Source organism: Streptomyces sp. NPDC054866 (assembly GCF_053610745.1).
In genome coordinates, this window is sequence record NZ_JBSGZA010000001.1 from 1,317,029 (window position 1) to 1,374,699 (window position 57,671).

Below are 57,671 nucleotides of genomic sequence, written 5' to 3' on the forward strand. Positions count from 1 at the left end.
CGCCCCTTCCCGAAAACCCGCTCTGGCGCGGGGGCCTTGCGCACCGTCATCACCGGCTTCGCCGAGTTCGTCCTCAAACGCCGGACGGGCTGAAAGATTCAGCCCGGCCGGCGTTTGAGACCATCTTGTCGGGGTCTGGGGTGGAGCCCCAGGTAGGTCCGGGGCGCAGGCATGGTTTTCGGGAAGGGGCGGGGTTGGGGAATGATCGATCAAACAGCAGCCCCACCCAACCCGCTCCTGGAGGAAACGTGCCGCAGAACCCCGTAACCGTCATCACCGGCGGCAGCCGCGGCATCGGCGCAGCCATCTCCACCCGCTTGGCCGCGGACGGCCACCACATCGCCATCGGCTACCACTCCGACGCCGAGGCGGCGGAGAAGGTGGCCGAGACCGTCCGCGCGACAGGCACAGGCGCCCGCTGCGTCACCGTCCGTATGGACACCGCCGACGAGGCAGACGTCGACCGCCTCTTCGACACCGCCGCCGCGGAACTCGGCCCGGTCACAGGACTGGTGAACAACGCGGGAATCGGCGCCCCGGTGGGCCCCCTCGCCGAGGCCGACGTCACCGCCATGCGCCGCGCACTCGAAGTGAACGTACTCGGCTACCTCCTCTGCGCCCGCCGCGCGATCCGCGACATGAAGCGGACCGGTATCGGCGCAGGCCCAGGCGCAGGCACAGGCGGCGGCATTGTGAACATCTCCTCCGCGGCGGCGACCCTCGGCGCCCCGGGCGAGTACGTCCACTACGCCGCCGCCAAGGGAGCCGTGGACACGATGACCGTCGGCCTGTCGAAGGAGGTCGCGGCGGACGGCATCCGCGTCAACGCGGTCGCGCCCGGCGTGATCTGGACGGAGTTCCACGCGGACCCCGAGCGCCCGGCGAAGCTCGCCGCGGGCATCCCGCTGGGGCGTTCGGGCAACCCCGACGAGATCGCGGCGGCCGTCGCCTGGCTGCTCTCGGACGAGGCGTCCTACACGACCGGCACCATCCTGCGGGTGGCGGGCGGAAGGTAAGCCACCGGGCACGCGCGCGCCCGGCCGAACCGAACAGGCACGCGCGCGTGCCGCAGTCCTTACGCCAACCCATACGCCAGCCCTCACGCCAGTCCCTACCCTTGGCGCATGATCACGGAATCCGCCCGCATCACCCCGGACGTCGTCATGCGCCCCGCCACGCTGGAGGACGCGGACGGCCTCGCCCGCGCCTGTCTGCACAGCCGTGCCCACCTGGAGCCGTGGGAACCGATCCGGCCCGAGGAGTACTTCACCCCGCGGGGGCAGGCCGCCCGGCTCCGCGGCCAGCTGGAGGAGGCGAGGGCCGGGCGTGCGGCGCCCTGGGTGCTCGACCGTGAGGGGGAGATCGTCGGCTCGCTCACCCTGTCGGCCATCACCCTGGGCCCCTTCCGCAGCGGCATCCTCGGCTACTGGATCGACGTGGACCACGTCGGCCGCGGTCTCGCCACCGCCGCCGTCACCCGGGCCTGCGAGTCCGCCGACACCGAGCTCGGCCTGCACCGCGTCGAGGCGAACACCCTCCTCGACAACGTCCCCTCGCAGCGCGTTCTCACCAAGTGCGGCTTCGAGGAGTTCGGTGTCGCGCCGGAGTACCTGCACATCCATGGCGCCTGGCGCGACCACCGGCTCTTCCAGCGGATCCTCAACGACCGCACCCCGTAAGGAGCCCCGGGGGCAGCTAGACGATGTCCTCCGCGATCTCCGCCTGCTCCCGCTCCGACCCGTACGCCGACGGCGTGCTGTAGGAGCGCCGCGCCACGAACCACCACACCGTGGCGAGGGTCAGCACCACGACCAGCGCGATCGACGCGTAGTTCATCGTGTCGACCGTCACCGGTGAGGCCTGCGGCAGGCAGAACAGGACCGTCACGAAGCCGACCCAGACCACCGCGACCCAGCCGATCGGCTTGCTCCAGCGGCCCAGGTTCCACGGGCCCGGCTGGAAGCGGTCGCCCGCCCGCAGCCGCAGGAAGATCGGGATGGCGTACGCGGGCGTGATCCCGATGACGTTGATGGCGGTCACGGCCGTGTACGCGGTCGTCGAGTACAGGGAAGGGAGGGCGATGACGGCGGCGAGACCGACCGACAGCCACACCGCGGGCACCGGCACCTGCGTACGGGAGCTGACCTTGCGCCACAGCTTCGATCCTGGCAGCGCGTTGTCGCGGCTGAACGCGAACACCATCCGGCTCGCCGCCGCCGTCTCGGCGTTGCCGCAGAACAGCTGCGCCACGATCACGATGAGCAGCAGGGCCGTCGCGCCGGACTCGCCGAGGGCGTCGATCATGATCTGCGCGGGCGGTACGCCGGTCTCGCTCTTCTGCGTTCCTACGTAGTCCTGGATCGCGAACGTCAGCCCGGCCAGCAGGACGAAACCGGCTATCCACGACGCCCAGATGGCACGCACGATGCCGCGTGCCGCGGTCACCGAGGCGTTGGAGGTCTCCTCCGAGAGGTGAGCGGAGGCGTCGTACCCACAGAAGGTGTACTGCGCGAGGAGCAGGCCGATCGCCGTGACGTAGAGCGGGTTGTCCCACCCGGTGTCGTTGACGAACTCACCGAAGACGAACCCGGGCGACTGGTGGTGGTCCGGCACGATCGCGAGGACGCCCACGATCACGGCGACACCGGCCACGTGCCACCACACGCTGATCGAGTTGAGCAGGCTGACAAGACGCACGTTGAAGAGGTTCAGGACGGCGTGCAGGAGCAGGATGCACAGGAAGATCAGGAAGGTCTTCTCCGGCGTCGGCGTGAAGCCGAACTTCAGGTTCAGGAACGCCCCGGAGAAGAGCGCCGCGCCGTAGTCGATGCCCGCGATCGCACCGAGCAGGCCGAGCAGGTTCAACCAGCCCGTGTACCAGCCCCAGCGCCGGCCGCCGAGCCGGTCGGCCATGTAGTAGAGGGCCCCCGACGTCGGGTACGCGCTGGTCACCTCGGCGAGGGCCATGCCCACGAAGAGTACGAAGAGGCCGACGCCCGCCCAGCCCCAGAGCATCACGGCAGGGCCGCCGGTGCCGAGCCCGAAGCCGTACAGGGTCATGCAGCCGGAGAGGATCGAGATGACGGAGAAGCTGATGGCGAAGTTGCCGAATCCGCCCATCCGGCGCGCCAGGACCGGCTGGTAGCCGAGCTCCCTGAGCCTCTGTTCCTCGTCGGGCAGTGAAGCCTCGGTCGATGCGGGACTCGACCAGGTGGTGCGGGACACGGATGTACCTCCGTCGGGGAGCGGGGGATGAGGGGGAGAACGGGTGGTGCTGGAGCGTTCGTGCTGATCCAGAGCGTTCGTGCTGATCCAGGAGGGGCCGTGTGCCTCAGCCCGGGTCTCGTAAGGCGCTCAGACAGCGCGTGCGCGCCTGTGTGAATGCCTCGGCCGCCGCGTCCGCGTCACCGGGCGACCGCGTGCGGTACGTCCACGGGGCCACGGTGTAGAAGGGGTCGAGCACCTCGAACACCCTTGCCGCGTCCCGGAATTGGTGTGCGCCCCACAAGGCGTGGGCCAGGTGGTTGAGGTCGAGGAGCGAGGTCGCGGCAGGCAGCGCGTGCTCGAACCACAGGTGCAGCGCGCGCAGGGCGGAACGGGTCGCGTCCTCCCCGATCCAGTGCAGATCCAGGGCGTGCTCGGCGCCGCCGTCCTTGCGGTACCGCTCGACGCGCACGTAGAGGGGCAGTACGTGGAGCGCCGACCCCGCGGGCGCCGAACCCGACGCCCAGTGGGCGAAGTTGACCGCTTCGGTGAGCGGCCCGCCGGGGCGGCGGGTGTAGGCGAACTGCAGCATCCGGTGGTAGGCCTCGCGGTTGCCCGGGTCGCGTTTGTCGGCCTCGGCGAGCAGATGCCAGGGGCCGGGGAAGAGCATCGGCTCGGGGGCCGGTACGCGGTGCTCGTCCCACCGCTGCCCCTTGTCGAGCTGCGCGAGGGCGAGCAGGCAGACCCACGGTACGGGGTCCTCGGGCGAGGCGTCGATCGTGGCTCCGCACGCCGCTGCCGCCTCGCGCCACAGTTCGTTCGTGTGACGGTGTCCGCCGCGATGGGCGCGCAGGGTCCGCTCGACGAGGACCCTGGTGTTCAGCACGGATGCCGCGGCGCTGTGCGGTTCCTCGGCCTGCCAGGTCCTGACCACATCGGAACCGGCGACGGCGGCGGCCAGGATCTGTGTGCGTTGCGTCCACAGTCCCCAGTCGGGTGTCGAGTCGAGCAGGTTGCGCGTCGACACCCAGCGACCCGTCTTGAGGTCCTGGAGCACGGCGCGCAACTGTTCGTCGTGGCCCGCCGGGTGGTACACGGGGCGGCCTGACGGAGTGGGCATGAATCCTCTGTGGGGGAGGAGGGCGGTGGGCAGGGGGTGAACTGGCCTATGGCGGAGTGAAGTTGTTCGACGGAGTGATGATGTTCGGCGGTCAGTGTAGATCCGTAACTTCCGTCTACAGGTCGGTTCGTGGATCTTTTGGGATCGATTTGTGTTCAACTCGGCGCGCCGGTTGGCAATTTGAAAAAGAGTCAGGCGCAGGCCGGCCTGTGAAGGGGGCTCTTGACGCCCTCCTGGGCGCTGTAGCAGGCTTCCGCGGTGATCACCAACGGCGGAGGACCGCGCGGCGAGGCTGTCCTCGCCATCGACCAGGGCACGTCCGGCACGAAGGCTCTCGTCCTCTGTCCGGAACGCGGAGTGATCGGTTCGGGCGCCGCGCCCGTACGTCCGCGCCACCTTCCCGGAGGCCGGGTGGAGGTCGACCCGGCGGCGCTGCTCACCTCGGTCGTCGACGCGGGACGCCGCGCCCTGGCCGACGCGGGGGAGCCGGTCGCGGCGGTCGGCCTCGCCAACCAGGGCGAGACGGTGCTCGCCTGGGACCCCGCGTCAGGCCGCCCGCTGACCGAGGCGATCGTGTGGCAGGACCGGCGCGCGGGGCCGCTGTGCTCGGAACTCGCCCCGTACGCAGCAGAGTTGAAGCACGTGACAGGGCTCCCCCTCGACCCCTACTTCGCCGCGCCCAAGATGGCGTGGATACGCCGCCACCTCACACCGGAAGGCGTCGTCACCACCAGCGACGCCTGGCTGATCCACCGGCTCACCGGCGAGTTCGTCACCGACGCGGCGACCGCGGGACGCACCCAGCTCCTCGACCTGGACGACGTCACGTGGTCACCGCGCGCCCTCGACGTCTTCGGCCTCGCCGATGAGCGGCTGCCGCGCGTCGTCGACGCGGCGGGCCCGGTCGGTACGACGAAGGCCTTCGGGCCCGAACTCCCGCTGACCGGCCTCCTCGTCGACCAGCAGGCCGCGCTGCTCGCCCAGGACGTGACCGAGCCGGGCACCGCCAAGTGCACCTACGGCACCGGCGCGTTCCTGCTCGCCCAGACCGGCACACGCCCGCGGCGCGGCGACTCCGGCCTGGTCAGCTGCGTCGCCTGGCGACTCGCGGGGGAGAGTAGCTACTGCCTCGACGGGCAGGTCTACACGGCCGCGTCCGCCGTCCGCTGGCTCACGGACCTCGGCGTGATCGAGGGCGCGGCGGACCTGGATCTGGTGGGCTCGTCGGTGGCGGACGCGGGCGGCGTCACGTTCGTGCCCGCGCTCGCCGGGCTCGCGGCGCCCTGGTGGCGGGGCGACCTGCGCGGCTCGATCACCGGCCTCGGCCTCGACACGGCCCCCGGCCATCTGGTCCGCGCCCTGTGCGAGGGCATCGCGGCCCAGGTGGTCTCCCTCGCCGACGCCGTGGCCGCCGACCTGGGCGAGCCCCTGACTAGCCTGCGCGTCGACGGAGGCCTGACCCGCTCGGCCCTCCTGATGCAGACCCAGGCTGACCTGCTCCAACTCCCCGTGGAGGTATCGGCGTTGCCCGATGTCACCGCTCTCGGCGTGGGCATTGTCGCGCGCATGGGCCTCGACCCGAAGCTGGCGGAGCGGGACGCCGTCCCCCGGTGGCGGCCCGCCGCCGTGTACGAGCCGAAGATCGACGCCACGCGCGCCGCCGAGCGCCTCGGAGGCTTCCGCTCGGCGGTCGACGCCCTCCTCGACCGTGCGCCCGCCCCGTCGTCATGAGCGTCACCACCAAGGGCCCGCTGCCGGCCGAGCCCTACGACGTGACCGTCGTCGGCGCCGGGGTGGTCGGCTCGGCCATCGCCCGCGAACTGGCGGGACACCACCGCCTCCGTGTCGCCCTGGTGGAAGCCTCCGGTGACGTGGGTGACGGCACGTCGAAGGCCAACACCGCGATCCTGCACACCGGTTTCGACGCCGTGCCGGGCTCCCTGGAGGCCCGCCTCGTACGCGAGGGCAGCCGTCTGCTCGCCGCGTACGCCGCCGAGTCGGGCATTCCCGTCGAACCGGTCGGCGCGCTGCTCATCGCCTGGGACGAGGAGCAACTGGCCGCACTGCCGGGCCTGTTGAAGAAGGCGGAACGCAACGGCTACGACGAGGCCCGCATCATCGGCGCCGCCGAGGTCCGGGCCCGCGAACCGCACCTGGGCGAAGGCGCTCTGGGCGCCCTCGACGTCCCCGGCGAGTCCATCATCTGCCCCTGGACGACGACACTCGCGTACGCCACCCAGGCCGTCCGCGGGGGAGTGGACCTGCACCTCAACTGCAAGGTGGAAAAGGCCGGTTCGTCCTCCCCTGGCGGCTCCGCATGCCATGAACTGACCACGCCCCGTGGTGTCGTACGCACCCGCTACCTCATCAACGCCGCGGGCCTGCACGCCGACGCGCTCGACCGGCGGGTGCTCGGCCGATGCGCGTTCACGGTGACCCCGCGCCGCGGCCAGCTCATCGTCTTCGACAAGCTCGCCCGCGACCTGGTCAGCCACATCCTCCTGCCGGTGCCGACGGCGCTCGGCAAGGGTGTGCTCGTGGCGCCGACCGTGTACGGAAACGTCCTTCTCGGCCCCACCGCCGAGGAGTTGGACGACAAGAGGGCGACCGGCACGACCGAGGAAGGTCTTGCCGGGCTGCGCGCCAAGGGCCGGCACATCCTGCCCGCGCTGCTGGACGAGGAGGTCACCGCCGTCTACGCCGGGCTGCGCGCGGCCACCGAGCACGACGATTACCAGATCCACGGTTCACCAAAGGACCGGTACATCACCGTCGGCGGCATCCGGTCCACGGGCCTCACCGCGTCGATGGCGATCGCGGAGTACGTCGTCGGCCTGCTCGCCGATGCCGCGGGCCCCGACCTCGACCTGACGGTGGCCGGAAACCTGGACCCGGTGAGCATGCCGAACCTCGGAGAGGCGTTCCCCCGCCCCTACCAGCGCGCCGACCTCATCGCGACCGACCCCGCGTACGGCAGCATCGTCTGCCACTGCGAGCGCGTGACCCGCGGGGAGATCAGGGACGCCCTCATCAGCACGGTCCCGCCCGGATCACTGGACGGCCTGCGGCGCAGGACGCGGGCGCGCGGCGGGCGCTGCCAGGGGTTCTACTGCGGGGCGGCGGTACGCGAACTCTTCGACGGCTGGGGCGAGTCGGGGGCGGCGCGATGAGGCGGCAGCGGAGTGTGGACGTACTCGTGGTCGGCGCGGGCCCCGCGGGACTTGCCGCGGCGGCCCGGCTAGCCGCCTCGGGCGCGGGCACGGTGGAGGTGCTCGAACGGGAGGCGCGGGCCGGCGGAGTGCCGCGCCACTGCCACCACGGAGGGTTCGGGCGGTGGGGAGTGACGGGGCCGCGCTACGCGGAGACCCTCGTCGAGGCCGCGCTCGGCGCCGGAGCGGCCGTGCGGACCGGGGTGAGCGCCACCGGCTGGGCCGGGCCGCTGTGCCTGGACACGACGGGGCCGCACGGCCTGGAGCGCATCACCGCGCGTGCCGTGGTCCTGGCCACGGGCGCGCGGGAACGGCCACGGACGGCGCGGCTCGTGCCGGGGTCGCGCCCGGCGGGAGTCTTCACCGCAGGGGAGTTGCAGCAGGCGGTCAACATCTACCGGCAGGAGATCGGCACCCGGGCGGTCGTCGTGGGAGCCGAGCCGGTGAGCTACGCGGCGCTGTCCGCGCTGCGGCGCGCGGGCGTGGAGGTCGCCGCGCTCGTCACGGAGGGGACGCGGGCCTCTGTCGCTCGCCTCGGGGTGGCCCGGGTGCCGCTGGTGGCCGGGGCGGTGGTGGTCGAACTCCTGGGGCGTGGACGGCTGTCTGGGGTGAGGGTGCGGCGGCGCGACGGGCGGGAGGGGGTGCTCGCCTGCGACACGGTGGTGTTCACCGGCGACTTCGTCCCCGACCACGAGCTGGCCCGGCGCGGGGGCGTGCTCCTCGACCCCGGTACGCGGGGCCCGGCAGTGGACACCTCGTTCCGCACGGCTTCGCCGGGGGTGTTCGCGGTGGGCAGCGGGGTGCATGCGGTGGAGCCGGCGCGGGTGGCTGCGGGGGAGGGGGCGCGGGTCGCGGGCGCTGTGCGGGGGCATCTTGGGGGTGCGGGGTGGCCGTGCGGGGCGGTGCCGGTGGTGGCCGAGGCCCCACTGCGGTGGGTGGCGCCCAACCGGCTCGCGCCGGGCGCTTCGGGTGGTCGCTTTGTCCTGCGGACGGCGGAGGGTTTGTTCTGTCCGGTGCTGGTGGTGAGGCAGGACGGGCGGTGTCTGTACCGGCAGCGGGTGCTGGGTGCGGCTTTTCCCAACCGGGGGTTGCATCTCTCGGGGAGCTGGGTCGGGAAGGTGGATGCGGGTGGGGGGCCGGTGCGGGTGGGGGTCGGTTGAGGCTGTTGTCTCCCCAACCCCGCCCCTTCCCGAAACCATGGGGCTCCGCCCCCTGGACCCCCGAAAAGATGGCCTCAAACGCCGGCCGGGCTGGATCTATCCAGCCCGGCCGGATACTTCCAGCCCGTCCGGCGTTTGAGGACGAACTCGGCGGAGCCGGTGATTTTCCGGTGCGCAGGCCCCCGCGCCAGAGCGGGTTTTCGGGAAGGGGCGGGGTTGGGGAAAGAAAACCGCTCTTCCGCCCAGCGGAACCTCCCCGTAGACTAAAAACTAGCAGCGCTAATTTACGTCACGAGCTAAACCGCAAACGATCCGGAGCCGTATCGTGCGCCCAGTCCACTTCGCCGCAGCCCGCCGCACCCCCATCGGCAAACTCCGCGGCACCCTCTCCTCCGTACGCCCGGACGACCTCGCCGCCACCGTCGTACGAGGCCTCCTGGCAGGCACTCCCGAGCTGGACCCCGCCCGGATCGACGACGTCTACTGGGGCGCCGCCAACCAGGCGGGCGAGGACAACCGCAACGTGGCCCGCATGGCCGCCCTCCTCGCCGGCCTCCCGGACTCCGTGCCCGGCGCCACCGTGAACCGCCTCTGCGCCTCCGGCATGGAAGCCGTCACCGCCGCCGCCCGCACCATCGCCTGCGGCGAGGCCGACATCGTCCTCGCGGGCGGCTCCGAGTCGATGAGCCGCGCCCCCTTCGTCCTGCCCCGCCCCGACGAGGCGCTGCCGCACAAGATGGAGACCGCCGACACCCGGCTCGGGTGGCGTCTCGTCAACCCCGCCATGAAGGACCTCCACGGCGTCCTCGCCATGGGCGAGACCGCCGAGGAAGTGGCCGCGCGCCACAACATCTCCCGCGAGCGCCAGGACACCTTCGCCCTCCGCAGCCACCAACGCGCCACCGAGGCCCGCAAGAACGGCCACTTCGACGCCGAGATCCTCCCCGTCACGCTGCCCGACGGCACCCTCGTCGACCTCGACGAATGCGTCCGTGAGAACACCTCGTACGAGAAACTCAGCAGTCTGCGCCCCGTCTTCCGCAAGGACGGCACCGTCACCGCGGGCAACGCGTCGCCGATGAACGACGGCGCTGCCGGACTCCTCCTCGTCAGCGAGGAAGCCCTGAACGAGCTCGGGCTCGAATCCCTCGGGCGTTACGTCGCGGGCGCCTCCGCCGGGGTGCATCCGGACGTCATGGGCATCGGACCCGTCCCCGCCACCCAGAAGGCGCTCACCCGCGTCGGCTGGTCCATCGATGATCTCCAAGAGGCCGAGTTCAACGAGGCGTTCGCGGCCCAGGCCCTCGCCTGCGTCGACGCGCTCGGCATCGACCCGGAGCTGGTCAACCCCACCGGCGGCGCCATCGCCATCGGCCACCCCCTCGGCTGCTCCGGCGCGCGCATCCTGACCACGCTGCTGCACCGCATGCGCCGCACCGGCGCGGCCCGCGGCCTCGCCACGATGTGCGTGGGCGTCGGCCAGGGCAGCGCGCTGCTCGTCGAGCGCGGCTGAACTTCCCCCTCCCGCCCGCAAGGCCGCACGGAACGCAAGGAAACGAACGGAGCACCACCCATGGCCACGCTGTCCCTCGCCGCGATCCTCGCCGAGCCCGCCCGCCGCAGGCCGGACCGCACCGCCCTCGTGGAGGGTGAACTGCGGCTCTCCTTCAGCGAGTTGTGGGCGCAGGCCCGCGCGCAGGCGGCGGCGCTCGTGGGGCTCGGGGTGCGGCCGGGGGACCGGGTGGCTCTGATGGCGCCCAACACCGCCGAGTTCCCGCGCGCCTATTACGCGATCCTCGCCGCGGGCGGCGTCGTCGTCCCCGTACACCTCCTGCTCTCCGCGGAGGAGGTCGAGCACGTCCTGCGGGACAGTGGCGCCACCCTGCTGCTCTGCCACCCCGCGCAGGCCGAGACGGGCAAGGCCGCCGCCGCGGCCACCGGCGTACGGATGCTGACCCTCGGCGGGGACGGCGAGCTGGAGACCCTGGCGGGCGCGGCCGAGCCGCTCCCCAGCTACGTCACGCGGGACGCCGACGACCCCGCCGTCGTCTTCTACACCAGCGGCACCACGGGCGTCCCCAAGGGCGCCGTGCTCAGCCATCTCAACCTGGTCATGAACGCGACCGTCTGCGCCTTCGACGCCCACGATGTGCGCAGCGACGACATCGCGCTCGGCGCGCTCCCCCTCTTCCACGCGTTCGGCCAGACCGTCTCCATGAACGCGACCTGGCGCGCGGGCGCCACGCTCGTCCTGCTGCCGCGCTTCGACGCCGCGCGGGCCGTCGAGCTGATGGCGGCGGAGGGCGTCAACACCTTCCACGGGGTGCCGACGATGTATGTGAACCTCGTGGCCGCCGCGTCCACGGCCCCCGAGCTGCCCACGCTGCGGCTCGCGATCTCCGGCGGCGCCTCGCTGCCCGTGGCCGTACTGGAACGCTTCGAGCAGGCCTTCGGCGTACCGGTCTACGAGGGGTACGGGCTCTCCGAGACCTCGCCCACCGCCTCCGTGAACCAGCCCGACTTCGGCACCAGGGCGGGCAGCATCGGCCACCCGCTGTGGGGCGTCGACGTGGAGATCGCCCGCGCCGACGTCGAGGGGCGCATCGAGCTGCTGCCCACAGGGGAGCTCGGCGAGGTCGTGGTCCGTGGCCACAACGTCTTCTCCGGCTACCTGGGGCGCCCGGACGCGACCGCCGAGGCCGTCGTCGACGGCTGGTTCCGCACCGGTGACCTCGGGACCAAGGACGGCGACGGCTTCCTGGCCATCGTCGACCGCAAGAAGGACGTCATCATCCGCGGCGGCTTCAACGTCTACCCGCGCGAGGTCGAGGAGGTGCTCATGCGCCACCCGGACATCGCGCATGTCGCCGTGATCGGACTGCCCGACGACGTGCACGGCGAGGAGATCTGCGCCGTCGTCGTCGCGGCACCCGGCTCCGCGCCCGACGCCGGGCAGATCACCGAGTGGTCCAAGGAGCACCTGGGCCGCCACAAGTACCCGCGCCGCGTCGAGTTCACCGCCGAACTGCCGCTCGGCCCCAGCATGAAGGTCCTCAAGCGGGAGCTGCGCGCCACCTACAGCGGGGCGTAGGTCTCGCCCCGGCATGGACATATCTCTCTGGGAATTCGCCGCGCTCGCCGCGGCCGCGGTGCTCGTCGGCTTCTCGAAGACCGCAGTCAGTGGGGCCAACACCGTCAGTCTCGCGGTCTTCGCGGCGGTCCTGCCGGCCCGCGAGTCGACCGGTGTCCTGCTGCCCATCCTCATCGCGGGTGACGTCCTGGCCGTCCTCACCTACCGCAGACATGCCCACTGGCCCACCCTGTGGCGGCTGTTCCCCGCCGTCGCGGGCGGCGTGGTGGTGGGCACGGTCTTCCTGATGTGGGCCGACGACGCCGTCGTCCGTACGTCGATCGGTGCGATCCTGCTGATGATGGCGGCGGTCACGCTGTGGCGCCGCCGGGTCCCCGCGGACGAGACGGAAGCCTCGCATCCCTCGCGCGGCTCCCGGCTCAAGGCCCCCTCCTACGGCGTGCTCGGCGGCTTCACCACCATGGTCGCCAACGCGGGCGGCCCGGTCATGTCGATGTATCTACTCTCCGCGGGATTCCAGAAACTCGGCTTCCTTGGCACGTCGGCGTGGTTCTTCCTCATCGTCAACACCTCCAAAGTGCCGTTCAGCGTGGGCCTCGGCCTGATCGACGCGCACTCGCTGCTGCTCGACGCCGCACTCGTGCTCTTCGTCGTCCCGGGCGCCCTCATCGGCAAGGCGGCCGTGCACCGGATCAATCAGCGTCTCTTCGAGCGACTGGTGATCGGGGCCACGGTGCTCGGCGGCCTCCAGCTGCTGCTGCGCTGAACTCCTCGAAGCACTGCTCGAACCCGGCCGCGCTGCGCCGCGTAGCCTCAGGGCCATGCATGTGCTCGTCCTCGGCGGAACCACCGAAGCCCGCCGGCTCGCCGCCGACCTCGCCGCCCGCCCCGGCGCCCGTGTGACCACCTCGCTCGCGGGGCGCGTCAGCCGCCCGGCCGCGCTCGAAGGAGACGTACGCATCGGGGGGTTCGGCGGAGTGGACGGCCTGGCCGCCTGGCTGCGTGACCAGGAGGTGGACGCCGTCGTGGACGCCACCCACCCCTTCGCCGCCACCATCAGCGAGCACGCGGTCCTTGCCGCGGCGGCCACCGGCGTCCCGTCCGTCATGCTGCGCAGGCCGGGCTGGCGTCCTGAGCCGGGCGATCACTGGCACGACGCCGCCTCCCTCACCGAAGCGGCGGCGCTGCTGCCCGCGCTCGGGCGCCGCGTCTTCCTGACCACGGGTCGCCTCGGCCTCGCCACCTTCGCGGACGTAAGCGCGGTCCCGGACCTGGCGGAACTCCACTTCCTCGTACGCTCCGTGGAACCGCCGGACCCGCCCCTGCCGCGCCACACCGAGGTGCTCCTCGACCGCGGGCCCTACACCGTCGAGGGCGAGACAGCGCTGCTGCGGGAGCACCGCATCGACGTCCTGGTGACCAAGGACAGCGGCGGCGCGGCCACGGCGGCCAAACTCACCGCCGCCCGCGCGCTGTCCGTACCCGTGGTGATCGTCCGGCGCCCCAGGCCGCCACAGGGCGCGACAGTGCTGCCGGACGAGGAAAGCGTGCTGTCACACCTGGGGCGTGGCCCCGGCCTAGGCCCTGCCTACCCTGCCTGACGGGACCGGGAGCGGCTTCCTCGCCTCGGGGGCCAGGCCATGCTCCAGATCCTCCACGAGCAGCCGCTTCGCGATCGCGTCCACGGCCTTGACGAGGTCCTGGTCGGCGGGACGGCCGCTGTCCTTCTCCACCTGCTCGCCCAGCCACTTGGCCCACGCCTTGCCGATCACGTCGGCCTCGCGTTCACCGGCGGGGGTGTGCGAGAAGAGCATCCCGGAGCGGGTGAGGAACCCTTCCTCGACCATGCGGTCGAAGACCGGCACCAGGACTTCCGCCGGCAGCTGACGCCGGGCGGCGATCAGGCTCAGACTCGAGTGACCGACCATCCGGTCGAAGAGCGTCACCTGCATCACGGCCCACGCGCCCGCGATGTCGAGCCGGGTGTCGGACTCGCGGATGACACGACGAGCGGTGTCCATGCCGGTACTGCGGATGATGTTCCCGACCGCGAGCTCGAGCACCCGGTCCGGGCTGCCGCTCGACGTCGGCGACGCGAAACCCTCGCCCATGTCCGAGGAACTCATCCGCGCGCTGTCCCGCAGCTGCACCTGCTTGAGGAAGAGCGCCACCAGGAACCCGAGCAGTGCCACGGGCACCGTCCACAGGAACACGGTGTGCAGTGTGTCGGCGTACGCCTTGATGATGGGCGCGGCGGCTTCCGGGGGAAGGCCGTGCAGCCCCTGCGGACTCTGCGCGGCCTTGGCCACCACGGCGGGATCCGCGGCCCCGGCCCGGGCCGCCGCCGCGACCCCGTCCTCCAGGTTCGGCTTCAGCGTGTTCGCGTAGATCGTCCCGAACACGGCGGTGCCGAAGGAGCTGCCGAGCGTACGGAAGAAGGTGACCCCGGAGGTCGCCGTGCCCAGGTCCGAATAGACGACGGTGTTCTGCACGGCGATCGTCAGGACCTGCATGCAGAGCCCGATGCCGGCGCCGAGGACGAACATGTACAGCGATTCGAGCCAGGCGCTGGTCTCACTGCCCATGAGCGAGAGCAGATAGAGCCCGAGCGCCATCACCAAGGCACCAATGATGGGAAAGATCCGATACGTGCCGGTCTTGCTGACCACATTGCCGCTGAAGATCGAAGCGATGAGCAGCCCGATCACCATGGGCAGAGTCCGCACGCCCGAGACAGTGGCCGAGTCCCCATCCACGTACTGGAGATAGGTCGGCAGGAACGTCATCGCGCCCAGCATCGCGAAGCCGACGATGAAGCTGAGGATCGAGCAGACCGTGAAGACGGGATTGGCGAAGAGCCGCATCGGCAGCATCGGTTCGGCGGCCCGCGTCTCGACCACACAGAACAGCGCGAGCGCGATCGCGCCGCCCACGAACAGCGCGATGATGGTGCCCGAACCCCACGCGTACTGGTTGCCGCCCCAACTCGTCGCCAGGATCAGCGCACTGGCGCCGATCGCGACGAACGCGATGCCGAGATAGTCGATGACGGGACGCACCGCCGACTTCACGACGGGGATCGTGCGGGCCGCGGCGATCACCACGACGATCGCGATGGGCACGTTGACGTAGAAGGCCCAGCGCCAGGTCAGATGGTCGGTGAAGAGCCCGCCGAGCAGCGGCCCGATGACAGTGGCGACACCGAAGACGGCACCGATCGCCCCCTGGTACTTGCCGCGCTCGCGCAGCGGGATGACATCGGCGATCAACGCCATAGAGGTCACCATCAGCCCGCCCGCGCCGATGCCCTGAAGGGCGCGCCAGGCGATGAGCAGCGTCATGTTGGTCGACAGACCGCACAAGAAGGAGCCAGTGATGAAGACGATCGCCGAGACCTGAAAGACGATCTTCCGCCCGAAGAGATCACCGAACTTGCCGACCAGAACCGTGGCGACGGTCTCGGCGAGCAGATACGACGTCACGACCCACGACATGTGCTCGGCACCGCCCAGATCCGCCACGATCGTGGGCAGCGCGGTGCCCACGATGGTCTGGTCGAGCGCGGCGAGCAGCATCCCCAGCATGATCGTCACGAAGACGATGTTGCGGCGGCGCTTGTCCAGGACGGGCGGCCCCTGGGCAGGGGCCTCGGCGGCGGGCTCGGCGGGCTCGGCGGTCGTGGTCACACCGTCACCCTCACACCGCGCATGGGCCTGTGCATGCGGGGCCGGTCCGGTCCGGTGACGTTCGCCGGTGAGGGCGTTCAGTCCAGATTGCGGCGCAGCAGATAGGTGTCCATGATCCAGCCCTTGCGCTCGCGCGCCTCGGCCCTGAGGGCCTCGATGCGGGGAGCGGCTTCGTCGAGCGGCCCGGAGACGAGGATCTCGTCGGCGGTCCCGATGTAGGCGCCCCAGTAGATGTACATGTCGCCGCCCTCTCCGCCTTGGTACTGCCGGAACGCTTGGTGAGCATCGAGCATGACCACGACATCATCGACACCGTCGGGAAAGCCGCCGTCGGCGAGGCGGCGCCCGGTGGTGATCTGCACGGGGCGTGCGACGCGGTTCAGACCGGTGCGGTGCTTGGCGGCGAGCGAGGAAACGCTGCTGATACCGGGCACGACGTCGTACGAGAAGGTCACCTCGCCCCGGTCGAGGACCTCCTCCAGAATCCCGAGCGTGCTGTCGTACAGCGCGGGGTCGCCCCACACCAGGAACGCGCCGCACTCGTCCTCGGCCAGCTCATCGGCGATCATCCGCGCGTAGATGTCCGCACGGCGGCTGCGCCAGTCCCCGACGGCGGGGGAGTAGTCAGCGCCGCCCGCCTTCCGGTCACGCGCGGGGTCCCGCGCCTCGACCACCCGATAGGCGCCGTCGGCGCGGTGCGCGTCGAGGAGATCACGCCGCAGCTGGACGAGATCGTCCTTCTCCCCGCCCTTGTCGAGGATGAAGAACACGTCGGTGCTCTTCAGAGCCTTGACGGCTTGCAGGGTCAACTGGTCGGGGTCGCCCGCGCCAATACCGATGACATGAATCTTTCGCACGCCGAGAGTCTGCCGTATGGGGGAGGCGGGGGGCGGGGCGGGGCGAGTGGTGCCGGGTCGTGCGGGCTCACCGGGGCGGTGCTGCAGTGCTGCCAGGCCGGGGTTCGTGGGGCGCGGCTCGGGGCGGGGCGGTGCTTAGGGGTTGGCACCCTCGGGCGCTGCTCGGCGGGGCAGTGTGGTGCCGGGGTGTTCCGCCCGGGATGTCCGGTGTCCGGGCCGGGGCGTTCGGGCGGGACCGCGGGACCGCGGTGGCTGTGTCAGTTGCCTCCGCGCAACCGCGGCGCGTGCTCGGCGGCGTCCACCGCCGGCCCGTCCCCCTCCAGGGACTGCGCCAACTCCTGCGCCCACGCCACGAGTCCGTCCACGTCGATCCCGTACGGCCGCTCGCCCCACTTCCCGCCGCCGATCGCACCCGCCCCCCTGCGCAGCAGCCGCGCCCCGCCCATGAGGTTGCCGCGGGCCGAGTGGGTCAGCCCAACGGCCAGCTGCGCGAGCCCCTTCCACAGGTCGCGCTCGTCATCGGGCCCCGACTTCCAGGCGTCCTCGAAGACCTCGTGGGCGTGAAAGGGCCGCCCCGCGTCGAGCAGCGCCTGCGCCTGAGTGACCGTCTCATCGGGCGTACGCGTGACCCCCTCGGGCTGCCGTTCCACGCCGTCGGTGCCGTACGGCAACGGCCGCCCGAGCCCATCACGCGGCCGCGCGTTACGGGCCCGCCCTTCGGCGTCACGGTCACGGTCATCGGGGCGAGGTGCGGTGCTCATACGCCGATTGTCCCTCGCCAGGCGCCCGGCAGGGGGCGCCGACCACCCCCGAACGTGGGGTAAAGTTCTGTCTGCGCGATCACGCAGAACACCGCGGGACACGCGCACCGGGACGTGGCGCAGCTTGGTAGCGCACTTGACTGGGGGTCAAGGGGTCGCAGGTTCAAATCCTGTCGTCCCGACTTGTGTTCTCACAGGTCGGAGGCCGCTTTCGCAGAAATGCGAGGGCGGCCTTCACTGTTTTCCGGACCGTGGTGGTCGCAGTGTGGTCGCCTTCGCGCGTGCGGGGCGGGTACGTGGCAGGGTCGGTGGGCGCCGCAGCAGGGGAGTACGGCCGTGTCAGCTGGTGCTGGCGTTGGTGGGGGTGGTCGCGGCGTGGTCGCAGCTGTTTCAGCAGGCGGTGCAGGGTGCCGGTTCGTTCTTGGTCGGTGAGGGTTTTGTCGACGGCTTCGCGTGCGGCTTGCTGGGTGAGGTGGCTGTAGAGGTTGGCCGTGGTGGAGAGCGTCGAGTGACGCAGGGGCTTGGAGACCACAGTGAGGGGGATGCCGGCGGTAATGGTGAGCGTGGCGGCCAGGTGGCGGAGGTCGTGCACGGTGATCCGCGGGACGCCGGCCTCGGCAGCGCCGCATCGGGGCGGCTGTGGTATCGCGGCAGCCGCCCCGATGGGTGACGCTATGCCCATTCCGCCCGAGGCCGGCCAGCGCGGCGAGCTTGTCGGCGGTCATCGCGACTTCGGCTCGTTCCTCTCCCAGCCGGACCGAGTCAGGCTGCGGCTCAGGCGGCAGTCCGCGTGTCAGCAGTTAGAGGGCCTTCAGAATCGTGGACTTGCCGGTGCCGTTCTGGCCGGTCAGTACGGTGAACGGTTGGGCGTCCAGTTCCGAGAGCTCTGCGTGACGGATGGCCTTGAAGCCGGTGACCTTGATGGATGAAAGGCGCATCGCAATACCTCAACAGCGTGGAAGTAAGGCCTGGTTGGCCGGTCCCGCGTCCCGCACGGCCTTCAGGCAGAGTCACAGTAGTGGAGGTCGATAAGTATCCGGAGACATTCACCGCAACCCCCTCCTGGGCTGGCCTGGCCAGGGCTTCTTCTGGGCTCTGGCAGCACAGGGAGCCGTCACGATCCGTGAAGGGACCGTTCGATTCCGGACCGTGAACCGGGGAACGCCTTGCTGTGACGCCGTGGGTGACGCTTCGGCACATCCCTGTGGAAGGGGCGGGCAGCATGTCACTCGTACGTGGGGCGGAGTCGCTGTTCCAGCAAGCCTTCCGCTCTTGACGCTGGAAAATCCGGCCATGGGAACTGGTTGGCGGACACGGCGGGTCGGCGTGCTCTATCTCGTGCTGGCAGTCGGCGGTATAGCCGGGGCCATGGGCATTGCCTTCCGTTTCGACCTGCGGGTGGCCGAGACGGCAGCTGCGCTGCTTCCGTCCGTAGGCGGCCTCTACCTGTCCTGGGCAACCTTCCGTGCCGATAGGCGGGAGGCAACCGACGGGTACGGCGCGGCCCAGATCGCCGATCGGCTCGCGGTGGCCGTACGGGGCCAGTGGGAGTCCGAGGCCCGGGTGCGGCGGCTGAACGACCCCTATCCGCTCCCGGTCTCCTGGCAGGCAGCCGATCCGCGATTCGGCGAGTCGTGGTCCCTCCTGCGGGAGATGGCCGGAGACTGGCCATCCGGCCGGTCGGCTCCTCCCCCCGGCTGGGTCACTGAGCCTGCTGAACTGGCCGGAACAGGCGGGGAGATCACCGAAGTGTTCCTGGAACGAGTGCCGACACGCCGCCTTGTGGTCCTCGGCGACCCGGGAAGCGGGAAGACGATGCTGCTGATCCGCTTGGTGCTGGCCTTGGTCGCCGAGCGCGCAGAGGGAAGCCCGGTTCCGGTACTGTTCGCGCTGGCCTCGTGGAATCCTGCGGAACAGACGCTGGAATCCTGGATGGCGGAACGGCTCGCGCGTGACTACAGCGGTCTCGGCGCCCCGGCGGCAGGGCATGCGGATCACACCGGGCAGGTCAGCCACGCCCGGGCACTACTGGAGCACCGACTGATCCTGCCGGTCCTGGACGGGTTCGACGAGATTCCCGAACCGTTCCGCGCGATGGCGTTGGACGCGATCAACGCCGCCCTGCCGCTCGGCCAGCCGCTGGTGCTGTCCAGCCGAGTGACGGAGTATGGGGACACGCTGGCCCCGGCCCGCGGTGTACCGGTGAGGCTCTGCGGTGCCGCCGCTGTGGAACTGCGTCCCTTGGACGCGCCGGACATCGCCGACTATCTGAAACGGGACGCCGGTGGCCAGGCCATGAAGGCGGCTGCCCGCTGGGATCCGGTGGTCCGCCTGCTCGGTACCAATGCCCCCGTGGCACGGGCGCTGACCACACCGCTGATGCTCTTTCTGGCCAGGACGGTGTACAACCCCCGGCCGGGAGAACATGACACTGTCCTCCCCACGCCTGCGGACCTGTGCGATCTGACCCGCTTCCCCGACACCGCAGTCCTCCGGGCTCATCTCTTCGACGCGTTCGTGCCGGCCGCCTACCGGCCCCATCCGCGGTATCCGTGCCGCTGGTCTCCCCAGCAGGCCGAGTACGCCCTGCGGTATCTGGCGCGACACCTGCAACACACCCTGGGCGGTACCACTGACCTGGCCTGGTGGCAATTGCGCCGTGCGCTGCCGCCCCGTGTCGCCCAGGTGGTGACAGGAGCTGTCCTCGGTACCGTGGCCTGGATCGGCGCCACCGTGGTGGGCAGGCTCACGGCGCTGCTCGCCGGCCTCGACTCCGGATGGCAGACGGGCCCGCCCGCAGCCATCGTCGCGGGTCTCGCCGGAGGGGTCGCGGGCGGCATCGGCTGCGGCATCGTCGCGGGGGCAACCGGGGGCATCGTCGAGGGAGTAACCCACGTACTCACCACGGGGCAGTCGGGATTGCTTCCGACCGCGTTGGCCTATGGACTCGCCTACGGCTTCGCCGGTGGAATCGTCGGTGCGCTGTCCAGCAGACTCGCGCTCCGCCGGCCCGCGCCGGTCTCAGAGCCCCAACACCGCGGGCTCTGGGACTGGCGTATGTGTGCCCTCGGCTTCACCGCCGGGGCCGTCCTCTGGTTCTCCTTCCGTCACAACTACGGCCCGACGGCCGCGGTCGTCGGTGCCCTCGCCAACGGGGTGATCTACGCACTGGCCGGCGGAGCCGTCGGCGCTCGGGCAAGCAGCCTGTCCGCACACCGCCCGGGCGCTATCCCGACCGCCCGCACGCTGTGGGCCTGGAACTGGCGGGGCTTTTCGGTGGGCCTCGCCTGCGGTTCCACCATCGGCTTCACCCACTGGACCGTGCTTAAGATCCAGTCGCTCCTCACGGGCACGCCCTCCTACACCTTCACAACGATGCTCGCGTTCTCAAGCGCATTCGGGCTTGCTGTCGGAATCGCCCACGGCCTCGCCGGAAAACCCGCTGATCTCGCCACCTCGGTCGGACCGGCCGCTCTCCTGGAGCAGGACCGCAAGATCTTCCGAAGGCTGTGGGTTGTCGTCGGCCTCGCGGTCGGCGCCGCGTTCCTCCTCTGCTACGGCGTCGAATACGTCGTACAGGGCGGGCTTCACTACGGGTTGGGCCGGGGGACCGCGAGCGGACAGGCGATCTCGATGAGCCCGCCCCACATCCTCGACCGCGGCCTCGCTTACGGCCTCACCGTCGGTCTTGCGGCGGCGCTCAGCCACAACGCCTGGTGGTACTTCACTGTTACCCGCTACCACCTTGCGGTGCGCCGACACCTCCCCCGGGATCTGACCGCCTTCCTCGCCGACGCCCATGAACGACGCGGCGTATTGCGCCAGGTAGGAACAATCCACCAGTTCCGTCACATCGACCTGCAGTACCATCTTGCCGCCCCAGGACGGTCTCAGGAGCCCGGAGCGTCACACCCGCCACTGCCCTCGCCACGCTTCCCGCAATCGCCGGTACGCGAACGCTGAGCGGGTGATACTGCTGGACGGCAATGTGTGCAGGGAGGTAAAACCCCAAGGGGTTGAGTGGGGCGTCTGAGGTCGCAACTCGCCTGCCAGGAAGCCCCATTGACCGTCCATTCTGCCACTCTCGACCTGCCCCACGCCCTGGTCGGGGTGGTCACCGTGCTCATCGCCATGCGTCACGGTGACCGCCTATGCCTGCTGCCGCCGTACCAGCGGGGGCGCGTCACGAGTGCGCTCCTGGACTCTGCGCCTGCCGAAAACCCCATCCGCGCCGCTGAAGCGGCATGTTGGTACTCGTGCAGCACTCCGCCTAGGCGGTTTGTCCGGCGCACTTTCAGTTGGCTGATGTGTGTGGGGGAGTGGTGCGGAAACGGCGCGTAGGGGTGCTGACTGGTCTTTCGCTTGGTGGGGCCGGTGGGTGTTGTAGTGCAGTTCGAACTGGTGAAGTGCGTGACGCAGGTGGCGCTCGTTGAAGGTGAGCGCGCGGTCCAGGAGTTCGTGGCGGCAGGTTTGGATCCAGCGTTCCATGATCGCGTTCATGCGCGGTATCCGGACGCCGGTGCGCACGACTTGGATGCCGGCGTTGCTCAGGATTTCGTCGAAGAGGGCGGGGTACTTCGTGTCCCGGTTCCGGATGCGGCGGGTGGCGTGCTCGATGACCGCGAGGATGTCCTGGCGCTGGCCGGTCAAAGTCACTGTCTCGATGAAGTCGCAGGCCATCAGGGCGTCGGCCTGGGAGCGTAGGAAGTCGGCCCAGGGGGTGGCGGCCCGGTCGGGCGCGGGGTCGATGCCCTCGGAGGTGAGGATCTCCCAGATGGTGGTGCGGCGATTTTGATGCCGGGCGTGGTGAGTTCGCCGTGCACCCTGCGATAGCCCCACGAGGGATTCTCACGGACCAGGCGCAGGACCAGTCTGCGGATCGAATGGACCGTGGGCGGTCGGCCCGGCCGGCAGGCGCGGGCGTGGCGCCCGCTTCATCAAGTCGCGATGCCAGCGCAGCACGGTGTCAGGCCGGATCAGTAGGCGCAATCGGCGCAGGATCTTGCGGGGTAATGGCACCAGCAGAGCCGGCAAGGAACACCCGGTCTTCCGGAGCAAGCTTCACCCGGTCCGCGCCGAGTTGTCGCTCAAGGACGGTGAGCTGGTGGCGCAGGGCGAGGATCTCCGTGACCCTGTCGCGGTCGCTCACCGGCGGCAACCGCAGCGCGCCGAACAGGTTGGTGACGGTCAAGTAGACAAGACGCAGCAGCACAAGTGCTCATCCTGCCGCACCGTCGCAGACGCTCCTGAGCTGCATGGATGGCATTCTCAGCAGATGCAGAGTTCGAGGCTGCGGCGCATGCGGCTGCCAAGCGGGCCCGTCAGGCGGCCTTCGAGTGATCACGTACCTCCTCGACGCTTCCGCCCCGTGGCATCTTTTTCGTACGCCGGGGGCGTTGCGGCCCTGGGAAGGGCATATCGCCGCCGGGGTCATCGATCTCTTGGTGTGTGCGACAGCGACCCACCACGATCACCCGGTGCTTCACGTGGACAACGGCTTCGCGCGAACCGGGAGTGGAGCAGTCGACCACCTGCGGAGATGGTCTCGATGGGCCCCAACCGGGCGGGCCGGCACCGCCACCGCGACCGAGGTCAGCATCCCGCGGCAGTGTGGGTACCGCGCATCGGCCGAACGCACCTGCGCACGCATCGTGATTGTGCCGAAGTGCACCCTGGACGCGATGACGGGAACCACCGCCAATACCCGCCCGCTCACAAGATCAGCGGCTGAGCCGGATTGCGTGATCGTGGATGGGGCACAGCTTCTTGCGCCGGCGGCGTCATCGCAGGAAGAACCGCCTGGTGAAAGCGGAATGGCGGAATATCAGAACCGCGAAGTGGTCTGGCTCCAGCCCCGGGATATTGCCGGAACATCTCTGACCCCGCACCAAAAGAGTGCCGCGTCGTTTACCAGGGCCCCCAGGCCAGGTCACGGCAGCGGGTTTTGAACTTCGTGGATATGGTCATGCGCAGTCTTGCACTCAACACTCCCCCTGGTGGTGCACGAGCATAAGCAATCGCATCAGGGAGAGGTGTGGACGGAAAGCCTCTTCATTGAGTGTCCGCACCGGCTCAATGCCCCGTTCGCAAACCGAAACGCTCGCGGTCCCCCCGCACACTTTTCCGTAATGCGGAAAAGTGTTTCTGCATGTCGGTAGATTATGGCTCGGTGGCAGAACTGTCAACGCCGACTACCGAACGTCGTGAACGTTCTCCTGGTGGGCGCCGGGTACATCGACGAGCTGTAGGGCCGCCGCTTTCACGCCAGCCTCGAATCGGCTCTCGGCGTCGAGCTTCTCCATGATCGACGTGGTCATGCGGCGCAGGGTGCGCGGCGAGATGCCGAGGGCCCGGGCGATCGAGTCGTCCTTGCTGCCGTTGGCAAGCAGCTTGATCACTGCCGTCTCGCGCTCGTCCAGTTCCACTTCGCCGGGGGTCTCCACGGCGCCCTTGGGGGCCGCCGTGGCGTCGGGCGGCACCGTGCCGTGCACCCAGCAGTGCTCGAAGGTGCCGCGCAGCAGCTGGCAGATGTCGGGGCCGCGGGCCTCCAGTGCGGTCATCTGTCCGTCACGGGGTGAAGCGGACATGTAGGCAAGGGCGTTGTCCACGAGGATCATCCGGAACGGCAGCACGGAGGCGAGTCGAACCTCGCAGCCGGCGTCCTTCAGGGCGGCCAGATGGGCGCGGCCGTGGGGCAGGCTCGCCATCGAGTTGAGGTGGATGGCCCGCATGGTGACGCCTCTGTTCAGAGCGGTCTGATTGCGTTCCATGCTCTCCTGGAGCATGCGCTGCGGCAGGGGCGAGCCCGGGTGCATGCTCAGGATCTCGTTCTGCGCCTTGATGGCCGCGCCGTGCAGCGCGGCGGCGATGCTGTCCTCGCCGATCAGCAGATTGAGCTGGGCGTCGCTCTCCGTCCTCGACTGCAGGGCGAGGAGATTGGAGCCCAGGATCGCCATGGTCTCCGACAGCTCTTCGTTGAGCGTGAGCCGCTCGCGTATCGCCTGCTGCTCGAGGGCGAGCAGCTGCGCCAGGGCCGTCTCCGGGTGGACGGCGACGAAGGTGTCGCCGGCGGTGGCGGGCCGGATGAGGCCCAGCTCGAGCAGAAGCGCCTCGGCTGCTTCGAAGGTCTGGTCGCTCAGCTTGAGGCGGGTCCGGGCCGCCGAGGTGCTCGTCCCTGATTCGGCCAACATATGGCGGAAGAGTTTGTGAGCGTCGACTGCGGTTTCCTGGCGCATGGGTCCCTCGATATCGGGCGAGCTGGCGGGTTACCACAACTTTCAACGGTTCAAGTTTGAAACTGACTTGCCCCCCAGGCGGGCCCTTCGGACCCGCTGCTGCACGTTAACTCATGACTTCCGCTTATGGACATGGCACTGAGTGGCCACGGTTCCCGCTGGACTCTTGCAGGTTGAATCAGAAAGGATCGTGATGTCGATGCCCGGTGGCGGCTGAAAGGCGGCCAAGGGTTTCCGCCCGGTGTTCGTGCGAACCATGGCCCGTTTATCGGGAAGAACTCGCCCGGCGCACCGGATTCTTTCTCTCCTGGCGCAGCGATGGCGCTGCCCGGAGAGCTCCGGGGAATCTCGGTGGGCATAGCCCCGACCGGATCACGTCTTTTGCATTACAGGGGGGATGACTGCGCGATGGCATGGACCACGTTGCCGGAACGCGTCGGCACACAGGCAGAGCAGTGCCCGGACGCCCCGGCCCTGCTCTGGCACGGGCAGGAGATCGGCTACGCCGAGCTGAGCAGCCTGGCCGGCACGGCTCGCCGAGGCCTCGAAGCGCTGGGGCTACCGGGCGAGGGCCCGGTAGCCCTGGTGGCCAAGAAATCTCCGCAGGCCGTCGCGGTCCTGCTCGCCTGTCTTGCCCTGCGTCAGCCCGTGCTCATCCCTTCCGCCGAGCTGGGTGAGGAGACGCTGGGCGAACTTCTCGCTCGGGCCGGCGCTCAATGCCTGCCCAGTCCCTCGGAGTTGACGGACCAGGCGGCACACTCCGGCCTCGTGCTCGGCGAGCCGGCCGGCCCCGAGGGCTCCAGGTGTGCGGCCCTGCCCGAGGACACCACTTTCCTGCTGACCACCTCTGGCTCGACCGGACTGCCCAAGGCCGTGCCCGTGTCCGCCGCCGCCCTCGACCGCTTCACCGCCTGGGCCGGGCAGCGGTTCGGGATCGGACCGGGATCCACGGTGCTCAACTACGCCCCGCTCAACTTCGACCTGTGTCTCCTCGACATCTGGACGACCCTGGCGAGCGGCGGCTGCGCGGCCCTCGTGGACCAGGACCTGGCGGTCAACCCGGCCCATCTGCTGCAGCAGTTCCAGGCCCGCCCGGTCCAGGTGGTGCAGGGCGTACCGATGCTCTTCCAGCTGCTCGGGCAGGCCGAACGGCGCTCCCGCGGCGATGAGTTCGCGCAGGTCGAGCACGTCCTGCTGACCGGCGACGCAATCTCCGCGAAGGGGCTCGGAGCCCTGCCGGGGCTCTTTCCGAAAGCCAGGCTGCACAACGTCTACGGCTGTACGGAGACCAACGACAGCTTCGTCCACGAGATCGACCCGGCCGTGGATCCGGGGCGCTACGGTTCGGTGCCGATCGGCCGCCCCGTCACCGGCGCCGGCGCGCTCGTCCTCGATGAGGAGGGCGCCGTCCTCACCGGTGCGGGCCGGGGTGAACTCATGGTTCGTACGCCCTTCCAGAGCGCCGGATACCTCGACCCCACCCTGGACGACGGCGTGTTCGTCCCGCACCCCGGCGGCGGCTCCGCCGAGCCGGGCGCGACCGGGCGCTGGTACCGCACCGGTGACCTGGTCCGACGCCACCCGGACGGGACGCTGACGCTCGAGGGCCGGCGCGACTTCGTGGTCAAGGTCCGCGGAGTACGCATCAACACCGCCGAGGTGGAAGAGGCGCTGCGCCGGCATCCGGAGGTGTCGGACGCGGCGGTGCTCGCCCTCCCCGACGAGCGGGCGGGCAAACGGCTGCACGCGGTCGTGCAGCGCACCGAGCATTCGGCGCTCAACGGGCTTCAACTCCGCGAGCACGCTGCCAAGTTGCTGCCCAGAGTCGCCATTCCCTCGAAGGTCGACCTGGTGGACACCGCGCTGCCCCGCACCCCCACCGGAAAGCTCGACCGCAAGGCCGTACTGGGACAGCTGCCCGGGCAGAGCGCCTGACTCCCGTACGAATCCACCCCGCTGCGGTACGCCCCGTCCGGCTGCCCTGCGGGCTCGCCCGGCTCGCCCGTGCGACCCGTCCGATTCCCGTATGAACCCGTCACTCTTTCAGGAGGCCGACATGGCACGTATCGACGACATCAAGAAGTACCTGGTGGAGGAGTTCCTGCTCGACATCCCCGCCGACGAGCTGGCCGACGACTACGACCTGCTGGCCAACGGCGTGATCGACAGCCTCGGCCTGCTCACCCTGGTCAGCTGGCTCGAGGACCGGTACCGCCTTGACATCGACGCGATGGAGATCGCCCCGGACAACTTCCGTTCGGTCGGCGACATCGAGACGTTCGTGGCCTCGGGCGACGTGCCGGCCGGAGCCAAGTAGCCGTGACCGAGCTGCTCCACAGCCTCGTGGCCCGCACCCGGCCGGTGACCGTCCAGGAATGGGACGGCTTCTGGGACCGGCTGCGGCACAAGGAACTGCACCCCGGAGAGGCCCTCGCCACGGTCAGTGCGCTGTCCACCCGGATGCCGCAGGCGCAGACCGCGGTGGCGCTCGTGGCCTCGCTGGACGCACGGCGCGAGCAGCCGGCGTCCTGGCCGGGCACGGTCAACGTGGTCGGCACCGGGGGTGGCCCTGCCACTTTCAACCTGACCACCGCTTCGGTCCTGGTCGCGGCCGCCACCGGCGTCAAGGTCGTGAAGACCGGGTCGCGCGGCTACACCAGCCGATTCGGCTCCATCGACCTCCTCGAACGCCTCGGCATCCCCACCGCCTCCTCGTACGCCGAGTGCGAGGACATGCTCGACGCCCATGGCATCGCCTTCGCGGACGGGTTCGTCTACCCGGCGGAGCTGAGCCGTCTGGCGCGGGCGATCCTCCCGTACGGCATGAAGCAGGTCGGCCGGATCTTCAACGTCCTCGGCCCCTTCCTGGCGGCCGTTCCGGTCGGCGCCCAGCTGACGGGAGTCTCCGACGCGGCGCTCGTCCCGGCCCTGGCGGAGGTGGCGGACTCGCTGTCGGGGCGCGAGGTCTGGCTGCTCCACAACAACCACGGGGTGGACGAGCTGATCGGGTTCGCGAGGAACACGATCCGTACCGGGGCAGGCAGCCCGGACCTGACGATCGAGCCCGGAAATCTGGACGGGGTGTGCCTCCACCCGGGCACGCTCGCCGAACTGGGTCCGAGTTACGACGACGCAGGGTCGCCGGTACCGCAACTGCTCGCGCTGCTCGGCGGGGACGGGCCCGACGCCGCGCTGCAGAGCATCTGCCTGAACGCGGCCGCGGCGGCGGTCGCTTCGGGCACCCGCACCGATTGGGCGGAAGCCTTCCGAGTCGCTCAGGAGGCGGTGCACTCGGGCGCCGTGCTCGAGTTGGTCGAGCGGCTGCGCGCACTTCGCCGGGCGCAGTCGCACCCGGCGGGCAACCAGGGGAAGCCGGTGATGGCACGTGTCGGCTGAACCGACCCACGTAGCAGGCGCGTCGGAGCGGCGGTTCTTCGCGGGGCGCGGACCGTCGGACCCGGGGCTCGCGCTCTTCGTGAACGCCGGCGACCCGGGCCTGGACCGGCTGCGCGACCTCGTCCTGCTCCTGGACGAGGCGGGCGTGGACTGCCTGGAGCTCGCGGTGCCCTTCCCGGACTCGGTCACCGACGGCCCGGTCATCCGGCGCTCCGCCCGCCGGGCCCTGGACAGGGGGACGGACCTGGACGCCGTCCTGGGGTTCATCGCGGCGGTGCGGCCCCGGCTGCGGCACACCAAGGTGGCGTTGCTCGCGGACTGGCGGCACTCCGTGCGGCCCGTGGGGATCAAGGAGTTCGTGGCCAAGTCCCGTGACTGCGGCGCTGACGGCGTCCTGTTGCACGGACTGCCGCCACGGGCGGCCCCGGGCTATCTGGAGGCCGCCGAGCGGATCGGCCAGCCCGTCGTCACCAGCTGTTACGCCGGGTCGGACCCCGACGTACTGGCGCAGGCGGCCCGGCATGCCACCGCCTATCTCTATCTCGTCGCCCACTACGGGCGTTCCGGTACCGCCCCGCCGCCGCGGGCGGACGCGCTGAGGCCGGTCCTCGCCACCCTGCGGGGCAGCACGGCCGCGCCGATCGCCGTGGGCTTCGGGGTGCGGACCGGTGCGGACGTCCGGACGATGGGCGCGCTCGGTGCCGACGCGGCGATTGTCGGCACAGCCCTGGTGGACCGCGTCGAGCAGGCGCAGAACGCCGGCGGCGACTTGCTCGCCGAGGTCGGCCGGTTCGTCGAAGGGCTGCGCCCGGAACCGGTGCTCTGACAGTCAACTACTTATTCACAGCAGAGTCGTTGGGGGGAAATCCGTGATCATTCGCAAGCTGGAAGACGTGAAGACCGTGGACTGGGGGAATGGCGTCAGCCGCAGATTCCTCCTCGAGGCGGACAACATGGGGTACACGGTCACCGACACCGTCGTGGCCGCCGGCTCCAAGTCCCTGCTCGAGTATCGCCGCCATCTCGAAGCCTGCTACTGCATCTCGGGCCGTGGCGAGGTCGTCGACATGGCGGGGGAGAGCCACCTCATCGAGCCGGGCACGCTCTACGCCCTCGACGAGCACGACGCGCACTGGCTGATCGCCTGGCCGGAGGAGGACCTGCGCCTCGTCTGTGTCTTCACCCCGGCCCTGGGCGGTGACGAGGTCCATTCGCTGGACGGCGCGGCCTCGTCCCACTACTGACGCACCCCACCACCGTGCCGCGCACCGCCACCACCTTCCAGGAGTTCCACCGTGATCGAATGGTCAAGCGACCAGCGTGACCTGCGCGACGGCCTCACCCCGTGGTTCGAGAAGTTCGGCGACGACCACTTCCGTTACGACAAGCAGGCCGAGTTCCCCCGCGTGCCGTGGGACGCCGTGGCCCGGTCCGGGCTGCTCCGGCTGCCGTTCGGCGAGGAGTGGGGCGGGCTCGGACAGTCGCTGCTCACCACCATGTACGTCCTCGAAGGACTCGGCCACGGCTGTCGCAATGGCGGACTCAACTTCTCCGTCACCACCCACATGGTCAGCACCGGCGTGTCGCTGCAGCGGTTCGGCTCGGCCGAGCTCAAGCGGCGCTATCTGCCGGGCATCTGTGAAGGAACGACCATCGGCGCGCATGCGATCAGCGAACCGGGCAGCGGCTCGGACGCGATGAACATGCGCACCACCGCCGCCGTCGCCGACGGCGATCACTTCGTGCTCAACGGCAGCAAGACCTTCGTCAGCAACGGCCCGGTGGCCGACCTGATCGTCGTCTACGCCAAGACGGACCCGACGGCGGGCCCGCTCGGGGTGACCGCGTTCCTGGTGGAGCGGGACACCCCTGGGCTCACCGTCGGCAACCCCATCGAGAAGATGGGCCTGAAGGCCTCGCCGCTGTGTGAGCTGTACTTCGACGGCTGCCGGGTGCCCAAGGCGAATGTGATCGGCCGGGTCGGCACCGGCTTCCTGGTGCTCGATCACGTGATGAAGTGGGAGATCCTCTGCTCCTTCATCGTCGGCACGGGCGAGATGCAGCGCCGCTTGGAGAGCTGTATCGCGTACGCCGGTGAGCGCACGGCGTTCGGGCAGCCGATCGGTGGCTTCCAGTCGGTGGCCAACCGGATCGTCGACATGAAGATAGGTCTCGAGACCTCCCGCAAGTGGCTGTACGACACCGCACAGAAGGTCACCGCCGGGCAGAAGGTCACGGTCGATCTGGCCACGGCGAAGCTGATCGCCAGCCGGGCCGCGCTCGAATCCGCGCTGAGCGCCGTCCAGATCTTCGGCGGCAACGGCTACATGGCCGAGTACGGCCTGGAGCAGGAGCTGCGCGGAGCCGTCGCCGGAACCATCTACTCCGGTACCACCGAAGTCCAGTACAGCCGCATCGCCTCGATGCTCGGCCTGTGAGCCGGAGGAGCGGGAGAAGCGGGAGAAGCGGGAGAACAGCTGTGACAGGGAGAACGACCATGCAACCCACACTCGCCGCCACCGACTTCCTCGACCACGGCTCCGCCGAGGTGACCGGGTTCGTCGACAAGGTGCTGCCCGATGGCGGGGCCGACGACCGGGACCGGGCGGTGCGCCTGTACTACGCGGTCCGCGACACAATCGGCTACGAGATCTACGGCGCCGACTTCTCCCGCGAGGGGCTGACCGCGTCGCAGGTCGTCAAGGCAGGCAAGGGACTGTGCATCCACAAGTCCGTCCTGTACGCCTCCGCGCTGCGCTCGGTCGGTATTCCGGCCCGGCTCGTGCTCACCGACGTACGCAACCATCTGTCGTCGCCGAAGATCCGGGAGTTCATCGGCGGTGACGTCTTCCACTACCACGCGCTCACCTCCGTACGGCTCGACGGCCGTTGGATGCGGGCCACCCCGGTGTTCAACCGGCTGCTCTGCCGCCTCTACGGCATGCGGCCGCTCGACTTCGACGGCACCGCCGACAGCGTCTACCACCCCTATGACGGCCAGGGGAAGGCGCACATGGAGTTTCTCAGAGAGCACGGCGAGTTCGACGATCTGCCCTACCAGCAGATCCTCGACGGCATGCGCAGCGCGCACCCGAAGATCTTCGCCGGCCCTGACCGGACCCGGTTCGCCGACGGGTCGCTGGTGGCCGATGCCGCCGCCGAGCCTGCCTGATGTCCCATCAATTCCCTTTGTTGATCAGCCTTTTCACCGAAATCGCGAGGACTACCGACGTGGACACCATCAAGTACCAGCTCCGTGACGACCAGATACCCACCAGCTGGTACAACATCGCCGCCGATCTCCCGCGGATCGACCCGCCGCTGCACCCGGGCACCGGGCAGCCTGCCACCGTCGACGACCTGACCGGCATCATGCCCAAGGAGCTCGCCGAGCAGGAGCTGACCCTGGAGCGGGACATCGAGATCCCCGCCACCGTGCGGCAGATCTATGCGCAGTGGCGTCCCTCGCCGCTGTTCCGTGCCCGCCGCCTCGAGCAGGCGCTCGGCACCCCGGCGCGCATCTACTACAAGTACGAGGGCGGCAGCCCGGCCGGCAGCCACAAGCCGAACACGGGTATCGCGCAGGGCTTCTACAACAAGGAAGCAGGCATCCGCGCTCTGGCCACCGAGACCGGCGCCGGCCAGTGGGGCTCGTCCCTCGCCCTGGCCGGCGCGTTCTTCGGCCTCGAGGTCAAGGTCTTCATGGTGAAGGTGAGTTATCACCAGAAGCCCTACCGCAGGGCCCTGATGCACACCTACGGCGCCACCTGTGTGCCCAGCCCCTCCACCGAGACCGCGGCGGGCCGCGCCATCCTCGCCGAGGACCCGGACTGCCCCGGCGCGCTCGGCATCGCGACCTCGGAGGCGATCGAGGTCGCCATGAACGACCCGTTCACCAACTACGCCGGTGGCAGCGTGCTCAACCACGTCGCGCTGCACCAGACGGTCATCGGGCAGGAAGCCCTGCTGCAGATGGACATGGCCGACGACTACCCGGACATCGTGATCGGCTGCGCCGGCGGCGGGAGCAACCTGGCCGGTCTCACCTTCCCGTTCCTCGGCGAGCAGCTGCGCGGCGGCAAGCAGGTCCGGGTGATCGCCTCCGAGCCCGAAGCCTGCCCGACCCTGACCAAGGGCCAGGTCGCCTACGACTTCGGTGACACCGCGCAGCTCACCCCGCTGCTCAAGATGCATACCCTCGGCCACTCCTTCGTCCCGCCGTCCATCCACGCCGGCGGCCTGCGGTACCACGGCATCGCCCCGCTGGTCAGCCAGGCGCTGCAGGACGGTCTGATGGAGGCGCGGGCGGTCCCGCAGACCGCCTGCTTCGAGGCCGGCCTCACCTTCGCCCGCAGCGAGGGCATCGTGCCCGCCCCCGAGTCGACGCACGCCATCCGCGCCGCCATCGACGAGGCCCTGCGCTGCCGCGAGGAGGGCAGGTCCGAGGCGATCCTGTTCGGCCTGTCCGGCCACGGCCACTTCGACCTTGGCTCGTACGAGAAGTACATGGCCGACGAGCTGGCGGACGAGGGCTACGACGAGGAGCTGGTGGCCCGCTCACTGGCCCGCATCCCCGCTCCCTTCGGTCAGGTCTGATCCCCGTGTGGCTGAAGGTGTGCGGACTCACCCGCACCAGCGAGATCAGACTGCTGAGCAGCTCCCCGGTGACCACGGTCGGCCTCTGGTACGGAGTGCCGGACGGCAAGGCCGACCTGACGCGGGACGAGCTGACGACGCTGGCGGGGCTCGCCCTGGAGCGCGGCCTTGAGCCCGTCCTGGTCACGCTCCTCGACGACCCGGAGCAACTGCGCGATGCCGTACGGGCATCGGGGGTGCGCCGCGTCCAGCTGCACGGCTACACCACGCCGCGGCAGGTGGCCGCGGTCCGGGCGGCCCTGCCGGACGTCGTGCTGCTCAAGGTGCTGCATGTGCGCCGCGGCAAAGTGCTCGAGAAGCCCTTCGTCACGGCCTTCGAGCGTGCGGGCACCGACCTGTTCCTGTTCGACTCGGTGGGCGACGACGGGCGGATCGGCAGCACCGGCAAGCCACTTGACCCCGCGGCCCTGGAACCTGTGCTCGACACGGTACGGATCCCGTTCCTGCTCGCCGGCGGGCTGACCGCCGACACGGCCAAGGAGCACGGCGCGGCCCTGCGGCACGACGGATTCCTCGGCATCGATGTGGACAGCGGGGCGCGCAGGCCCGACGGCACGCTTGCCCCGCTGATCATCGATGGGATCCGGCACGCCTGGAGCGAGGAACTGCGCCGCCGCAGAGAGGAGCTGCGCCATGCCGTCGCCGTCAGCTGATTCCGCACCCGCCGAGCTCACCGGCGGCGGACGCTTCGGTGCCGCGCTGCGCACCGCCGACACGCCCGTGATCATGGAGCTCAAGCGCAACAGCGCGCACGGCGCCGACTTGTTCGCAGGCCGTCCGGTCGGCGAACTGGTGGCGCGGTACACGGAGCTCGGCGCGCCCGCGCTCTCCGTGGTCACCGGGTCCTGGTTCGGCGGCACACCCGAGCTGCTCGAAGAGGTGGCCGCGGCCACCGAACTGCCGCTCCTTGTCAAGGACTTCTTCACCAAGGAGAAGCAGATCGCGGCCGTGGCCGCCGCCGGGGCGTCCGCGGTCCTGCTCACCGCGACCGTGCTGCCGCGCACGGTGCTGCGCCGGCTGATCGGGATCTGTCTGGAGCACGACGTGACCCCGTTCGTCGAGATCACCTCCGAGGCCGAACTGGCCACGGTGGAACAGGCGCAGGACTGTGTCATCGCCGTCAACAACAAGGACATCCGGCAGCGCGAACGCGACACCGGAGACCTGGGGCGCAGCCATCGGTTGATCGACCGGGTCCGCGCCACGGGCACCGCCGTACCGGTCAGCGCCAGCGCCATCGAGACCCCGGGCGACGCGGCCGGACTGCTGTCCGCGGGCTATCGAGGGCTGCTGATCGGTACGGGTCTGCTGCGGGCCGCCGACCTCGACGCCTGGTTCGGCGAGCTCAGGGCCCTGTGGCCCCCGGGCGCGCACGACACCACCGGGGCCGACTCCCGTAAGGAGCGCACTCCATGAGCGGCAACCCCGGCCTTTCGGTGCGCGCCGCACTGGCCCAGCTGCGGGCCCAGGAGCCCGAGGCACTGCACGAGTACACCGAGCCGATGCCCGTGGCGGAGGTGGCGGCGCACTTCGCCGCCGCCCACGCCGGCGTACCGGCCGTCGGGGTCTCCCGCAGCGAGCCCGCGGTGCTTTACCGCGGCGTCAAGGGATTCCAACTCCCGGTCCTGCTCGGTCTGTACGGTGACGCGGCCCGGCTGCGGCGCTGGCTGCCGGGTCTGCCGGACCGGGCCGCCCCGGACACGGTGGTCCCGCTGCTCGCAGCGGCGGCCCGGACGGCGCCGCGCGAGGTGGCCGACGCGCCCTGCCGTGCGGTGGCCGCCGTCGGCGACGAGGTCGATCTGCTCCGGCTTCCCGTACTGACCAGCACACCTCGGGACGCGGGCCCGTATCTGACCACCGCACTGATCCGGGCCGAGGACCCGGTCACCGGGGAGACCGCGCTCTCCTGCCACCGCATGCTGGTGCTCGACCGGTCCCGGCTCACCGTGTGGATGGTGCCGGGCCGCAAACTCGGCGAGCTGCACCGGCGGGCCCTGGAGCGGGGCGATCGCCTCCCGGTCAGCGTCAGCATCGGGGTGCCGCCCGCCGTCATGGTGGCCTCCGCGGTCAACACGGCCTTCCTCGGGCCGGGTGACGCTCCGTCGGCGGACGGGGCCCTGGTCGAGCCCTCGGTCGACAAGCTGGCCCTCGCCGGGGCGCTGGCCGGCGAGGCGATCGAGCTCTCGCCGGGCCTGACCCAGCCCGTGCCCGCGCTCGCCCAGGCCGAGATCGTCATCGAGGGACACCTCGACGACCAGGTGGCGGACGAGGCCCTCGATGGCGCCGAACCGGGGCTTTCGCTGCCGGAGTTCCTCGGCTACGACGGCCGGGCCCGGTCCGGCCTGCCGGTGCTCACCGTGACCGCGGTCACCACCCGCCACGACCCCCTCTACCAGGCGGTCGTCGGCCCCGGCCGGGAGCAGTCGTATCTCCTCGGCACCGCCGGGGCGCTGTCCGTCGCACTCTCCCTGCCGCACCACCCCGGCCTGGCCGTCCACGACCTGCACTTCGCCGCGGCCGGCGGCGGCATGCTGCTGCTCACCGTCGCGGTGCGCAAGGCATCCGCCGCGGGGGACGCCGCCCTGCCCGGCCTCGCCCGCGAGATTCTGCGCCGGCACCCCTTCGTCAAGACGGTCGTCCTCACCGACGAGGACATCGCCGTCTCCTGTACGGAGGACGTGCTGTGGGCGATGACCACCCGCTCGAATCTGGCGGCCGACTGTACGGAGTGGACGGATCTGGGGCCCGTACCGATGGACCCCTCCCAGACCGAGGCCTGGGCCGAGCACCGGGCGGCGGGCCGGATCCCCGGCCGGGTGGCCCTCGACGCGACCACCCCCTTCGCCCTGCGCGAGACGACCCGACGCAGCTTCACCGTGCCCGCGCCCCGGCCCGACTGAGTGCCGAGCGGACCGGCCCCTGGCCTGTAGCGGCCATGGCCGCTTTGTGGCACCGCGGCATCGCCCCGACCATGCCCGTGCATGGCTAAGGTCGACTGTCCGGTGCCCTGAACAGCACGCCGTCGTGCCGAGTCGCCCGCGTCAGGACGTGGCGCCCTGTGCCGCCGCGTCGTACGAACCCCGCGGCAGCCGCTGACGCCGGCGGATCCGCAGGGGCCCCCGCTCGTGCCGCAGCGCCGCGGCCCGGCAGCAGACGAATGAACAGACGACAACGAGACGTTGCGCGGGCGTCGTCCGCGAAGGAGCACCGGGACATGTCGAAGAGCCTCAACGAGGACGAGTACCGCGCCATCGTCGAGTGGAACGGCGGAGCGGCCGGCGCCGCCCGCCCGGAGCCGGCCGACGCCACGCTGCCCGCGCTCTTCGCGGAGACCGTCCGCGCCCACCCGGACCGCACCGCCGTCAGCTGCGGCACCGACGCGCTGACCTACGCCGAAGTGGCCGCCCGGGCGAACCGCCTGGCCCGCCTCCTTGTCGAGCGGGGCATCGGGCCCGGCCAGCTGGTGGCCCTGGCCCTGCCCCGCTCCCTCGACCTGGTCGTCGGCCTGCTCGCGGTCGCCGCCTCGGGCGCCGCGTATCTGCCGATGGACCCGGACTACCCGGCCGACCGCGTGGCCTACATGCTTCAGGACGCGGCCCCCGCCGCGCTGCTCACCGACACGGCGACGGCTCCCGGACTGCCCGCCAACGCACTGCCCGCGATCCTGGTGGACGGCTCGGACCACGCCGCGTACAGCCCGGAAGAACTCACCGACGCGGACCGCGCCCGGCCGCTGCACGCCGAGGACATGGCGTACGTCATCTACACCTCGGGCTCCACCGGCCGCCCCAAGGGCGTCCCCGTCACCCACCACAACGCGACCCGGCTGTTCTCGGCGACCGAGCACTGGTTCGGCTTCGACGAGCGGGATGTGTGGACCCTCTTCCACTCCTACGCCTTCGACTTCTCGGTGTGGGAGTTCTGGGGCGCCCTGCTGCACGGCGGGCGGCTCGTGGTGGTGCCGTATCTGACCGGCCGCGACCCCGCGGACTTCCGCGCCCTGCTGGCCCGCGAGCAGGTCACCGTCCTCAACCAGACGCCGTCCGCGTTCTACCAGCTGGCCGCCGCCGACCGCGAGCAACCGGCCGGTGAACTTGCCCTGCGCTACGTCGTGTTCGGCGGTGAGGCCCTCGAACCCGCCCGACTCGCCGACTGGTACGAGCGGCACGCGGACGACACACCCACCCTGGTCAACATGTACGGCATCACCGAGACCACGGTGCATGTCACCTACGCCGCCCTCGACCGTGCGGCGGCCGCCGCGAGCACCTCCAGCGGCATCGGCGTGAACATCCCCGACCTGCGCGTCTACGTTCTCGACGAGCAGTTGCGGCCGGTACCGCCGGGTGTCACGGGTGAGATGTACGTCGCCGGGGCAGGCGTCGCCCGCGGCTATCTGGGCCGGCCCGCGCTGACCGCCGAACGGTTCGTCGCGGACCCGTTCGCCGCGTACTTCGGTGAGAGCGGCAGCCGGATGTACCGGTCGGGCGACCTGGCCCGGCGCACCGCCGACGGGCAATTGGAGTACTTCGGGCGCGCCGACCAGCAGGTCAAGATCCGCGGCTTCCGTATCGAGCCGGGCGAGATCGAAGCGGTGCTCGCCGGGCACCCGGACGTGGCCGATGCCGCCGTCGTCGTACGCGAGGACATCCCGGGCAGCAAGCGCCTCGTCGGCTATGCGGTACCGGCCCGCGATGGCGTGACCGGCGCCGCGCTGCGCGAACACGTCGCGGCCGGGCTGCCCGCCCACATGGTGCCGTCCGCCGTGGTCCTGCTCGACCGGCTGCCGCTCACCGCCAACGGCAAGCTCGACCGCGGGGCCCTGCCGGAGCCGGGTGCGAGCCGCCCGGCCGGCCCCGGGCGCGAGCCGAGTACGCCGCGTACGCCGCAGGAAGAGCTGCTCTGCGGGCTGTTCGCCGAGACGCTGCGACTGCCCCAAGTCGGCGTCGACGACGACTTCTTCGCACTGGGCGGCGACTCCCTGCTGGCCGTCCGGCTGCTGCGTGCCGTACGCAAGGAGCACGGCAGCGCGCCCACGGTGGCCGCGCTGTTCGGCGCACCGACGGTGCGCGGTATTGCTCCGCTCGTCGGTGGCACCGGTGGCGGGGCCGGTGATGTCGGTGGTGCCGGGCAGGAGATGCCGCCGCTGGTCCGGGCCACCGGGCACGAAGGGCCGCTGCCGCTGTCGGCTCAGCAGCGCAGTCAGTGGTTCCTCAATAGCTTCGACAGCTCCGATGCCGAGCGGGGCGGCGCGCTCTACAGCATTCCGCTCGCCCTCCATCTCGACGGCACGCTCGACACGGCGGCACTGCGGGCCGCGCTGGGCGATGTGGTGGAGCGGCACGAGGTGCTGCGCACGGTCTTCCGCGAGGGGGCCGACGCGCCGCACCAGGTGGTGCTGCCGTTCGGCGAGGCTGCCCCCGCACTGCTCGACGGTGGCCGTATCGGCAGAGCCGCCTTGCCCGCGGCCCTGCGGGCCGCCGCCACCCGGGGCTTCGACCTGAGCGCTGAAATCCCACTCCGCGCCCAGCTGTTCCGCGTCGGTCCGCAGGAGCATGTGCTGCTGCTCGTGGTGCATCACGCCGCGTGCGACGGCCGGTCCCTCGAGCCGCTCGGCCGGGACCTCTCGCAGGCGTATGCGGCGCGGTGCGCAGGCGTGGCGCCCACGTGGGTGCCGTTGCCGGTGCAGTACGCGGACTTCGCGCTGTGGCAGCGTGCGGTGCTCGGCGATGAAGGTGATGAAGGCGATGGAAGCAGCCTGGGCGCCCGTCAGCTGGTGTTCTGGCGGGAGGCTCTGGCCGACCTGCCGGAGCAGCTGGACCTGCCGGTGGACCGGGCCCGCCCGGTCCGGCCCACGTTCCGCAGTGGCTCGGTCCCGCTGAATCTGCCGGCCGCCTTGCATGAGCAGATCCGGGGAGTGGCCCGGGAGCACGGCGTCACCTCATTCATGGTGCTGCAGTCGGCGCTGGCCGTGGCGCTGACCCGGTTCGGCGCGGGCACCGACATCCCGATCGGCACCCCGGTCGCGGGCCGCGCCGACGAAGCCCTCGACGACCTCGTCGGACTCTTTGTGAACACCCTTGTGCTGCGGACGGATACGTCGGGGGATCCGACGTTCGCGGAGTTGCTGGGCCGGGTGCGGGAGACGGATCTGGCGGCGTTCGCACATCAGGATGTGCCGTTCGAGCGTCTGGTGGAGGAACTGAACCCGTCGCGGTCGCTGGCCCGACACCCCCTCTTCCAGATCCTCCTCGCCTTCCAGGAGAGCCCCCTTGCCGAGCTCGACATGCCGGGTCTGACCGCCCGCATGGAAGAGATCGACTCCGGTTCCGCCACCTTCGATCTGGTCGTCGACGTGGTGGAGCGCTTCGGTGCCGAGGGAGCGGCGGCCGGGCTCGAAGGCAGCGTGCAGTTCTCGCTGGATCTCTTCGACCGGGTGACGGTGGAGCGGTTTGTGGGGGTGTTGGTGCGGGTGGTGGAGGCGTTGGTGGCTGATCCGGGTGTGCGGGTGGGTGCGGTGGAGGTGTTGTCGCCGGTTGAGCGTGGGCTGGTGCTGGGGGAGTGGGTCGATACGTCGCGTGAGGTGCCTGCGGTGGCTCTGCCCGCACTGGTTGAGGCTCAGGTGGTTCGGACGCCGGGTGCGGAGGCGGTCGTATTCGGTGAAGTCTCGCTGTCGTATGGGGAGTTGAATCGGCGGGCGAATCGGTTGGCGCGGTATTTGATCGGCTGGGGTGTGGGTCCGGAGCGGTTTGTGGCTCTGGCGTTGCCGCGGTCGGTGGAGATGGTGGTGGCGTGGCTGGCGGTGTTGAAGACGGGTGCGGCGTATCTGCCGGTGGACCCGGGGTATCCGGCTGACCGGATCGCGTACATGCTCGAAGACGGACAGCCGATGGTGGTGCTGACCACGGCCGCGGTTGCCGGGCAGGTCGCCGACACCGGTACCGAGGTACCGCTTGTGGTTCTCGACGACCCTGAGACCTCGGCTCTGCTGGGCGGCCACGCTGACCACGACGTTCTCGATGAGGAGCGGGCTCAGCCGCTGTTGTTGTCGCATCCGGCGTATGTGATTTATACGTCGGGGTCGACGGGTCGGCCCAAGGGTGTGGTGGTTTCGCATCGGGGTGTGGCGAGTGTGGCGGGGGTGCATGCGGATCGGCTTGGTCTGGGTGTGGGCTGCCGGTTCTTGTTGGTGGTGTCGATCAGTTTCGATGTGTCGATGGCGGATATCGCCATGACGTTGTCGTCGGGTGCGGCGTTGGTGGTGCCGCAGCCGGGGCAGCAGGCTGTGGGTGAGGAACTCGCGTCTCTGATAACCGAATTCGGGGTCACGCACACCGATTTGGTGGCTCCGATGCTGATCTCGCTGCCGGAGGGGGACTTCCCCTCGCTGCGGGGTTTTGTGGTGGGTGGTGAGGCGTTGCCGGCGGAGATGGTGGAGCGGTGGTCGCCGGGGCGGACGGTGATGCAGGTGTACGGTCCGACCGAGTCGACGGTGGTGGCCACGATGAGCGACCCGCTGGCTCCGGCCGAGCTGGCCCCGCCGATCGGCCGTCCGATCTGGAACACCCGTACCTATGTGCTGGATGCCGGGCTGCGGCCGGTTCCGGTGGGGGTGGCGGGTGAGTTGTATGTCGCGGGTGCGGGTCTGGCCCGCGGTTACCTGCGTCGTCCCTCGCTGACGGCTGAGCGTTTCGTTGCCGATCCGTATGGTCCGGCAGGCGCGCGGATGTACCGCACCGGGGATCTGGCTCGCTGGCGGGCGGACGGGAATCTGGAGTTCCTGGGCCGGGTCGATCACCAGGTGAAGATCCGGGGCTTCCGGATCGAACTGGGCGAGATCGAGGCCGCGTTGGCGCGGTTCGACGGGGTGGGGCAATCGCTGGTGGTGGTCCGTGAGGACGCCGGCGGAATCAAGCAGCTGATCGGCTATGTGGTTGCTGCGACGACGGGTGCGGTTCTGGAGCCTGCCGAGGTCAGGGCATCCCTGGCGGACGGGCTGCCGGACTATATGGTCCCGGCCGCCGTGATGGTGCTCGACGCGCTGCCACTGACACCCTCCGGCAAGCTGGACCGCAAGGCCCTGCCCGAGCCGGACCTCAGCCAGGCAAGCACCGGCCGCGCGCCACGTACACCTCAGGAAGAAGTCCTGTGCGGGCTGTTCGCCGAAGTCCTGGGCCTACCCCGGGTCGGCATCGACGACAGCTTCTTCGAGCTCGGCGGGCACTCGCTCCTCGCCACCCGCCTCGTCTCCCGCATCCGAGCGACCCTCGGCGCCGAACTCGGCATCCGTACCCTCTTCGAAGCCCCCACCGTCGCCACCCTCGCCGTCCAACTCGCTGAAGCACAGGGCGAGATACGCCCGGCACTGCGCCCCGTCGAACGTTCCGAGCAGACGCCCGTCTCCTACGGACAGCAGCGGCTCTGGCTCGTCGGCAAGCTGGAGGGCAACAGCGCCTTCTACAACATGCCGATCGCACTGCGCCTCAAAGGCAACCTCGATGTGCCGGCGCTGTACGCGGCACTCGGCGATGTGGTGGAGCGGCACGAGGTCCTGCGTACGGTCTTCGGCGAGGCGCACGGGCAGCCGTACCAGGCGATCCTGCCCGCCGAAGAGATCACCGTGTGCCTGGACGTCACCGAGGTCACCGAGTCCGGGCTGCAGCGCGCGCTGGTCGCGGCAGCCGCGCTCGACTTCGATCTGAGCACCGAGATCCCGCTGCGCGCCCATGTGTTCCGCGTCGGGCCGCAGGAGCAGGTGCTGCTGCTCGTCCTGCATCACATTGCGGGCGACGGCTGGTCGCTCGGTCCACTGACGCACGACCTAGCGCACGCGTACGCGGCGCAATGCGTCGGGGTCGCGCCGGAGTGGACGCCCCTGCCGGTGCAGTACGCGGACTTCGCGCTGTGGCAGCGTGCGGTGCTCGGCGACGAGAGCGATGAAAGCAGCCTGGGCGCCCGGCAGTTGGCGTACTGGCGGGACACACTCGCCGAGCTGCCCGACCAGCTGGACCTACCGATGGACCGGCCGCGGCCGGTGCGGGCGAGCTTCCGCGGCGGGTCCGTTCCGTTCAGCCTGGCGGCGCCTCTGCATGAGCAGGTCGGGCGGGTGGCCCGGGAGCACGGGGTCACCACGTTCATGGTGCTGCAGTCGGCGCTGGCCGTGGCGCTGACCCGGCTCGGTGCGGGCACCGACATCCCGATCGGCACTCCGGTGGCCGGGCGTACCGATGAGGCGCTGGAGGACCTTGTCGGGTTGTTCCTCAACACCCTTGTGTTGCGGACGGATACGTCGGGGGATCCGACGTTCGCGGAGTTGCTGGGTCGGGTGCGGGAGACGGATCTGGCGGCGTTCGCGCATCAGGATGTGCCGTTCGAGCGTCTGGTGGAGGAACTGAACCCGTCGCGGTCGCTGGCCCGGCACCCCCTCTTCCAGATCCTTCTGGTACTGCAGAACACCCCTGGTGATCAGCCCGAGTTCAACGGCCTGACCGCCTCCGAGCACACCTTCGACCGGGAGACCGCCAACTTCGACCTGGTGGTTGATGTCGCGGAGCGGTTCGGCGACGGAGGCCGGGCCGCGGGGCTCGAGGGTGCCTTCGAGTACGCCACCGATCTCTTCGACCGGGTGACGGTGGAGCGGTTTGTGGGGGTGTTGGTGCGGGTGGTTGAGGCGTTGGTGGCTGATCCGGGTGTGCGGGTGGGTGCGGTGGAGGTGTTGTCGCCGGTTGAGCGTGGGCTGGTGCTGGGGGAGTGGGTCGATACGTCGCGTGAGGTGCCTGCGGTAGCTCTGCCCGCACTGGTTGAGGCTCAGGTGGTTCGGACGCCGGGTGCGGAGGCGGTCGTATTCGGTGAAGTCTCCTTGTCGTATGGGGAGTTGAATGGGCGGGCGAATCGGTTGGCGCGGTATTTGATCGGTCGGGGTGTGGGGCCGGAGCGGTTTGTGGCTCTGGCGTTGCCGCGGTCGGTGGAGATGGTGGTGGCGTGGCTGGCGGTGCTGAAGACGGGTGCGGCGTATCTGCCGGTGGACCCGGGGTATCCGGCTGACCGGATCGCCTACATGCTCGAAGACGGACAGCCCCAAGCCGTGGTCACCATGCGCGCCGTGGCCGGACAGATCCGCGAGGCCGGGGCCGATGTGCCCCTCGTCGTCCTCGATGACGCGGACACCGCGCAGGTCATCGCCGGTCAGGCTGAGACCGACCTGACCGACAGCGAACGCCTTGGTCCGCTCCTGCTGTCGCATCCGGCGTATGTGATCTATACGTCGGGGTCGACGGGTCGGCCCAAGGGTGTGGTGGTTTCGCATCGGGGTGTGGCGAGTGTGGCGGGGGTGCATGCGGATCGGCTTGGTCTGGGTGTGGGCTGCCGGTTCTTGCTGGTGGTGTCGATCAGTTTCGATGTGTCGATGGCGGATATCGCCATGACGTTGTCGTCGGGTGCGGCGTTGGTGGTGCCGCAGCCGGGGCAGCAGGCTGTGGGTGAGGAACTCGCGTCTCTGATAACCGAATTCGGGGTCACGCACACCGATTTGGTGGCGCCGATGCTGATCTCGCTTCCGGAGGGGGACTTCCCCTCGCTGCGGGGTTTTGTGGTGGGTGGTGAGGCGTTGCCGGCGGAGATGGTGGAGCGGTGGTCGCCGGGGCGGACGGTGATGCAGGTGTACGGTCCGACCGAGTCGACGGTGGTGGCCACGATGAGCGACCCGCTGGCACCGGCCGAGCTGGCCCCGCCGATCGGCCGCCCGATCTGGAACACCCGTACCTATGTGCTGGATGCCAGGCTGCGGCCGGTTCCGGTGGGGGTGGTGGGTGAGTTGTATATCGCGGGTGCGGGTCTGGCCCGCGGTTACCTGCGTCGTCCCTCGCTGACGGCTGAGCGTTTTGTTGCCGATCCGCATGGTCCGGCGGGATCGCGGATGTATCGCACCGGGGATCTGGCTCGCTGGCGGGCGGACGGGAATCTGGAGTTCCTGGGCCGGGTCGATCACCAGGTGAAGATCCGGGGCTTCCGGATCGAACTGGGCGAGATCGAGGCGGCGTTGGCCAAGCACGAGCACGTGGCGCAGTCCGTGGTCGTGGTCCGTGAGGACGCGGGCGACATCAAGCAGCTCATCGGCTACGTCGTCCCCCCGCCCGGCGCCGATGCCGAGCCCTCGGACATACGCGCCCGCCTCGGCGAGGAACTGCCGGACTATATGGTCCCGGCCGCCGTGATGGTGCTGGATGCGCTGCCACTGACACCCTCCGGCAAGCTGGACCGCAAGGCTTTGCCGGAGCCGGACCTGAGCCAGGCAAGCACCGGCCGAGCCCCGCGAACGCCTCAGGAAGAAGTGCTGTGCGGGCTGTTCGCCGAAGTCCTTGGCCTGCCCCGGGTCGGCATCGACGACAGCTTCTTCGAGCTCGGCGGGCACTCGCTCCTCGCCACCCGCCTCGTCTCCCGCATCCGAGCGAGCCTCGGCGCCGAACTCGGCATCCGTACCCTCTTCGAAGCCCCCACCGTTGCCACCCTCAGCGTCCAACTCGCGCACGGCAAAGCCGAGGACGACTTCGATGTGCTGCTGCCCATCCGGGCGCAGGGAAGCAGGCCGCCCCTGTTCTGTGTGCATCCGGCAGCCGGTATCAGCTGGGTGTACTCCGGGCTGCTGCGGCACCTCGACGCCGACATCCCGCTCTACGGGCTCCAGGCGCGCGGGATCACCGAGCCCGAGCACCGGGCGGGAACCCTCGGTGAGCTGGCTGCCGACTACCTGGCGCAGATCCGCAAGGTTCAGCCCAACGGTCCCTACCGCCTGCTGGGCTGGTCCTTCGGCGGCGGTGTCGCCCAGGAGATCGCCGTACAGCTGCAGGAACAGGGCGAGCGGGTCGCCGTACTGGCGCTCATGGACAGCTACCCCGGCGGTGGCGAGCAAGGCCGCCGCGCCGCCCCGACAGCCGGGCCGGAGCAGGGCGACCTCGCCGGCATGCTCGACTCGCTCGGATTCCGCACCCGGGACGCAGAAGGCCGGACCCTGGCCCCCGCCGAACTGACCGAACTGCTCGCCACCGAGGGCAGCCCGCTGGCCGCGCTCGACGCGGCCAGGCTGACCGCGCTCGCCCGAGCCTTCGCCGACCATGTGCGGGTCGCCCGGGAGGCCCAACACCGGCTGTACGACGGCGATCTGCTCTTCTTCACCGCCACGGCCGACAAGACACCGGCCGACCCGACAGCCCAGTCCTGGCGGGCCCATGTCACCGGCCGGATCGACGACCACCCGGTGGCCTGTGCGCACGGGGCTATGACCCAGCCGGACCCGCTCGCGGAGATCGCGGGGCCGCTCGGCAGGGCGCTGAACCGCCCCTGACGGCCGGATCCGGCCGTGACGACCACTTCATCGATCGCCCCCACGAACGAACCGAGGGAAGCAGCAGTGCAGACAAACCCGTTCGAGAACGCCGACACGAGCTACCTGGTACTCGTCAACGACGAGGGCCAGCGCTCTCTGTGGCCCGCCACCATCGACGTACCGGCGGGCTGGACCGTCGAGTTCGGCCCCGATGCCCGGCAGCATGCCGTGGACCACATCGAGACCGCCTGGCAGGACATGCGCCCGCGCAGCCTGGTGCGTGCCGTGGAGGGTGAGGCCTCATGACCGGGGACCGGACCGGACAGCGGAACGCGGGGCCTCCCGGCCTGCGGGAGCGGCTCGTCGCCAGGATGCGTACACCCTGGTGGGCGATGTTCGCCATCTGCTTCGCCAGCGCCGTGGTGCTCCTCGACACCACCGCGGTCAATGTGGCCCTCGCCGAGATCGGCAGCGGCCTCGACGCGGGTCTCGACCAGGTTCTGTGGGTGGTCAACGCCTATCTGCTCTCGTACGCCGCCCTGTTGGTGATCGGCGGCCGGCTCGCCGACATGTTCGGGCCGCGCCGCATCTTCCTGGTCGGCCTTGCCGTTTTCACGGTCTCCTCCGTCGGCTGTGGGATGGCCCAGGACGCGGGGCAGGCGATCGCCGCGCGCCTCGCACAGGGTGTGGGCGCCGCTCTGCTCACTCCGCAGACCATCGTGATCATTACGCGGATCTTCCCCGCCGAGCGGCGGGGAAAGGCGATGGGTGTGTGGGGCGGGTTCGCGGGCATCGTCGCGGCGGCCGGGCCGACCTTCGGCGGGCTGCTCGCCGCTTCGCTCGGCTGGCGCTGGATCTTCTACATCAATGTGCCGGTCGGGATCATCGGCGCGGTCCTCGTTCTGCTCGCCGTGCCCAAGCTGGACACCGGCAAGAAACAGCGTCTCGATGTGCTCGGCGCGAGCGTCCTCGCCGTCGCGATGCTGGCCATCGTGTACGCGCTGCTTGAAGGCGAGGCGCACAACTGGGGCAGCCTGTGGGGTCCGGTGACCGTGCCGGTGCTCGCCGGTGCGGGGATCCTCGCCCTCGGTGCGTTCTTCCTGGTCGAGCAGAGGCGGCAGGGCCGGGATCCGCTGATTCCGTTCGCGGTGCTGCGGGACCGCAACTTCTCGCTCATGGCGGTTGTCGTCTGCGTGCTGCCGTGCGGGCTCGGTGGCGTCATGCTGCTCACGCCGCTGTACTTGCAGGACGTGCAGGAGTTCTCCGCCTTCCAGGCGGGACTGCTTGTCGCGGTGGCGCCGCTGGTGTCGGTGTTCATCGCGCCGTACTCGGGCACGCTCACCGACCGGTTCGGCGGCAAGTACGTGCTGATCACCGGCCTCGGCTTCTTCGCGGGCGGCATTGCGCTGATGGGCGCGCTCATCCAGGACGGCTCCGGCTGGACCGTGCTGCTGCCCGGCCTGATCTGCGTCGGCATCGGCATGGGCGTCGGCTTTGCGCCGGCGAGTGTCGTGGCCTTCCGGAACATCGCTCCCGACATGGCCGGTTCGGCGTCCGGGGTGTTCAACACGACCCGGCTGAGCGGCAGTCTGCTGGGCAGCGCGGCCGTGGGCGCGGTGCTGCAGGCGCAGCTGGCGACCGGGGATGCCACCGCCGCCATCAAGTTCACGATGTTCCTGCCCGTGGCGATCATGGCGGCGGGTGCGCTGCTCACTCTGGCGATCCGGGAGAGTGCGCCGGGCACCGCGAACGAAAAGGCTGCCGAGCCCGAGCCCGCGGCCGAATCCGCGGCCGAATCCGGGGCGGGCACAGAGCAGGAATCCTCGGTGGGGTTGCGCTGAGCCGATGCTGGCCGAGAATCCTCCTCAGGTTCCACATCCGTGCGCATTGTCCGTATCCCGGAAGTCCAGGGAAACGGTGGGTGCGGGATGTGGTCCCTGGGTGGTCCTTGGGAATTCTGTGAATGCGTTACCGGAAAATGAAAGCCCGGCCAATCCGTGCTTGGTTCTGCTGAATACGCAAGCAAACCTGGTTCCGGCTGTCTGAAAGCGCGGAGATCCGCCCCTCCGGTCGCGCTCGGCGCGACCGCAAGGGCGGATCCCTTGTGCTGCCCGGACGGCTCAGACGACGTGCCGGCCGCCGTCCACCGTCAGTACGTCCCCGGTGGTGTACGCGGCGTTCGCCAGGTAGAGCGTCGCCTCCGCCACGTCCTCGGGCGTACCCACTCGGCGCAGCGGAGTGTTCGCGGTGATCCACTCGCGGGAGCTGTCCCAGACCTCTTCGGCCTCGTCGTACCAGGGGGTCTCGATGAGCCCCGGGGCGACGGCGTTCACCCGGATCGCCGGGCCGAGCTGGGTCGACAGCAGGCGCGTCATGTGGTTGAGCGAGGCCTTGCTGACCGCGTAGGGGATGGAGCTGCCGAGCGCCCGGGTCGCGGAGACCGAGGAGACGTTGATGATCGCTCCCGCCCCGCTGGCCCGGAGGTTGGGGACCGCGGCCGTGGTCATCTGCCAGGCGCCGATGACGTTGACCTCGAAGATGGAGCGCCAGACGTCGGCGTCGGCGGCCTCCAGGTCGTTCAGGGGGATGAAGCGGGTGGCACCGGCGTTGTTGACGAGGATGTCGAGCCGTCCGTAGGCGTTCACAGCGCTCTCCACGAGGCGGTGGCAGTCGTCCGCCTTCGACACATCGCCCTGGACGTATATGGCGTCCGGGAGTTCCGCTGCCAATGCCTTGCCCGCGGTTTCGCTGCGCGCGGAGTTGACGACCACCTTGATGTTCTCAGCGGCAAGGCGGCGGGCTACTGCAGCGCCAATTCCGGATGACGATCCGGTGATCAGGGCGACGCGTTCCTCGCTCATTTCTACCTCCTGAAGCGTTGACAAATTGTTGAAGCGGATCATAGCTTACTGTCCGTCTTGCGGAAATGTCTTTCCGTCAAATGGAATTATGGCGCTCGGTGTTCATTCCGCCCGGGGGCCGTCCGGGGAATCGGTACTGAGCACGAGGAGAGTCATGGGGTCGTCGTCGGCAGTTTCAGCGGAGCCAGGTGCGGGGGGAGTTCACCGCATCGTCGAGGCACGGCTGCACGACACCCCCGACGCCGTCGCGGTCCGTGAAGCCCTCACCGGAGTCGAGCTCAGCTATCAGGAGCTCTGGTACCGGGCGGGCACCGTAGCTGGTCAGCTGGCCGCGCATGGCGTCGCGCCGGGCTGCCCCGTCGCCGTCGACCTGGACCGCGGCGCCGAGCTCGCCGTCGCGTTGCTGGGCATCGCACGGGCCGGCGCCGCCTACCTCCCGCTCGACGGACACGCCCCGGCCGACCGGGCCGCGACCGTGCTCAAGGAAGCGGGGGTCGGCGCCATCATCGTCGGCGAGGGCCCGGCCCTGCGCTCCCGCCCGCTCGACGCCGACCCCGCCGTTCCGCGGTTCACCGTGGCGGGGGCGGTCCGGGCCGACACCCCGGCCCCCGATGTGCGGGTGGACGAGGAGTCCCCCTGCTGCGTCGGCTACACCTCGGGCTCCACGGGCGTCCCCAAGGGCGTGCTCGTTCCGCACCGTGCCGTCCGCGACCTGGTGACCGCGCCCGTCCATGGCGACCTGCACGCCGACGACCGGGTCGGCAGCGTCGCCAACCCCGCCTTCGACGCCGCCACTTGGGAGGTCTGGGGCGCCCTCACCGCAGGCGCCACGCTGGTGGTGCTGCCCTCCGTGGTCGATGTCGACCTGCAGCGCTGGACCGCGCTGATCCGCGACGAGGGCATCAGCGCAATGCTGCTGACCACCTCGCTGTTCCACATGGTGGCCAGAGAGGCCCCAGGGGCGCTCGGTTCGCTGCGGCTGCTCTTTGTCGGTGGCGAACAACTGGAGCTCCCGGCGGTCCGCCGGGTGCTGGCCGAGGGGCCGCCCGGACGCCTGGTCAATGTGTACGGGCCCACCGAGACCACCGTCCTCGCCACGTACTTCGACTGCACCGAGACATCCCTGGCCGACCGGACCCGCGTTCCCATCGGCCATCCCGTGCGGGCGGCGGAGATCCACGTCCTCGACGACGCGCTCACTCCCGTCGCCCCGGGCGGCGTGGGCGAACTCTGCGTCGGCGGGCCCGGAGTGGCCACCGGCTACCTCGGGCAGCCGGAGCGCACCGCCCGGTCCTTCGTTCCGTACGCGTCATCCGACGGCACCCGCGGCACCGTCTACCGAACCGGCGACCTGGCCCGCCAACTGCCCGACGGGGCGTACGAATTCATCGGCCGGGTCGACCGCCAGGTGAAGCTGCGCGGCTTCCGGATCGAGCTGGAGGAGATCGAGGGGGCCGCCGTCGCCACCGGCCTGACCGAGGCCGCGTTCGTGGAGAAGATCGGCGAGGGGCCATCGGCCAAGCTGGCCGGCGCCTGTCTGGCCCCGGCACCCGGCGTGGACGTCACCGCCGAACTTGCCCAGCGGCTCGGCGGACAGCTGCCCTCCTACATGGTCCCCGCCCGGTGGCTGACCCTGGACACGCTCCCGCTCGGCTCCACGGGCAAGGCCGACCGGCGGCACATCGGAAAGCTGATCGGCGCGTTCGCCTCGGCCCAGGAGCAGCGCCCCGGCCCGGCCGGACGGTCCGCCGACGCGGTCCCTACCGACGCGCTCCCGGCCGCCCCGCTCGCAGTCGACCCGGTCGAGGCCCGTATCGCCGGGGTCTGGGCCGAACTCCTCGGCACCCCGGACGTGTCCGCGTCCGACGATTTCATCAGCCTCGGCGGCAACTCGATCGTGGCCACCCAGGCCGCGTTCCGGCTCAGCGAACTGCTCGGCACACCGCTCGACCCCACCGACATCCTGCTCGCCGCGGACCTGGCGGAGCTGGCCGGGCAGATCCGGGCCGCCGGGGTGCGGCTCTAGGCCCTGCCCTGCGCCCCGGCTCTCCGCACGATGCGTGCCCGGCCCAATCCGCGTACGTAGCCCACTGCTTGACGCACCACGTGGTGCACCACTTGAGGAAGGAACCCCCGATGGCGCAGCCGCGCCCGTCCTCCCCTGCCGTGCCCCCGGCACCCCAGCGCCTCGCGGCCACCATCGCGCCGCTGTCGCCCGCGCAGGAGCGGCTCTGGTTCATCCACCAGGCAGCGCCCGACTCCGCGGTCTACAACGTGCCGCTCCTGAGCCGCTGGCGCGAGCGCATCAGCGTCCCGGCGCTCACCGCGGCCCTGGCCGCGGTCGTCGCGCGGCACGAGGTGCTGCGTACGAGCTATGCGGTACGTGACGGGGCCGCGGTCCAGCACATGGCAGAGCCCGGCTCCGTCCGCGTACCCCTGACCGTCATCGAGTCGGGGCCGCCGGGCGATCCGGAGCTGGCCCGGGAGGCCCGCGCGCCCTTCGCCCTCGACGCCGGGCCGCCGCTGCGCTGCACGGTGTGGCAGGAGGGCGACGGGCCCGGCACCATGCTGCTCACCGTCCACCACATCGCGATCGACGGCTGGTCCCTCGGCGCGCTCTACGGCGACCTCGCGGACGCGTACCGGCAGGCGCTCACGGGCGCTCGGCCGGTCCTGCCGGAACTGCCCGTTCAGTATGCGGACTTCGCGGTCTGGGACCGTGCGGTCGCCGACGACCCCGCGCTGGAGGCCCGCGTCCGCGAACGGGCAGCGCGGCTCGCCGGGGCGGTCGGCGAACTTGAACTCGGGCCCTGCCCGCCACGCCGCCGCACCGCCGAGGGCGACCGTCGCGGCGAGCAGCACCGGTTCGCGCTCGACGCGGAGCTCTCGGCAGCGGTCGACGCCCTGGCCAAGCGGCTCAAGGTCACTCCGTTCGTCGTGCTGTTCGCCGCCTTCCAGGCCGTGGTGCAGCGCTGGACCGGGCGGCGTGAGTTCCTGCTCGGCACGGTCGCGGCCAACCGGCCGCACCCCGCGGTGGAGGGCCTCGTCGGCTTCTTCGTCAACAGCGTTCCGCTGCACTGCGCACCCGACCCCGGGGCCACCTTCGCCGAGCTGTGCACGGCGTCGCGCGGCGAGGCTTTCCGGGTCCTGGCCCATCAGAGGCTCCCGTTCGACCGGCTGACCGCCGCGGTCCGGGGCAACCTCGCCGACGTGGGATTCGTGCTCCAGAACGCACCGGCCGCCGACCCCGGGGGCCGCCACCCCTGGCACCCGCCCGTCCTGCTCCCTACCGGCACCGCCAAGCAGGACCTGTCCCTGATCCTCGAGTACGCGCCCGACGGCGGTCTTTCCGCCACCATCGAGTACGCGACCGACCGCTACCGGGCCCATACCGCCGCCCACGTCGCCGAGAGCTACCGTGCCCTGCTGACCGCGGCCGTCGCCGACCCGGAGTCGCGGCTGCGTGAACTCCCGGTGACCCGGCGGGCGTCGGGGGAGCTGCCGTACGGGGTACTGACCGGCGCCGGGCCCTCCGCACGCGGAACCGGCGCCCTGACCGTGCTGCCCCTGCTCGAACAGCGCCTCGCCACCGCCGCCCCGGACGCCGTCGCCGTCACCTGTGCGGGACGGAATCTCACCTGGGGTGAGCTCGATGCCTGGTCGCGGGCCGTGGCCGGGCATCTGCGGGCGCACGGCGTCGGGCGGGGAGACCTGGTGCCGGTGCTCTCGGCGCGGGGCGCGGCCCTGGTTGCCGCGTGGCTCGGGGTGCTGCGGGCCGGGGCGGCGTTCGTGCCGCTGGCCATGGACACCCCGGCCGCGCGCATCGAGTTCATCCTCGGCGAGACCGCGGCCCAAGTGGTGCTGGTCTGTGCGGAGGGCGCCGACCTCCTCGCCGGCCTCGACACCGGTGCCAAGCCGGTACTGCTCGACGAACTACGCTCACAGGGCGCCGGGTTGATGCCGTTCGCCGGTGAGCAGCCAGTCGGTGACGACCCCGCCGCGGTGATCTACACCTCCGGCACCACCGGCCGCCCCAAGGGTGTACTCGTCCCGCACCGTGGGCTGCTCAACACCGCGCAGTGGTGGGGCCGGGACTGCGGGCTCGGCCCGGACGACCGGCTGCTGCTCACCGCGGGCACAGCCTTCGACCCCGCCGCCTTCAACGTCGTGGAAGCCCTGCTGGCCGGCGCCCGCCTGATCGTCGCCGACGACGTGGAGCGGCGCGACCCGCGCGCCCTGCTCCGCCTGGTCCGGGGGCCTGAGGGCGCGACCGTCGGCGGCTCGCTGACGCCCAGCCTGCTGCACGCCATGCTGGAGGCCGACGAGGACAACGCCCCCGCCGGAGCGGCCGCCACCACCCTGCGCGTCCTCTATTCCGGAGGCGAGGCCCTCCCGCGCAGGCTGGCCACGGCGTGCGTACGCCGCTGGGACACCGCGGTCCGTAATGTCTACGGTCCCACCGAGGCGTCCTGCAACAGCACTTACGCCGTGGTCGACCCGGCCGACGACCGGGCCCCCGCGATCGGTGTGCCGCTGCCCGGCACCCGCGCCTATGTGCTCGGGCCGCACGGCGAGGAGCTGCCGCCGACCGTCCCCGGCGAGCTGTACGTGGCGGGCGCCGGTGTGGCGCTCGGCTATCTGAACCGGCCGGACCTCACCGAACAGGCCTTCCTGCCCGACCCGTTCGGCGCACCCGGCAGCCGGATGTACCGCACCGGCGACCGCGTGGTGCTGCGCGCGGACGGCAGCCTCGGCTATCTCGGCCGGGCCGACGACCAGGTCAAGATCCTCGGCAATCGGATCGAGCCGGGCGAGGTCACCCGCCTCATCGAGGAGAACCCGGCCGTCGCGGCCGCGGCCGTGCACGCGGTGGGGTCGCCGCCCGCGCTCGCCGCGTACGTCGAACTCGAAGACGAGTGCCGGGTCGGCGACGCACGCCCGACCCGCGAGGAGGTGGTCCGCCCGCTGCTGCGCTGGCTGCCCGCCGCCGTCCTGCCCGCCGAGATCTACGCCGTGGCCGCCCTGCCCCGCACGGTCAACGACAAGGTCGACTTCGCGGCCCTGGCCAGGCTGCGCGACCGGCCGCTGCCGCACGCCGCCCCCACCGCCGCACTCACCCCGGCGCAGCGCCGGGCGGCCGCCCTCCTCGTATCCGTGCTCACCCCTGCACCTGACCCGGAATCCCTCGGCCCCGACGCGGACTTCTTCACCCTGGGCGGACACTCGCTGCTCGCCGTCCGGTTGCTGGCCGAGGCCGAACGGCAATGGGGCACGGCCGTTTCGCTGCGGGCCTTCCTCGCCGAGCCGACCGTGGCCGGGCTGGCCCGCTGCCTGGCGGAGACGCAGGAGACAGCGGAGGGCCGGGACCGGAAACAGCACATGGCGCGTACCGCCGCCGAGTGGGACGCTCAGGGCCCGCACCCGGCCACTCCCGTACAACAGCGGCTCTGGTTCATGGACCGGCTGCCCGCCCAGCGCACGGCGTATCTCGCCCCCAGCGTCGTCGAGTTCACCGGCGCCGTGGACCGCGACGCCTTGCGCGAAGCCTTCGCCCGTACGCTCGCCCGGCACCCGGGCCTGCGCTCCCGCTTCGCGCTCGATGCCAAGGCCCGCAAGATCGTCTACCGCACGGACGGACCGGTCCCCGAAGTCGTCCTGCAAGACGGCACCGGCTGGACCGCAGCTGAACTCGATGCGCGCATCGGCGAGCTGTGCTGGACGCCGTTCGACCTCGCCGCCGACGCACCGGCGCGCGGCTCGGTGATCGCAGTCGCCGACGACCGCACACTGCTGGTGTACGGCGTCCATCACATCGTCTCCGACGGCTGGTCCCTGGAGCTGGTCATGCGGGACATCGCGCAGACCTACCGGGCTCTGACCACGGGCGTGCCGCTCCTCCTCCCGGAGCCGGGCCACCCGGCCGCGGTGCCCACGGACGGCGCGGGCGCGGTCACGGACGGGACAGAGAGGCTGCTCGCCGTCCTGCGCGGGGCGCCCACCGATATCGAGCTGCCGCACGACCGGGCGCGTACCAAGACGCAGTCGACCGACGCGGACCACCGCGAGGTACGGCTGACCGGTGAACTCCCGCAGCGGATCAGGGAGATCGCGGCGGAACAGCGCTGCACCACCTTCATGGCCGCGGCCACCCTCCTCGCGGCCGCTCTGGCCCGGCGCTCCGGCCAGCGGGACTTCCTGTTCGCGTTCCCCTGGGCGGGCCGCGACGGCGCCGGGCGTGCCGAAGCGGTCGGCATGTTCGTCAACACGCTGCTCGTACGGGCGGATCTGGCGGACGGACCGACCTGGCGTGAACTCCTCGCCCGAGTGCGGGAGTCGGCGCTCACCGCGTACCGGTACGCGGACACGCCCTTCGACGCGCTGGCCGCCGCGCTGCACCCGGACCGCGATCTGAGCAGGCCGCCCGTCACCCCGGTGTATCTGAACGCCGTCGACGAAGCGCCGCAGCCGCCGCGGCTCAGCGGTGCGGCAGGGGCCCGCTATGTGGTCCCGCCTCGGCTGAAGGCCAAGTACGAGCTGGAGCTGACCGTCACCGGCGGCGCGGGCGGCCTCGTCTTCTCCCTTGTCCATCTCACCGCTCTGTTCGACGGACCGACCGTCGACGAGCTCCTTGCCGACCTGGCGCGGGCCGCCCGCGACCTGTCCAACGATCCGGAGGCCCCTGTGCTCGAAACCGTTTCCCAGCCGAAGACCGACGCCCCGCGCACCCCGGACGAGCTCGCCGACCTGGTGGCCGACGCCTGGAGCGAAGTGCTCGATGTGCCCGAGGCGCCGCGCGACGTCAACTTCTTCGAGGCAGGCGGGGATTCGCTGCTGCTCATCGTGCTCCTGGACCGGCTCGGCGAGCTCACCGGGGGCGAGCTCGAAGCCGCCGATCTCTTCGAGCACAGCACGGTGGAGGCCCAGGTGGCTTTCCTCCTCGGCAGCGCCACCGCTGCCGCCGCCCCCGCCCCGCAGCAGCCGGAGACCGGCGTGGGCCGGGGCCGTTCCGGCCTCATCGGCCGCAACCGTCGCACTGCCTCGCCGGAGGGCTCCGCATGAGCCCCACCACCGACTTGAACGACGACGGGGCGATAGCTGTCATAGGCGTCGGCTGCCGCTTCCCCGACGCCTGGAGCCCGCACGAGTTCTGGCAGAACATCGCGACCGGTCAGGTCGCGATCCGGGACCTCGATCCCGACCGGCTGCGCGCGGCGGGCCTGAGCGAAGAGCTGCTCGCCTCGCCCGAGTACGTGAAGCGGGCGGCCGGCATCCCGGGCGCCGCGGAGTTCGCCGCCGACTTCTTCGGCTACTCGCCCTCCGAGGCCGAGGCCACCGACCCCCAGCAGCGCATTTTCCTGGAGACCTGCTGGCAGGCCCTGGAGTCCGCGGGCCACCCGCCGATCGGCGACAGCCTGGTCACCGGCGTCTTCGCGGGCGGCAGCCCCAGCACCTACCTCGCGGCCTTGCAGACTTCCCGAGCGCTGACCGGCGGTGTCATCGCGGCTGTCGACGACGTGGCCCTGCACCTGGGCGGGCTCGGCGACTTCCTGCCGTCCCGGGTCGCGTACAAGCTGGGGTTGCGCGGACCGTCCATCGGTGTGCAGACCGCCTGCTCGTCCTCGCTGACCGCAGTGCACTACGCGGTTCTCAGCCTGCTGTCCGGCGAGTGCGACATGGCCCTCGCGGGCGGCGCCTCGGTCAATGAGCCGATGCTCGGCTACCGCCACCAGGTGGGCGCGCTCTCCTCGAAGGACGGCTACTGCCGGCCGTTCGATGCCCGCTCGACCGGCACGTCCTTCAGCTCGGGCGTCGGAGTGGTGGTGCTGCGCCGGCTCTCCGACGCCCAGCGCGACGGCGACCCCGTGCTCGCCGTCGTACGGGGCACCGCCGTCGGCAACGACGGCTCCAACCGCTCCGGCTTCACCGCCCCCAGCCCCGCCGGGCTCGCCGACGTCGTGGCTGCGGCCCTCGATGTGGCCGGGATCCGCGGCGACCAGCTGCGTTACGTCGAGGCTCATGGTTCCGGTACCCCGCTGGGCGACCAGATCGAGCTGCGCGGACTGACCGCGGGCCTGCGGGCCGGTGCCGGGCCGGTGCTCACCGGGTACTGCGGCCTCGGCTCCGTCAAAGCCAATATCGGGCACTGCGGACCCGCTGCCGGTATCGCCGGGCTGATCAAGGCGATCCAGGTGGCCCGCACCGGCCGGCTCCCACCGCACCCGCTCTTCGAGCGCCCGCGCAACCCCGGCGTGCTTGCCGAAAGCCCCTTCACGATCTCCCGGGACGCTTCCGCCGTCGCCGACGGAGCCCCCTACACCCTGGTCAACTCCATGGGCCTCGGTGGCACCAACGCCACCGCGGTCATCGGTCCGCCGCCCGCCCCGACCCGCGCCCCGGCCCCCGAGCGCGAGCAGGCCAGGCTCGTCCTGTCGGCCCGCGACGAGGCCGAACTCGACGCAGTGGCCCGGAACCTGGCCGATGCCCTGGAGCAGGACCCGACCGTGCCGGTCGCCGATGTGGCCCACACCCTGCGGGTCGGCCGCACCGGCCAGGCTCACCGCCGCGTGGTGACCGTGCGCCCGGCCGACGACCGCGCCCTCCTCGCCGACGCCCTGCGCGCTCCCGCCGGGCCCGCGCCGAAGGCACTGCGCCGGGTGCAACTGGTGGTCTCGGCGCCGGCCGCGGCGGCCCGGCCCGTCCTCACCCGCCTGCACACCGCGTTCGGCGGACGTGCCGAGGTCGTCACGGTCACCGGAGACGAACTGGCCGTACCGGCAGGCAGGTTCACGATCCTGATCGGCCCGGGGGTGGACGGCCACTCAGGCCACCAGGCCCTAGAAGGCACGGAGATCGACCACGTCCTGCCGCTGGAAGACCCCGACGGCAACCCCGGAGACCCCGACGGCAACCCCGCAGACCCCGGAGACCCCGACTGCGGCAGTCCCGGCTCCAGGCCCCTACTCGCCGACCGACTGGACGCGGCCGTCACCGCCGCCTGGCTGCATGGCATCGAGGTCGACTGGGCAGCCCTCGCGGACGGCCGCGGACAGCGGCTCGCCCTGCCCACCTACCCCTTCACGCGCGGCCGCTACTGGGCCCTCGACCACCTGCCCCCGCCGGCCGCACCCCCCGCGCGGACCGCGGAGACCGCCCCCGCAGCCGTCGCCGCGCTGGGAGACGAAGCGCCGGGAGACGAGGCGCCGGACGAGGGCGACTCCGTACTGCGCGCACTCCTCGAGCTGTGGCGGCAGATCTTCGGCCGCACCGACCTCGGCCCGGATGAGCAGTTCGGCGAGCTGGGCGGTGACTCCCTTACCGCGATGCGCGTGGAGGCAGGCGTCCAGCGACAGTTCGGCGTCGCCGTGAACGTCTACCGGGTGGGCGGGGCCCAGGCCACCGCGCGCAGAACGGCCGAGATCGTACGCGGCCTCACCAGCGCACCGGACACCGCCGAAGCCACGGCCGCCCGCCCCTGTGCGGCACCGGCCCCGGCCACCGAGGCCGACCTGGTCGACGCCGACCTCCGCCTCCCTCTGGGCGAGGTGCACCCCCGTGCCGGAGTCGGAACCGGGGCCACGGCTGCCGGGGACACCCTGCTGACCGGCGCCACCGGTTTCCTCGACACCTTCGTACTGCACGAGCTGCTGAGGTCGGGCGAGGGCCGCGTGCACTGTGTGCTGCCCGTGGCCGGCGAGGCCGAGGGCCGGGAGCTGCTCAGGGCGCGGGCCGAGGCCTGTGCGCTACCGGCCCCCGACCCCGCACGGGTGCCGTTGCTGCTCGCCGGACCGGCCGGGCTCGCCGGGCTGTTCGCCGGGCCGGTGGCCGCTCAACTCCCGGCCGGGGTGGCCCGGGTGGTGCACACGCCCGCACCGTTCGGGCTCACAGGACCGTACGAGGAGCTGCGCGATGACACCGTCCTGCCGTTCGCCGCGCTGCTCACCTGGATGCGCGGCCACGGCATCGACGACATCACCCTGCTCTCCACCCTCAGCGCCTGCGGCGCCGGACTCGGCGCCGAGGGCCACGTCGAGGAGACCCGGGAACAGCCGCTGCGCCCCGGCATGCATGGCGGGGCCGTCGCCGCCTGGGTCGGCGAGCGCCTGCTGGGGCGGG

38 protein-coding genes, 1 tRNA gene and 1 pseudogene (1 of these 40 cut by a window edge) are annotated in these 57,671 nt (G+C 70.9%); 29 read left to right on the forward strand and 11 right to left on the reverse strand.

All coding sequences use genetic code 11. The features are described 5' to 3' along the window. Positions 1–248: 248 nt before the first annotated feature. Both ACWGI2_RS05590 and ACWGI2_RS05595 read left to right on the forward strand, forming a co-directional pair. The gene (locus ACWGI2_RS05590) at positions 249–1,016 is read left to right on the forward strand and encodes an SDR family oxidoreductase (RefSeq protein WP_453694156.1); all 768 of its coding nucleotides are present in this window, start codon (positions 249–251) and stop codon (positions 1,014–1,016) included. Between the two features lie 108 nt (positions 1,017–1,124). Further along, positions 1,125–1,679: a GNAT family N-acetyltransferase gene (locus ACWGI2_RS05595; RefSeq protein WP_453694158.1), complete on the forward strand. Its 555-nt coding sequence runs from the start codon at positions 1,125–1,127 to the stop codon at positions 1,677–1,679. A 16-nt stretch (positions 1,680–1,695) separates the two neighbouring features. Here the strand turns inward: ACWGI2_RS05595 and ACWGI2_RS05600 are convergent, their stop codons facing one another. After that, positions 1,696–3,225, reverse strand: a complete 1,530-nt coding sequence (locus ACWGI2_RS05600) for an amino acid permease (protein ID WP_453394742.1) — start codon at positions 3,223–3,225, stop codon at positions 1,696–1,698. Positions 3,226–3,331: 106 nt separating this feature from the next. Beyond that, positions 3,332–4,324 carry a hypothetical protein gene (locus ACWGI2_RS05605; RefSeq protein ID WP_453694160.1) on the reverse strand — a complete coding sequence of 331 codons (993 nt, stop codon included), beginning with the start codon at positions 4,322–4,324 and terminating at the stop codon, positions 3,332–3,334. A 258-nt stretch (positions 4,325–4,582) separates the two neighbouring features. Between ACWGI2_RS05605 and ACWGI2_RS05610 the strand changes: the two genes are divergently transcribed. The 7 genes from ACWGI2_RS05610 to ACWGI2_RS05640 all read left to right on the forward strand — a co-directional run bounded on the left by ACWGI2_RS05610 (position 4,583) and on the right by ACWGI2_RS05640 (position 13,385). Further along, a complete protein-coding gene (locus ACWGI2_RS05610; protein WP_453694162.1) occupies positions 4,583–6,055 on the forward strand; it encodes an FGGY family carbohydrate kinase in 1,473 nt (490 codons plus the stop codon). After that, positions 6,052–7,494: an FAD-dependent oxidoreductase gene (locus ACWGI2_RS05615; protein WP_453694164.1), complete on the forward strand. Its 1,443-nt coding sequence runs from the start codon at positions 6,052–6,054 to the stop codon at positions 7,492–7,494. The genes ACWGI2_RS05610 and ACWGI2_RS05615 overlap by 4 nt, the downstream gene beginning before the upstream one ends. Continuing rightward, on the forward strand, positions 7,491–8,693 hold the full coding sequence (locus ACWGI2_RS05620) for an FAD-dependent oxidoreductase (RefSeq protein ID WP_453694166.1): 1,203 nt from the start codon (positions 7,491–7,493) through the stop codon (positions 8,691–8,693). The genes ACWGI2_RS05615 and ACWGI2_RS05620 overlap by 4 nt, the downstream gene beginning before the upstream one ends. 325 nt (positions 8,694–9,018) lie before the next feature. Next, entirely contained in the window at positions 9,019–10,206 is a 1,188-nt protein-coding gene (locus ACWGI2_RS05625) for a thiolase family protein (RefSeq protein ID WP_453394747.1), read from the forward strand. 60 nt (positions 10,207–10,266) lie between these two features. Continuing rightward, complete coding sequence (locus tag ACWGI2_RS05630) at positions 10,267–11,784, forward strand: long-chain-fatty-acid--CoA ligase (RefSeq protein ID WP_453694168.1); 1,518 nt, start codon at positions 10,267–10,269, stop codon at positions 11,782–11,784. 13 nt (positions 11,785–11,797) lie between these two features. Beyond that, positions 11,798–12,550, forward strand: coding sequence for a sulfite exporter TauE/SafE family protein (locus tag ACWGI2_RS05635; RefSeq protein ID WP_453694170.1), 753 nt, complete (start codon positions 11,798–11,800; stop codon positions 12,548–12,550). A gap of 55 nt (positions 12,551–12,605) precedes the next feature. Further along, the gene (locus tag ACWGI2_RS05640; RefSeq protein WP_453694172.1) at positions 12,606–13,385 is read left to right on the forward strand and encodes a cobalt-precorrin-6A reductase; all 780 of its coding nucleotides are present in this window, start codon (positions 12,606–12,608) and stop codon (positions 13,383–13,385) included. Here ACWGI2_RS05640 and ACWGI2_RS05645 read toward each other — a convergent pair. The 3 genes from ACWGI2_RS05645 to ACWGI2_RS05655 form a co-directional block, all read right to left on the reverse strand. Further along, the gene (locus ACWGI2_RS05645; protein ID WP_453694174.1) at positions 13,362–15,470 is read right to left on the reverse strand and encodes an MDR family MFS transporter; all 2,109 of its coding nucleotides are present in this window, start codon (positions 15,468–15,470) and stop codon (positions 13,362–13,364) included. The genes ACWGI2_RS05640 and ACWGI2_RS05645 overlap by 24 nt on opposite strands. Before the next feature lie 77 nt (positions 15,471–15,547). Beyond that, positions 15,548–16,327, reverse strand: coding sequence for a precorrin-6A synthase (deacetylating) (cobF, locus tag ACWGI2_RS05650; RefSeq protein WP_453694176.1), 780 nt, complete (start codon positions 16,325–16,327; stop codon positions 15,548–15,550). A gap of 257 nt (positions 16,328–16,584) precedes the next feature. After that, positions 16,585–17,088, reverse strand: coding sequence for a DUF309 domain-containing protein (locus tag ACWGI2_RS05655; protein ID WP_453694177.1), 504 nt, complete (start codon positions 17,086–17,088; stop codon positions 16,585–16,587). Between the two features lie 108 nt (positions 17,089–17,196). Between ACWGI2_RS05655 and ACWGI2_RS05660 the strand changes: the two genes are divergently transcribed. Further along, positions 17,197–17,270, forward strand: a tRNA-Pro gene (locus ACWGI2_RS05660). Here ACWGI2_RS05660 and ACWGI2_RS05665 read toward each other — a convergent pair. Further along, positions 17,252–17,680 carry a hypothetical protein gene (locus ACWGI2_RS05665; protein WP_453694179.1) on the reverse strand — a complete coding sequence of 143 codons (429 nt, stop codon included), beginning with the start codon at positions 17,678–17,680 and terminating at the stop codon, positions 17,252–17,254. The two genes, ACWGI2_RS05660 and ACWGI2_RS05665, sit on opposite strands and share 19 nt — an antisense overlap. A 208-nt stretch (positions 17,681–17,888) precedes the next feature. Continuing rightward, positions 17,889–18,026: an AAA family ATPase gene (locus ACWGI2_RS05670; RefSeq protein WP_453694181.1), complete on the reverse strand. Its 138-nt coding sequence runs from the start codon at positions 18,024–18,026 to the stop codon at positions 17,889–17,891. 355 nt (positions 18,027–18,381) lie between these two features. Between ACWGI2_RS05670 and ACWGI2_RS05675 the strand changes: the two genes are divergently transcribed. Further along, positions 18,382–21,051 carry an NACHT domain-containing protein gene (locus ACWGI2_RS05675; protein WP_453694183.1) on the forward strand — a complete coding sequence of 890 codons (2,670 nt, stop codon included), beginning with the start codon at positions 18,382–18,384 and terminating at the stop codon, positions 21,049–21,051. A 186-nt stretch (positions 21,052–21,237) separates the two neighbouring features. On the opposite strand, the gene ACWGI2_RS05680 is transcribed toward ACWGI2_RS05675, so the two are convergent. Next, a complete protein-coding gene (locus tag ACWGI2_RS05680; protein ID WP_453694669.1) occupies positions 21,238–21,588 on the reverse strand; it encodes an integrase core domain-containing protein in 351 nt (116 codons plus the stop codon). On the opposite strand from ACWGI2_RS05680, the gene ACWGI2_RS05685 reads away from it, so the two are divergent. After that, positions 21,475–21,792: a hypothetical protein gene (locus ACWGI2_RS05685; protein ID WP_453694698.1), complete on the forward strand. Its 318-nt coding sequence runs from the start codon at positions 21,475–21,477 to the stop codon at positions 21,790–21,792. The genes ACWGI2_RS05680 and ACWGI2_RS05685 overlap by 114 nt on opposite strands. 262 nt (positions 21,793–22,054) lie before the next feature. Here ACWGI2_RS05685 and ACWGI2_RS05690 read toward each other — a convergent pair whose 3' ends face one another. Both ACWGI2_RS05690 and ACWGI2_RS05695 read right to left on the reverse strand, forming a co-directional pair. Continuing rightward, the gene (locus tag ACWGI2_RS05690) at positions 22,055–22,300 is read right to left on the reverse strand and encodes a hypothetical protein (protein ID WP_453694185.1); all 246 of its coding nucleotides are present in this window, start codon (positions 22,298–22,300) and stop codon (positions 22,055–22,057) included. 979 nt (positions 22,301–23,279) lie between these two features. Continuing rightward, a complete protein-coding gene (locus ACWGI2_RS05695) occupies positions 23,280–24,278 on the reverse strand; it encodes a LuxR C-terminal-related transcriptional regulator (protein WP_453694187.1) in 999 nt (332 codons plus the stop codon). A gap of 453 nt (positions 24,279–24,731) precedes the next feature. On the opposite strand from ACWGI2_RS05695, the gene ACWGI2_RS05700 reads away from it, so the two are divergent. The 14 genes and pseudogenes from ACWGI2_RS05700 (at position 24,732) to ACWGI2_RS05765 (ending at position 46,538) form a co-directional block, all read left to right on the forward strand. Further along, a complete protein-coding gene (locus ACWGI2_RS05700; RefSeq protein WP_453694189.1) occupies positions 24,732–26,258 on the forward strand; it encodes an AMP-binding protein in 1,527 nt (508 codons plus the stop codon). Between the two features lie 121 nt (positions 26,259–26,379). Next, entirely contained in the window at positions 26,380–26,640 is a 261-nt protein-coding gene (locus ACWGI2_RS05705) for an acyl carrier protein (protein ID WP_160508957.1), read from the forward strand. Between the two features lie 2 nt (positions 26,641–26,642). Beyond that, a complete protein-coding gene (locus tag ACWGI2_RS05710; protein WP_453694191.1) occupies positions 26,643–27,719 on the forward strand; it encodes an anthranilate phosphoribosyltransferase in 1,077 nt (358 codons plus the stop codon). Further along, positions 27,709–28,545, forward strand: coding sequence for a tryptophan synthase subunit alpha (trpA, locus tag ACWGI2_RS05715; RefSeq protein WP_453694193.1), 837 nt, complete (start codon positions 27,709–27,711; stop codon positions 28,543–28,545). The genes ACWGI2_RS05710 and trpA overlap by 11 nt, the downstream gene beginning before the upstream one ends. A gap of 43 nt (positions 28,546–28,588) precedes the next feature. Next, complete coding sequence (locus ACWGI2_RS05720; RefSeq protein ID WP_453694195.1) at positions 28,589–28,963, forward strand: ectoine synthase; 375 nt, start codon at positions 28,589–28,591, stop codon at positions 28,961–28,963. Positions 28,964–29,014: 51 nt separating this feature from the next. After that, positions 29,015–30,157 (forward strand): acyl-CoA dehydrogenase family protein, encoded by a 1,143-nt coding sequence (locus ACWGI2_RS05725; RefSeq protein ID WP_453694197.1) that lies wholly within the window; start codon positions 29,015–29,017, stop codon positions 30,155–30,157. A gap of 59 nt (positions 30,158–30,216) precedes the next feature. Further along, complete coding sequence (locus tag ACWGI2_RS05730; RefSeq protein WP_453694199.1) at positions 30,217–30,891, forward strand: transglutaminase-like domain-containing protein; 675 nt, start codon at positions 30,217–30,219, stop codon at positions 30,889–30,891. Positions 30,892–30,950: 59 nt separating this feature from the next. Next, positions 30,951–32,315 (forward strand): TrpB-like pyridoxal phosphate-dependent enzyme, encoded by a 1,365-nt coding sequence (locus ACWGI2_RS05735; RefSeq protein WP_453694201.1) that lies wholly within the window; start codon positions 30,951–30,953, stop codon positions 32,313–32,315. Between the two features lie 5 nt (positions 32,316–32,320). Further along, positions 32,321–33,028: a phosphoribosylanthranilate isomerase gene (locus ACWGI2_RS05740; RefSeq protein WP_453694203.1), complete on the forward strand. Its 708-nt coding sequence runs from the start codon at positions 32,321–32,323 to the stop codon at positions 33,026–33,028. Next, positions 33,009–33,791 (forward strand): indole-3-glycerol-phosphate synthase, encoded by a 783-nt coding sequence (locus ACWGI2_RS05745; RefSeq protein ID WP_453694205.1) that lies wholly within the window; start codon positions 33,009–33,011, stop codon positions 33,789–33,791. The genes ACWGI2_RS05740 and ACWGI2_RS05745 overlap by 20 nt, the downstream gene beginning before the upstream one ends. Further along, the gene (locus ACWGI2_RS05750; protein ID WP_453694207.1) at positions 33,788–35,275 is read left to right on the forward strand and encodes a UbiD family decarboxylase domain-containing protein; all 1,488 of its coding nucleotides are present in this window, start codon (positions 33,788–33,790) and stop codon (positions 35,273–35,275) included. Before ACWGI2_RS05745 ends, ACWGI2_RS05750 begins: the two co-directional genes overlap by 4 nt. Positions 35,276–35,682: 407 nt before the next feature. Next, positions 35,683–44,715 (forward strand): annotated as a pseudogene (locus ACWGI2_RS05755) (amino acid adenylation domain-containing protein); the annotation flags it as partial. Between the two features lie 66 nt (positions 44,716–44,781). Continuing rightward, positions 44,782–45,003, forward strand: a complete 222-nt coding sequence (locus tag ACWGI2_RS05760; RefSeq protein WP_453394939.1) for an MbtH family protein — start codon at positions 44,782–44,784, stop codon at positions 45,001–45,003. Then, a complete protein-coding gene (locus ACWGI2_RS05765; protein ID WP_453694209.1) occupies positions 45,000–46,538 on the forward strand; it encodes an MFS transporter in 1,539 nt (512 codons plus the stop codon). Before ACWGI2_RS05760 ends, ACWGI2_RS05765 begins: the two co-directional genes overlap by 4 nt. A gap of 279 nt (positions 46,539–46,817) precedes the next feature. Here the strand turns inward: ACWGI2_RS05765 and ACWGI2_RS05770 are convergent, their stop codons facing one another. Then, on the reverse strand, positions 46,818–47,558 hold the full coding sequence (locus ACWGI2_RS05770; protein ID WP_453694211.1) for an SDR family NAD(P)-dependent oxidoreductase: 741 nt from the start codon (positions 47,556–47,558) through the stop codon (positions 46,818–46,820). Positions 47,559–47,712: 154 nt separating this feature from the next. On the opposite strand from ACWGI2_RS05770, the gene ACWGI2_RS05775 reads away from it, so the two are divergent. The 3 genes from ACWGI2_RS05775 to ACWGI2_RS05785 form a co-directional block, all read left to right on the forward strand. Next, the gene (locus tag ACWGI2_RS05775; protein WP_453694213.1) at positions 47,713–49,584 is read left to right on the forward strand and encodes a non-ribosomal peptide synthetase; all 1,872 of its coding nucleotides are present in this window, start codon (positions 47,713–47,715) and stop codon (positions 49,582–49,584) included. Between the two features lie 110 nt (positions 49,585–49,694). Further along, on the forward strand, positions 49,695–54,617 hold the full coding sequence (locus tag ACWGI2_RS05780) for an amino acid adenylation domain-containing protein (protein ID WP_453694215.1): 4,923 nt from the start codon (positions 49,695–49,697) through the stop codon (positions 54,615–54,617). Continuing rightward, a protein-coding gene (locus ACWGI2_RS05785; protein ID WP_453694217.1) for a beta-ketoacyl synthase N-terminal-like domain-containing protein crosses the window boundary here: on the forward strand, positions 54,614–57,671 show its 5' portion. The gene runs 614 nt beyond the window's last position; the window shows 3,058 of its 3,672 coding nt (coding positions 1–3,058); its start codon is at positions 54,614–54,616; the stop codon falls past the right edge of the window. The genes ACWGI2_RS05780 and ACWGI2_RS05785 overlap by 4 nt, the downstream gene beginning before the upstream one ends.

Excerpts from the sequence above, each read along its gene's own strand:
- ACWGI2_RS05655 (WP_453694177.1), bottom strand. The coding sequence starts at position 17,088 with ATGAGCACCGCACCTCGCCCCGATGACCGTGACCGTGACGCCGAAGGG.
- ACWGI2_RS05670 (WP_453694181.1), bottom strand. The coding sequence starts at position 18,026 with ATGCGCCTTTCATCCATCAAGGTCACCGGCTTCAAGGCCATCCGTCAC.
- ACWGI2_RS05765 (WP_453694209.1), top strand. The coding sequence starts at position 45,000 with ATGACCGGGGACCGGACCGGACAGCGGAACGCGGGGCCTCCCGGCCTG.
- ACWGI2_RS05675 (WP_453694183.1), top strand. The coding sequence starts at position 18,382 with ATGGGAACTGGTTGGCGGACACGGCGGGTCGGCGTGCTCTATCTCGTG.
- ACWGI2_RS05700 (WP_453694189.1), top strand. The coding sequence starts at position 24,732 with ATGGCATGGACCACGTTGCCGGAACGCGTCGGCACACAGGCAGAGCAG.
- ACWGI2_RS05640 (WP_453694172.1), top strand. The coding sequence starts at position 12,606 with ATGCATGTGCTCGTCCTCGGCGGAACCACCGAAGCCCGCCGGCTCGCC.
- ACWGI2_RS05730 (WP_453694199.1), top strand. The coding sequence starts at position 30,217 with ATGCAACCCACACTCGCCGCCACCGACTTCCTCGACCACGGCTCCGCC.
- ACWGI2_RS05770 (WP_453694211.1), bottom strand. The coding sequence starts at position 47,558 with ATGAGCGAGGAACGCGTCGCCCTGATCACCGGATCGTCATCCGGAATT.
- ACWGI2_RS05630 (WP_453694168.1), top strand. The coding sequence starts at position 10,267 with ATGGCCACGCTGTCCCTCGCCGCGATCCTCGCCGAGCCCGCCCGCCGC.
- ACWGI2_RS05635 (WP_453694170.1), top strand. The coding sequence starts at position 11,798 with ATGGACATATCTCTCTGGGAATTCGCCGCGCTCGCCGCGGCCGCGGTG.
- ACWGI2_RS05680 (WP_453694669.1), bottom strand. The coding sequence starts at position 21,588 with ATGAACGCGATCATGGAACGCTGGATCCAAACCTGCCGCCACGAACTC.
- ACWGI2_RS05620 (WP_453694166.1), top strand. The coding sequence starts at position 7,491 with ATGAGGCGGCAGCGGAGTGTGGACGTACTCGTGGTCGGCGCGGGCCCC.
- ACWGI2_RS05775 (WP_453694213.1), top strand. The coding sequence starts at position 47,713 with ATGGGGTCGTCGTCGGCAGTTTCAGCGGAGCCAGGTGCGGGGGGAGTT.
- ACWGI2_RS05750 (WP_453694207.1), top strand. The coding sequence starts at position 33,788 with ATGAGCGGCAACCCCGGCCTTTCGGTGCGCGCCGCACTGGCCCAGCTG.
- ACWGI2_RS05605 (WP_453694160.1), bottom strand. The coding sequence starts at position 4,324 with ATGCCCACTCCGTCAGGCCGCCCCGTGTACCACCCGGCGGGCCACGAC.
- ACWGI2_RS05595 (WP_453694158.1), top strand. The coding sequence starts at position 1,125 with ATGATCACGGAATCCGCCCGCATCACCCCGGACGTCGTCATGCGCCCC.
- ACWGI2_RS05695 (WP_453694187.1), bottom strand. The coding sequence starts at position 24,278 with ATGTTGGCCGAATCAGGGACGAGCACCTCGGCGGCCCGGACCCGCCTC.
- ACWGI2_RS05615 (WP_453694164.1), top strand. The coding sequence starts at position 6,052 with ATGAGCGTCACCACCAAGGGCCCGCTGCCGGCCGAGCCCTACGACGTG.
- ACWGI2_RS05705 (WP_160508957.1), top strand. The coding sequence starts at position 26,380 with ATGGCACGTATCGACGACATCAAGAAGTACCTGGTGGAGGAGTTCCTG.
- ACWGI2_RS05780 (WP_453694215.1), top strand. The coding sequence starts at position 49,695 with ATGGCGCAGCCGCGCCCGTCCTCCCCTGCCGTGCCCCCGGCACCCCAG.
- ACWGI2_RS05745 (WP_453694205.1), top strand. The coding sequence starts at position 33,009 with ATGCCGTCGCCGTCAGCTGATTCCGCACCCGCCGAGCTCACCGGCGGC.